48 protein-coding genes (1 of these 48 running past the window's edge) are annotated in these 57,671 nt (G+C 71.3%); 23 read left to right on the top strand and 25 right to left on the bottom strand.

What is annotated here, in order from left to right:
• Window positions 1-354 precede the first annotated feature (354 nt).
• Complete coding sequence (purU, locus tag AC0NH5_RS37875) at window positions 355-1,260, bottom strand: formyltetrahydrofolate deformylase (RefSeq protein WP_474412319.1); 906 nt, start codon at window positions 1,258-1,260, stop codon at window positions 355-357.
• A 147-nt stretch (window positions 1,261-1,407) separates the two neighbouring features.
• Window positions 1,408-1,794, bottom strand: coding sequence for an HPF/RaiA family ribosome-associated protein (locus tag AC0NH5_RS37880; RefSeq protein ID WP_474412320.1), 387 nt, complete (start codon window positions 1,792-1,794; stop codon window positions 1,408-1,410).
• Between the two features lie 150 nt (window positions 1,795-1,944).
• Between AC0NH5_RS37880 and AC0NH5_RS37885 the strand changes: the two genes are divergently transcribed.
• Entirely contained in the window at window positions 1,945-2,988 is a 1,044-nt protein-coding gene (locus AC0NH5_RS37885; RefSeq protein ID WP_474412322.1) for an AraC family transcriptional regulator, read from the top strand.
• A 78-nt stretch (window positions 2,989-3,066) separates the two neighbouring features.
• Here AC0NH5_RS37885 and AC0NH5_RS37890 read toward each other — a convergent pair whose 3' ends face one another.
• Complete coding sequence (locus AC0NH5_RS37890; RefSeq protein WP_474412323.1) at window positions 3,067-4,827, bottom strand: carbohydrate-binding module family 20 domain-containing protein; 1,761 nt, start codon at window positions 4,825-4,827, stop codon at window positions 3,067-3,069.
• 170 nt (window positions 4,828-4,997) lie between these two features.
• Here AC0NH5_RS37890 and AC0NH5_RS37895 point away from each other — a divergent pair, with 170 nt between their 5' ends.
• Window positions 4,998-5,474, top strand: a complete 477-nt coding sequence (locus tag AC0NH5_RS37895) for a flavin reductase family protein (RefSeq protein WP_474412324.1) — start codon at window positions 4,998-5,000, stop codon at window positions 5,472-5,474.
• Window positions 5,475-5,538: 64 nt separating this feature from the next.
• Window positions 5,539-7,839 carry a putative bifunctional diguanylate cyclase/phosphodiesterase gene (locus tag AC0NH5_RS37900; RefSeq protein WP_474412326.1) on the top strand — a complete coding sequence of 767 codons (2,301 nt, stop codon included), beginning with the start codon at window positions 5,539-5,541 and terminating at the stop codon, window positions 7,837-7,839.
• A gap of 174 nt (window positions 7,840-8,013) precedes the next feature.
• Here the strand turns inward: AC0NH5_RS37900 and AC0NH5_RS37905 are convergent, their stop codons facing one another.
• Entirely contained in the window at window positions 8,014-9,255 is a 1,242-nt protein-coding gene (locus AC0NH5_RS37905; protein ID WP_474412328.1) for a sensor domain-containing phosphodiesterase, read from the bottom strand.
• Window positions 9,256-9,286: 31 nt separating this feature from the next.
• Window positions 9,287-9,508, bottom strand: a complete 222-nt coding sequence (locus tag AC0NH5_RS37910; protein WP_474412330.1) for a CDGSH iron-sulfur domain-containing protein — start codon at window positions 9,506-9,508, stop codon at window positions 9,287-9,289.
• A gap of 75 nt (window positions 9,509-9,583) precedes the next feature.
• On the opposite strand from AC0NH5_RS37910, the gene AC0NH5_RS37915 reads away from it, so the two are divergent.
• The 3 genes from AC0NH5_RS37915 to AC0NH5_RS37925 are packed head-to-tail and all read left to right on the top strand — an operon-like array spanning window position 9,584 to window position 12,605.
• On the top strand, window positions 9,584-10,582 hold the full coding sequence (locus tag AC0NH5_RS37915; RefSeq protein ID WP_474412332.1) for an iron-containing redox enzyme family protein: 999 nt from the start codon (window positions 9,584-9,586) through the stop codon (window positions 10,580-10,582).
• The gene (locus AC0NH5_RS37920) at window positions 10,579-11,535 is read left to right on the top strand and encodes a class I SAM-dependent methyltransferase (protein ID WP_474412334.1); all 957 of its coding nucleotides are present in this window, start codon (window positions 10,579-10,581) and stop codon (window positions 11,533-11,535) included. The genes AC0NH5_RS37915 and AC0NH5_RS37920 overlap by 4 nt, the downstream gene beginning before the upstream one ends.
• Window positions 11,532-12,605, top strand: coding sequence for a carboxylate-amine ligase (locus AC0NH5_RS37925; RefSeq protein WP_474412336.1), 1,074 nt, complete (start codon window positions 11,532-11,534; stop codon window positions 12,603-12,605). Before AC0NH5_RS37920 ends, AC0NH5_RS37925 begins: the two co-directional genes overlap by 4 nt.
• On the opposite strand, the gene AC0NH5_RS37930 is transcribed toward AC0NH5_RS37925, so the two are convergent.
• Genes AC0NH5_RS37930 through AC0NH5_RS37940 form a run of 3 tightly spaced genes read right to left on the bottom strand, consistent with a single transcriptional unit; the run spans window position 12,592 to window position 15,298 of the window.
• Complete coding sequence (locus AC0NH5_RS37930; protein ID WP_474412338.1) at window positions 12,592-13,275, bottom strand: cupin domain-containing protein; 684 nt, start codon at window positions 13,273-13,275, stop codon at window positions 12,592-12,594. The two genes, AC0NH5_RS37925 and AC0NH5_RS37930, sit on opposite strands and share 14 nt — an antisense overlap.
• Window positions 13,272-14,189, bottom strand: a complete 918-nt coding sequence (locus AC0NH5_RS37935; RefSeq protein ID WP_474412340.1) for a DUF6807 domain-containing protein — start codon at window positions 14,187-14,189, stop codon at window positions 13,272-13,274. Before AC0NH5_RS37935 ends, AC0NH5_RS37930 begins: the two co-directional genes overlap by 4 nt.
• Entirely contained in the window at window positions 14,186-15,298 is a 1,113-nt protein-coding gene (locus AC0NH5_RS37940; protein ID WP_474412342.1) for a Gfo/Idh/MocA family protein, read from the bottom strand. The genes AC0NH5_RS37935 and AC0NH5_RS37940 overlap by 4 nt, the downstream gene beginning before the upstream one ends.
• Before the next feature lie 209 nt (window positions 15,299-15,507).
• Here AC0NH5_RS37940 and AC0NH5_RS37945 point away from each other — a divergent pair, with 209 nt between their 5' ends.
• The 3 genes from AC0NH5_RS37945 (at window position 15,508) to AC0NH5_RS37955 (ending at window position 17,743) form a co-directional block, all read left to right on the top strand.
• A complete protein-coding gene (locus AC0NH5_RS37945) occupies window positions 15,508-16,233 on the top strand; it encodes a carbonic anhydrase (RefSeq protein ID WP_474412344.1) in 726 nt (241 codons plus the stop codon).
• A 152-nt stretch (window positions 16,234-16,385) separates the two neighbouring features.
• On the top strand, window positions 16,386-17,237 hold the full coding sequence (locus AC0NH5_RS37950; protein WP_474412346.1) for a family 43 glycosylhydrolase: 852 nt from the start codon (window positions 16,386-16,388) through the stop codon (window positions 17,235-17,237).
• Window positions 17,238-17,365: 128 nt separating this feature from the next.
• A complete protein-coding gene (locus AC0NH5_RS37955; protein ID WP_474412348.1) occupies window positions 17,366-17,743 on the top strand; it encodes a YccF domain-containing protein in 378 nt (125 codons plus the stop codon).
• Window positions 17,744-17,921: 178 nt separating this feature from the next.
• Here the strand turns inward: AC0NH5_RS37955 and AC0NH5_RS37960 are convergent, their stop codons facing one another.
• On the bottom strand, window positions 17,922-18,539 hold the full coding sequence (locus tag AC0NH5_RS37960; protein WP_474412350.1) for a YdcF family protein: 618 nt from the start codon (window positions 18,537-18,539) through the stop codon (window positions 17,922-17,924).
• A gap of 64 nt (window positions 18,540-18,603) precedes the next feature.
• Here AC0NH5_RS37960 and AC0NH5_RS37965 point away from each other — a divergent pair, with 64 nt between their 5' ends.
• On the top strand, window positions 18,604-19,239 hold the full coding sequence (locus AC0NH5_RS37965; RefSeq protein ID WP_474412352.1) for a tetratricopeptide repeat protein: 636 nt from the start codon (window positions 18,604-18,606) through the stop codon (window positions 19,237-19,239).
• A gap of 241 nt (window positions 19,240-19,480) precedes the next feature.
• Here the strand turns inward: AC0NH5_RS37965 and AC0NH5_RS37970 are convergent, their stop codons facing one another.
• The 6 genes from AC0NH5_RS37970 to AC0NH5_RS37995 all read right to left on the bottom strand — a co-directional run bounded on the left by AC0NH5_RS37970 (window position 19,481) and on the right by AC0NH5_RS37995 (window position 29,558).
• Window positions 19,481-19,642 (bottom strand): hypothetical protein, encoded by a 162-nt coding sequence (locus AC0NH5_RS37970; protein WP_474412354.1) that lies wholly within the window; start codon window positions 19,640-19,642, stop codon window positions 19,481-19,483.
• A complete protein-coding gene (locus AC0NH5_RS37975) occupies window positions 19,639-21,723 on the bottom strand; it encodes a diguanylate cyclase domain-containing protein (RefSeq protein ID WP_474412355.1) in 2,085 nt (694 codons plus the stop codon). The genes AC0NH5_RS37970 and AC0NH5_RS37975 overlap by 4 nt, the downstream gene beginning before the upstream one ends.
• A 73-nt stretch (window positions 21,724-21,796) precedes the next feature.
• Window positions 21,797-23,038 carry an SGNH/GDSL hydrolase family protein gene (locus AC0NH5_RS37980; protein ID WP_474412357.1) on the bottom strand — a complete coding sequence of 414 codons (1,242 nt, stop codon included), beginning with the start codon at window positions 23,036-23,038 and terminating at the stop codon, window positions 21,797-21,799.
• 2 nt (window positions 23,039-23,040) lie between these two features.
• Window positions 23,041-26,055, bottom strand: a complete 3,015-nt coding sequence (locus AC0NH5_RS37985; RefSeq protein ID WP_474412359.1) for a glycosyl hydrolase 115 family protein — start codon at window positions 26,053-26,055, stop codon at window positions 23,041-23,043.
• A 180-nt stretch (window positions 26,056-26,235) separates the two neighbouring features.
• On the bottom strand, window positions 26,236-27,930 hold the full coding sequence (locus AC0NH5_RS37990; protein ID WP_474412444.1) for an ABC transporter ATP-binding protein: 1,695 nt from the start codon (window positions 27,928-27,930) through the stop codon (window positions 26,236-26,238).
• Between the two features lie 29 nt (window positions 27,931-27,959).
• On the bottom strand, window positions 27,960-29,558 hold the full coding sequence (locus AC0NH5_RS37995; RefSeq protein WP_474412446.1) for an ABC transporter transmembrane domain-containing protein: 1,599 nt from the start codon (window positions 29,556-29,558) through the stop codon (window positions 27,960-27,962).
• A 167-nt stretch (window positions 29,559-29,725) separates the two neighbouring features.
• Between AC0NH5_RS37995 and AC0NH5_RS38000 the strand changes: the two genes are divergently transcribed.
• Both AC0NH5_RS38000 and AC0NH5_RS38005 read left to right on the top strand, forming a co-directional pair.
• Window positions 29,726-30,445: an arsenate reductase/protein-tyrosine-phosphatase family protein gene (locus AC0NH5_RS38000; protein ID WP_474412360.1), complete on the top strand. Its 720-nt coding sequence runs from the start codon at window positions 29,726-29,728 to the stop codon at window positions 30,443-30,445.
• Window positions 30,442-30,822, top strand: a complete 381-nt coding sequence (locus AC0NH5_RS38005) for a VOC family protein (RefSeq protein ID WP_474412362.1) — start codon at window positions 30,442-30,444, stop codon at window positions 30,820-30,822. Before AC0NH5_RS38000 ends, AC0NH5_RS38005 begins: the two co-directional genes overlap by 4 nt.
• 3 nt (window positions 30,823-30,825) lie before the next feature.
• Here AC0NH5_RS38005 and AC0NH5_RS38010 read toward each other — a convergent pair whose 3' ends face one another.
• Window positions 30,826-32,028, bottom strand: a complete 1,203-nt coding sequence (locus tag AC0NH5_RS38010) for an FAD-binding oxidoreductase (RefSeq protein ID WP_474412364.1) — start codon at window positions 32,026-32,028, stop codon at window positions 30,826-30,828.
• Between the two features lie 83 nt (window positions 32,029-32,111).
• Between AC0NH5_RS38010 and AC0NH5_RS38015 the strand changes: the two genes are divergently transcribed.
• A complete protein-coding gene (locus AC0NH5_RS38015) occupies window positions 32,112-32,747 on the top strand; it encodes a DUF3159 domain-containing protein (RefSeq protein ID WP_474412366.1) in 636 nt (211 codons plus the stop codon).
• Entirely contained in the window at window positions 32,747-33,514 is a 768-nt protein-coding gene (locus AC0NH5_RS38020) for a class I SAM-dependent methyltransferase (RefSeq protein WP_474412368.1), read from the top strand. Before AC0NH5_RS38015 ends, AC0NH5_RS38020 begins: the two co-directional genes overlap by 1 nt.
• On the opposite strand, the gene AC0NH5_RS38025 is transcribed toward AC0NH5_RS38020, so the two are convergent.
• From AC0NH5_RS38025 to AC0NH5_RS38045, 5 genes are all read right to left on the bottom strand, one after another.
• Window positions 33,501-34,319 carry a slipin family protein gene (locus AC0NH5_RS38025; RefSeq protein ID WP_474412370.1) on the bottom strand — a complete coding sequence of 273 codons (819 nt, stop codon included), beginning with the start codon at window positions 34,317-34,319 and terminating at the stop codon, window positions 33,501-33,503. The two genes, AC0NH5_RS38020 and AC0NH5_RS38025, sit on opposite strands and share 14 nt — an antisense overlap.
• Before the next feature lie 185 nt (window positions 34,320-34,504).
• Complete coding sequence (locus tag AC0NH5_RS38030; protein ID WP_474412372.1) at window positions 34,505-34,972, bottom strand: bacteriocin immunity protein; 468 nt, start codon at window positions 34,970-34,972, stop codon at window positions 34,505-34,507.
• Between the two features lie 25 nt (window positions 34,973-34,997).
• Entirely contained in the window at window positions 34,998-35,300 is a 303-nt protein-coding gene (locus tag AC0NH5_RS38035) for a DUF1905 domain-containing protein (RefSeq protein ID WP_474412374.1), read from the bottom strand.
• 161 nt (window positions 35,301-35,461) lie between these two features.
• Window positions 35,462-35,788 carry a hypothetical protein gene (locus AC0NH5_RS38040; RefSeq protein ID WP_474412375.1) on the bottom strand — a complete coding sequence of 109 codons (327 nt, stop codon included), beginning with the start codon at window positions 35,786-35,788 and terminating at the stop codon, window positions 35,462-35,464.
• Complete coding sequence (locus AC0NH5_RS38045; RefSeq protein ID WP_474412377.1) at window positions 35,764-36,939, bottom strand: PucR family transcriptional regulator; 1,176 nt, start codon at window positions 36,937-36,939, stop codon at window positions 35,764-35,766. Before AC0NH5_RS38045 ends, AC0NH5_RS38040 begins: the two co-directional genes overlap by 25 nt.
• A 128-nt stretch (window positions 36,940-37,067) precedes the next feature.
• Between AC0NH5_RS38045 and AC0NH5_RS38050 the strand changes: the two genes are divergently transcribed.
• The 6 genes from AC0NH5_RS38050 (at window position 37,068) to AC0NH5_RS38075 (ending at window position 45,341) form a co-directional block, all read left to right on the top strand.
• Window positions 37,068-39,314: an aminotransferase class III-fold pyridoxal phosphate-dependent enzyme gene (locus tag AC0NH5_RS38050; RefSeq protein ID WP_474412379.1), complete on the top strand. Its 2,247-nt coding sequence runs from the start codon at window positions 37,068-37,070 to the stop codon at window positions 39,312-39,314.
• Window positions 39,315-40,907, top strand: a complete 1,593-nt coding sequence (locus AC0NH5_RS38055) for a xylulokinase (protein WP_474412380.1) — start codon at window positions 39,315-39,317, stop codon at window positions 40,905-40,907.
• Window positions 40,908-40,982: 75 nt separating this feature from the next.
• Complete coding sequence (locus AC0NH5_RS38060) at window positions 40,983-42,479, top strand: hypothetical protein (RefSeq protein WP_474412382.1); 1,497 nt, start codon at window positions 40,983-40,985, stop codon at window positions 42,477-42,479.
• A 41-nt stretch (window positions 42,480-42,520) separates the two neighbouring features.
• A complete protein-coding gene (locus tag AC0NH5_RS38065) occupies window positions 42,521-43,561 on the top strand; it encodes an LLM class flavin-dependent oxidoreductase (protein ID WP_474412384.1) in 1,041 nt (346 codons plus the stop codon).
• 279 nt (window positions 43,562-43,840) lie between these two features.
• Window positions 43,841-44,236, top strand: a complete 396-nt coding sequence (locus tag AC0NH5_RS38070) for a hypothetical protein (protein ID WP_474412448.1) — start codon at window positions 43,841-43,843, stop codon at window positions 44,234-44,236.
• Between the two features lie 196 nt (window positions 44,237-44,432).
• Complete coding sequence (locus AC0NH5_RS38075; protein ID WP_474412386.1) at window positions 44,433-45,341, top strand: alpha/beta hydrolase family protein; 909 nt, start codon at window positions 44,433-44,435, stop codon at window positions 45,339-45,341.
• Window positions 45,342-45,421: 80 nt separating this feature from the next.
• On the opposite strand, the gene AC0NH5_RS38080 is transcribed toward AC0NH5_RS38075, so the two are convergent.
• A complete protein-coding gene (locus AC0NH5_RS38080) occupies window positions 45,422-45,892 on the bottom strand; it encodes a QsdR family transcriptional regulator (RefSeq protein WP_474412388.1) in 471 nt (156 codons plus the stop codon).
• Between the two features lie 376 nt (window positions 45,893-46,268).
• Here AC0NH5_RS38080 and AC0NH5_RS38085 point away from each other — a divergent pair, with 376 nt between their 5' ends.
• From AC0NH5_RS38085 to AC0NH5_RS38095, 3 genes are all read left to right on the top strand, one after another.
• Entirely contained in the window at window positions 46,269-49,175 is a 2,907-nt protein-coding gene (locus AC0NH5_RS38085) for a glycoside hydrolase (RefSeq protein ID WP_474412390.1), read from the top strand.
• 229 nt (window positions 49,176-49,404) lie between these two features.
• Window positions 49,405-49,827 (top strand): CAP domain-containing protein, encoded by a 423-nt coding sequence (locus AC0NH5_RS38090; RefSeq protein ID WP_474412450.1) that lies wholly within the window; start codon window positions 49,405-49,407, stop codon window positions 49,825-49,827.
• Window positions 49,828-49,901: 74 nt separating this feature from the next.
• Entirely contained in the window at window positions 49,902-50,657 is a 756-nt protein-coding gene (locus tag AC0NH5_RS38095) for a sulfite exporter TauE/SafE family protein (protein WP_474412392.1), read from the top strand.
• Here AC0NH5_RS38095 and AC0NH5_RS38100 read toward each other — a convergent pair.
• From AC0NH5_RS38100 to AC0NH5_RS38110, 3 genes are all read right to left on the bottom strand, one after another.
• Window positions 50,651-52,561 (bottom strand): methyl-accepting chemotaxis protein, encoded by a 1,911-nt coding sequence (locus tag AC0NH5_RS38100; RefSeq protein ID WP_474412394.1) that lies wholly within the window; start codon window positions 52,559-52,561, stop codon window positions 50,651-50,653. The two genes, AC0NH5_RS38095 and AC0NH5_RS38100, sit on opposite strands and share 7 nt — an antisense overlap.
• Before the next feature lie 224 nt (window positions 52,562-52,785).
• On the bottom strand, window positions 52,786-53,013 hold the full coding sequence (locus AC0NH5_RS38105) for a hypothetical protein (protein ID WP_474412396.1): 228 nt from the start codon (window positions 53,011-53,013) through the stop codon (window positions 52,786-52,788).
• A gap of 111 nt (window positions 53,014-53,124) precedes the next feature.
• Window positions 53,125-57,671 carry the 3' portion of a ricin-type beta-trefoil lectin domain protein gene (locus AC0NH5_RS38110; RefSeq protein WP_474412398.1) on the bottom strand. It continues 3,226 nt past the right edge of the window, so 4,547 of the gene's 7,773 nt are visible here — the last part of the coding sequence; the start codon falls outside the window, past its right edge; it ends in the stop codon at window positions 53,125-53,127.

Here is a 57,671-nt window from a genome sequence, read left to right on the forward strand (position 1 = left end):
GCGTGACGGCGCCGCGTGGCGTGACGGCGCCGCGTGGCGTGACGGCGCCGCGTGGCGTGACGGCGCCGCGTGGCGTGGCAGCGCAACTGGTTGGACGGCGGCCGGAGCTTCGCAGTCAGCTCACTCGCTGGGCCAGCCGAGAGCGAGGCGCGCCACCCAGGGTGAGCAGGCAAGGTTTTGGGCGGGGATGGTCCACGCAGGGATCAAGCCTGACCGCCCGGAGTGGGCCATCCCCGCCCAAACCGCTCCGCTCGCGCAACCGAACGCACCGCCCGGACCCAAGCGGAAGCCAGCCGAAATGGAGAGCTCACCCCGGCGGCTGCACGGCCAGAAAGGAACTACCGGAAGACGGGCTTACTGGAAGACGATGGTGTGGTTCCCGTGCGGGATGACACGGTCCTCGGCGTGCCACAGGACGGCCCGCGACAGCACAGCACGCTCCACATCCGCCCCCCGGCGCTGGAGTTCCGCCACGGTGTGGGCGTGGTTCACGCGTACCACGTCCTGCTCGATGATCGGCCCTTCGTCCAGGTCCTCGGTGACGTAGTGCGCCGTCGCTCCGACCAGCTTCACCCCGCGCTGCTTGGCCTTGGCGTACGGGCCCGCCCCGATGAACGCCGGCAGGAAGCTGTGGTGGATGTTGATGATGGGCACGCCGACGCGTTCGATGAAGTCCCCGGACAGGATCTGCATGTAGCGGGCCAGCACGATGAAGTCGACGTTGCCGGCGAGCAGTTGCAGGTGCTGGGCCTCCGCGGCGGATTTGTCCGGGCCGGACGACGGCACGTGGAAGAACGGGATGCCGAAGGAGCGGACCTCGTCGGCGGTGTCGGCGTGGTTGGAGATCACCATCACCACTTTGATCGGCAGTTCACCGCGCCGGTGACGCCACAGCAGGTCGAGCAGGCAGTGGTCGGCCTTGGAGGCGAACAGCGCGACCCGTTTCGGGACGGAGAGGTCCCGCAGCGTGTACTCCAGGTCGAAGCCGTCGGCCAGTTTCTCCCGCAGGTCCCGCTCGATGTGCGGGAGGGCCGCCTTGAGGCCGGGCTTGCTGAGGACGGTGCGCTGGAAGAAGGCGCCGCCGTGCGGGTTGTCGGAGTGCTGGTCCAGCGACACGATGTTGGCCTCGTGCTTGCCGAGCACGGCGCTGATCGCCGCGACGATCCCGGTCCGGTCGCGTCCGTGCACGATCAGGACGGCCTGGTCGGTGGTGGGCGCGGCCGGCGCGATCGGTGCGGGGGCGTGCTGGGTCAGGGTCACGGTGTTCAGCGTCCTTTCGAAAGCTTTTACCGAGCATGGTGCGCGGCGATCGTGCAGGTTAGCGGACCGGGGCGGCCCGTTCCCACCTGGGAAGAACACGAAACCGCCCCGGCGAGCACGCCGGGGCGGGTGGTGGGCAGACGTTCGTCACGGCTCCAGTGGCACGTCGGTCTCGGGCTGCGGGACCTCACGCAGGTGCCGGTTGTGCCGCGGTTCCTGGCGCGTCTTCTGGTCGTTCAGCCGCCGCCGCAGGTCGTCGCGGCAGTCCATGATCGCCGCGTGCAGGTCTTCCTCGGTGGAGGTGGTGACGACCTTCTCCCGGCCACTGATCCAGCATTCCAGGGTTACTTTCTGACCGCGGGCGCCGCGGTCCTTCACCGAGATCTCCAGTTCGGTGCTGTCGGCGTGGAAGGCGGCGAGCCGGGCGTCCAGGGTGGCGCACTGCTCGGCGATCCAGGTCCGGTCACCCTGTGAAAATCCGGCGCCTACCCGCAGGCAGTCCTGGACGGTGGCGGGGTTCGCGACAGCGCTCATGAGACCTCCTCGATCCGGCGAACGGGACGAGACAGCTCTTACCCACCTGCCTTTTTTCGAACCCGAACCCGGCGGTGTACGACCGGACGACGCCCCGGAAGGCGGAACAGTCATCCGTTCCCGGTGCACCGGGCCGGGCGCAGGTATAGCGTGCATCCGACGCTTTTCGTGCTGCGCGTCCGTTGCGAGGCGAGCCGGCTGTGGATGGAGGCCGCCATGGAGTCGACGCCCGCCTCCGTGCCGGTGCAGCGGGGCGAGGTGGAGACCGCCGATCTCGCTGTGGCGTACGAGATCGTCTGCCAGATGTACGGCGGCCACCGCGTCCAGATGCGTGACGCGGCAGCGGACTTCCTGTTCCGGGCGGGCACCACGGCCACGCCGGATCTCTCGTTCGACGAGGTGACCTATCGCGCCGCGGTCGAGGCGACCTGTGAGCCGTTTCCGACCATGGCGGTCCTGACGTTCCGCAGCGGCCGTTATGCGGCTCGTAACGGCAGGGACCTGCATCGGGTGGGTCCGGGCGCTTCGGTGGTGTTGCCGTTCGACCGCCCGTTCGGGGCGGCCTGGGAGCGGACGGAGCTGCATCTGACGCAGATCCCGCAGGCCTCGGTGGTGCGGATGGCGGCCCGTTCCGGGGCGCAGCCGGACGGTTTCCGGTTCACCAGCATGACCGCGGTGTCGCCGGAGATGAACCGGCATTGGCTCGCCACGGCCGACTATGTGCGCAGCGCCTTCTCCGGTGAGCAGCCGGCGGCCGGGCATCCGCTGGTGAACCGCAGTCTGGTGGAGCTGGTGGCCGCGACCGCCTTGGCGGTTTTTCCGAACACGACCATGACCAGTAGTTATACCGCCGGGCCGGGCCGGGTCGACCCGAAGGCGGTGCGGCGGGCGGTGGCCTACATCGACGCGCACGCCGATCAGCCGATCACGTGTGAGGACATCGCCGCGGCGGCCGGGCTGAGCGTGCGGGGTCTGCAGGCCGCGTTCGCCCGGCACCGGGACACCACGCCGACCGGCCATCTGCGCCGGGTGCGCCTGGAGCGGGCCTATCACGACCTGCGGTCCGGTGATCGGTCGCGCGGTGACACGGTCGAGATGATCGCCCGGCGGTGGGGGTTCCCGAATGCGGGGCGCTTCGCCGCCGAGTACCGCAAGGTCTATGGCGAGTCGCCCAGCCACACCCTCCGCGCCTGACCGCCCCACCGACCCCCAGACATGTGGGTGGGGACTTGCGGTGCGATACGAACCCCAAGTCCCCACGCTGGTGGGCCGTTAGTTGCGCCAGGTGTCGCTGAGCGTCACCGATCCGCTCGCCGGCACCGTCGCCGTGCGGTTGCCGCCGGACTCCCAGGTGACCGAGCCGTCGCTGTTCTTGCGGAGGTATTTGTATTGGAAGGCGGTGCCGGCCGGCAGCGAGACCGTACCGCGCCAGATCGGGTACGCGGCCGCGGAGAGCGGGACCGCGGCCGCCGGGGCCCAGTTGCCGAGGGTGGCCTGGTTGCCGACGACGAAGATGTTCTGGCCGGGGCTGGTCGTGGCGGTGACGCCGAAGGTGGCGCCGGAGGCACCCGGTGACGAGGTGGGCGGCGTGGTCGGGTTGGTGGTCGAGCCGCCGGTGGCGCCGGCGTGCAGCGCGATCGCCTCGCCGGGCTGGACGGTGGCGGTGAATTGGCCGGACCCGTTCACCGTGTACGACGGGCAGGAGCCCGAGCCCGGGTCACCGTGCTGGACGTCGCAGTACGTCCCGGCCGGCAGCGAGGTCTGGAACGTGCGGGTGAGCGGGCTGCCCTCGTGGTTGATCGCGACGTAGCCCCGGTTGCCGCGGCCGAAGGCGATCTGGTCGTTGCCGTTGGTCCACCAGTTGGTGACGGCGGTGCCGCGGACCGTGTTGCGGAAGCCGACCATGTTGCCGATCTGCCGCCAGGCGTGCTGGCACTTCCAGCCGTCGGTGTAGCAGGCGTTGACCGTGCCGTTGTTCGGCGGGCCCTGGTCGTGGTTGCTGAACTCGTAGCCGGAGTTGATGTCGGGCGCACCGTACGGCCAGGCCAGCGTGAAGACCTGGGCGAGGGTGTACGCCGAGCCGTTCTTGTAGTTCAGGGTGTCGCCGACCCGCTCGGTGTCGTGGTTGTCGACGAACACGCCGGCCTGGCTGCTGGGCAGGTAACCCCAGGAGGCGCCGAAGTCGCTGAGGTAGGCGAGGTTCTCGTTGAGGAAGATCCGCTTGAGGTCGCGGGCGAACCGGAACTCCTGCACGTCGCCGGTGCCGGTGTACTCGGTCGGCTGGACCGCCTCACCGGCGCCGAAGATCACCTCCTGCTTCCAGAACGCGTTGCGGTTGGTCAGTTTGGCCTTGATGCCGGCCAGGTCGGCGGCGGACATGTGCTTGGCCGCGTCGATCCGGAAGCCGTCCACGCCGAGGGACGTCAGGTCGTTCAGGTAGCCGGCGATCCGGCCGCGTACGTAGTCGCTGCCGGTGTTGAGGTCGGAGAGGTTGACCAGCTCGCAGTCCTGCACGTTGGACCGGTTGGCGTAGTTGTTGATCGCCGTCCGGCAGGAGTGGAAGTCCTGGTCGGAGTAGAGCCCCGGGTAGTTGTACTTGGAGTAGCTGGTGCCGCCGGTGCCGGTGCCGGAGCCCGCGCTCATGTGGTTGATCACGGTGTCGACGACGACCTTCACGCCGGCGGCGTGGCAGGTGTTGACCATGTTGCTGAAGGCGGCCCGGTTGCCGAGGCGGCCGGCGATGGCGTAGGAGACCGGCTGGTACGACGTCCACCACTGGGCGCCCTGGATGTGTTCCTGCGGCGGGGAGACCTGGACGTATCCGTAGCCGAGCGGGCCCAGCTTCGTCGTGCACTCGCGTGCGATCGAGGCGAAGGTCCACTCGAACATCACCGCGGTGACGTCCTTCTCGCCGGGCGGGGCGGCGTGGGCGTCCGGGCTGGTGGCGAGCGAGGCGATGCCGAAGCCGCCGAGGCCGGCGGCGAGGGTGACGGCGGCCAGCACGCTGGCCAGACGGCTCCTTCTTCTTGTCATAGCTGCTCCTGTGCCGGGGGAAGGTGGGGATTCTTGCAGCAACACAGTTGAAACTTTCTGAAAACACTTGCGACTCAAGATAGGGACGCGCCGAAGGGCCGTCAAGGATCGTCTATGCGGAAGATCACGCGGGTTGACTTCAACTTACGTTGAGGTTCTATGTTTGCCGGGTGCTCAGCGACATCAGCCTCGGTGAACGGCTCAAGGCGGCGTTCCGCCGCTATCCGACCGGGGTTGCGATCATCTCCGCCACCTCGCCCGCCGGTCCGGTGGGGCTGACCGTGTCCAGCGTGGCGTCGGTCTCGGCGGAACCCGCGGCGCTGTCGTTCTCGGTGCTGTCCTCGCGCTCCGCGCTCGGCGTCCTGGCGGCGCCGAGTCTCGTGGTCAACCTGCTGGGCTCCCGGCACGCGGCCCTGGCCCACGACTTCGCGCACAGCGACCGGCCGCGGTTCACCCCCGACCAGGGGTGGGACCAGCTGCCGACCGGCGAACCGGTGCTACCGGACGCCGTGGCGTCGCTGCGCTGCACGCCGATGCACCGGATCCCGGTCGGTTCGTCGACGGTGGTCATCGCGGGCGTCTCGTCGGTGCTGCTGGGAACGGCCACCGAGCCGCTCATCCATCACGACCGGCAATATCGGGCCTGATCCGCGCAGAATCCTTGGTTTTCCCTCGGCCGGACCGATCATCCGGGGGACTCAGGGAGGACGAGTGCGGATCTCACGGCCGGCAGCCCGGCCCTCGGCACATGCCTGGGACAGCATCCGGCGGGACCCGGTGCTGCTCACCCTGGCCGGCGTCACCCTGTTCGCCTTCGCGCTCTTCTTCGCCCTGGACGGGCATCCGGTCCGCCAGATGCAGGCCTTCTGGGTGGCCCAGGTGCCGCTGGACGCGGCGCTCGCGCTAGGCGCCTGGCGCCTGCGGCGGCGCGCCCACGTCCGTTACCGCCGGTTCTGGTCGATGATCGCCTTCGCCGGTGCGGCGTTCACCGTCGGCGACTCCTGCCAGGCCCTGCAGACCCTCATCGCGCCGGGCGAGCCGTCGCTGAACGGGAACGCCGTGCAGACCGCGTTCTTCGCCGTCGGCATGTGCAGCAACGTGATCGCCTGCCTGATCTTCCCGCAGGGCCTGCGGACGGTACGCGAGAAGTTCGTCTTCTGGCTGGACGCGACAACCGTGCTGGTCGGCGGTGGGGTGGTCGCCTGGTGCTTCGCGGTCAACCCGATGAGCGGCACGGACGTCGACCGGGTGAACGCCGGCGTGACCGCCGCCCTGGTGCTGGTCGCGACGTTCTCGGCCACGAAGGTCGCGCTGATCAAGAAGCCGCCGATGGCCCGGATCGCCGCCTGGCCGATGGTCTCCGCGCCGATCGTGCAGGGCGTCAGCACGTTCCTGCCGGGCGCCTTCCAGAGCGTCGACCACGCGTACGTCTACGTGATCCGGCTGCTGCCGTCGATCCTGATCGCGGTCGGACCGTGGATCCAGGAGATCGTGCTGCGCACCCGGGACCCGCAGAGCGCGAACAAGCGGCGGCCGTACAGCCTGCTGCCGTACGGAATGGTCGCCGTCACGTTCGTGGTGTTCTTCCTGATGCTGCCGGAGAAGTCGTCCTCGCAGCTGCTGGGCGCAACCGTCGGCGTCGTGGTGATCACCTGCCTGGTCGCGGGCCGGCAGCTGGTCGCGTTCCACGACAACATGGTGCTGATCGGCCGTCTCGACGTGGCCATGGACGAGCTGCGCGTGCGCGCCTCGTTCGACAGCCTGACCGGGCTCGCCAACCGAGCGCACTTCAGCGAGGTGGTGCAGGCCAATCCGGCCGAGGCCGCCGTGCTGCTGATCGACCTGGACGACTTCAAGACCGTCAACGACACCATGGGCCACGCTGCCGGGGACACCCTGCTGCTCAGCGTGGCCCAGCGGCTGCGCGCGGCGGTCCGGGAGCGGGACGTGGTGGCGCGGCTGGGCGGTGACGAGTTCGCCGTGCTGCTGCGCGGCACCGGCCAGGAGGGCGCCGCGCTGGTGGCCCAGGGCATCCTGCGCCGGCTCGCCGAGCCGATCGAGCTGCACCAGCACACGGTCATCGCCCGGGCCAGCATCGGGATGACCGGGGCCCGGCCGGGCGACGACCCGTCCGCGCTGCTCGGCAACGCCGACATCGCGATGTACGAGGCGAAACGCCGCGGTAAGGGCACCTGGGTGGCGTACACCGACGAGATGGGCGCCCGGATCACCGCGGAGGCGGCCCTCATCCGGGAGCTGGCACAGGCCATCGAGGCGGGCGAGTTCAGCCTCGTCTACCAGCCGATCGTGCGCCTCGCCGACGACCGGCTCACCGGTGTGGAGGCGCTGATCCGCTGGCACCACCCGAGCCGCGGGCTGGTCTCGCCGGCCGAGTTCATCCCGGTCGCCGAGCGCACCGGGCAGATCGTCGCGATCGGCCGGTGGGCGCTCGCCGAGGCGTGCCGTCAGGCCACGCGGTGGCGGCGGGAGTTCCCGGACCGCGAGCCGCTGACCGTCGGCGTCAACGTGGCCGGCCGCCAGCTGCGCGAGCCCGGCCTGGTCGCCGAGGTCACCGCGGTGCTCGCGGAGACCGGGCTGCCGGCCGGCTGCCTCAGCATCGAGGTGACCGAGACCGCGGTCCTGGACGACGAGCAGTCGATCGAGACGATGCTCGCCCTGCGCGGGCTCGGCGTCCGGCTGGCGCTCGACGACTTCGGCACCGCCGCCTCGTCGCTCGGCCTGCTGCTGACCTGCCCGGTGACGACCCTGAAGCTGGACCGCTCGTTCGTGGAGTCGATCACCACGGTGGGGCGGCAGGCGGCGGTCGCGACGGCGGTCAGCCAGATGGCACGGGCGCTGGACTTCTCCTCGGTCGCCGAGGGCATCGAGACCGTGGAGCAGCAGGATCTGATCCGGGAGCTCGGGTACGAGTACGGGCAGGGATATCTGTATTCGCGGCCGGTGCCGGCGGCGCAGATCAGCGAGTTGGTCCAGGAGCGTTCACGGGTCTGAGAAAGCGGCGGGGCAACGGGCAGTGTGTGAAGTTCGGCCCCGTAGCGAACCCGAACTTCACACACTGCCCGGCCGCCACGCTTCCGCCCGGCGGCCGCGCTGCGGCCCGGAGTGGGCAGACGGTCGCGGGGTGGCCCCGGGACCTGTCTGGGCGTACCAAAAAGGGTGAAAGGCCTAGCTGAGCAGGGCCGGCACCCGGACCGGGGCCAGCCGGTGCAGCAGCGACCGCGCCGCCTCCACCACCAGTGCCCGGTCGTGGGTGATCGCGAAGTCGAACCGCCGCTCCGGGTCCGGTCCGGTGTCCGCCAGGTCCCGGGCGACCAGCGCGGCCGCCCGGTGCGGGCCGATCACCAGCACGTTCCACTCGCCGCGGAGCCGGTCGTCGCCGAGGTTGGCGCCACGCACGCCGGGCACGGGTTCGACTGCCAGGCCGGCGCCGAGCGCCGCGACCAGCGGGCTGTGCGCGGCGACGCGTTCGAAGCGGATCGCTGTGCGCGGGGTGAAGTGCCGCGCCTCCTGGAAACAGGCGAGCAGGACGGGCGGCTCCGGGCCGTCGCCGGCCAGCGCCTCGATGTGCCGGCTGAGCGGCATGAGCTGGGCTTTCGTGGCACGCGTGACCGGCCGCACCGCACTGACGATCTCGAACGGGGTCCGGTCGTCGTGGCGCGGTGGCGGCAGCAGCGGCAGGCGCACGCCGGCTGTGCTCTGCCGCGGCAACGGTCCGGGACGGCCGAAGTGCCAGCCCTGGCCGACGGTGGCGCCCATGGTGCGGGCGATGGCCAGATGCCGGGCGGTCTCGATCCCCTCGGCGAGCACCACGGCGCCACTGGCCTCGGCGTACGCGGAGACCGCCGCCACCACCCGCGCGGTGGCCGGCTCGTCCGGGGCGTGCAGCAGCCCCATGTCGAGCTTCACCACGTCCGGGTGCACGAACGGCATCAGGGCCAGCGACATCGGGTCCGCGCCGACGTCATCGAGCGCCACCCCCCAGCCCGCCTCCCGGCAGCTCTCGACGGCCGACAGCAGCGCCGCCGGGTCGTCGGCGATGGCCCGCTCGGTCATCTCGGTGACCACCCGCAGCCGGGTCCGGGCGTGCTCGACGAGCGGCGCCAGGTCGGCCGGGCAGCCGGCCCGCCACGCGGTCGGCTCCATGTTCACGAACAGCGTCAGGTCCGGCCCGAGGCCGCCGGCCAGCGCCGCCCGGTAGGCGACGGCTCGGCAGATCCAGTCGAGCTCGGCCTCCCGGCCGACGGCCCGCGCCGCACCGAACAGCGCCCCGGGCATCTCCCAAGGCGTCCCGGCGGGGCCACGGCTGAGTGCCTCGTAACCGACGGCACGCCCGGTCGCCAGGTCGATGAGCGGCTGGAACACAGGGGTGATGGCGCGCTGGTCGAGCACGTCGTGAATGTGCTGCACGAGGTGCCTCATCGGCAGCGACGAGCGCGGATTAAGGCTTTCGCGGTGCCGGGCTCTGCCGTCCGCTGCCGGCCCGGAAGCCGGCGGCCTTGTGGGTGCCGTCGCAGAACGGCTTGACGGCGGACTTCCCGCACCGGCACAGCGCGACCGTGCCGCGTCCCGGGTCGATGGCCTCGCCGTCAGGCGTGCGGATCTCGAAGTCGCCCCGCACGATCAGCGGGCCGTCCTCGTACGGAACGATGGAGGCGGTCACGGCTGGGTTTCTTCCCTGTCACGACGGGTCGAAACTGATCGTTTGCGAGCCGGTGTGCGGGGAAGCCTTGGGGCCATGAAGCTTCCTGCTGCACGGGGACCGGTGTCGGCCGTGCTGATCGATGTTCTCGGTGGGAAGGGCCGCACACTGCCGGCACGACCGGGTGCGACCTCCGAGGACGACCTGCATCTCGCTCTCTTCGTCTGCTACGAGCTGGCGTACCGCGGCTGGGACGGCGTGGACGACCGGTGGGAGTGGGACACCGGCATGCTGCGGCTGCGCACCGCACTGGAGGGACAGTTCGAGGAGCATCTGTACGACCTGGTCGGCCCCCCGTCGCCGGTCGAGCCGGAAACGGTGCCGGCCCTGCTGCGGGAGATCGCCGACGCCGATGGCGGGCCGTCGCTCTCCGGTTACCTGCGCGGCCGGGCGACGTACGAGCAGTTCCGTGAGTTCGTCATGCACCGCTCGGTCTATCACCTGCGTGAGGCCGACCCGCACACCTGGGCGATCCCCCGGCTGGGCGGCGACGCGAAGGCGGCGCTCATCGAGATCCAGATCGACGAGTACGGTGGCGGCGTCACCGGCCGCATGCATCAGGAGCTGTTCAAGCAGACGATGCGGTGGTTCGGCCTGGACCTGGCGTACGGGGCGTACGTCGACTCGGCCACCACGGCCACCCTGGCGAACAACAACCTGATGTCGTTCCTCGGGATGCACCGACGCCGTCGCGGCGGGATCATCGGGCACCTCGCCGCCTATGAGATGACCTCCACGCAGCCCAACCGGGCGTACGGCAACGGGTTGCGCCGGCTCGGCGGCGACGCCGAGGCGACCGCTTTCTACGACGAGCACGTGGAGGCGGACGCGGTGCACGAGCAGATCGCCGCGCACGACCTGGCCGGGGCGTTCGCCAAGGCGGAGCCGGAGCTGGCCGGGGATGTGATCTTCGGGGCCCGCTGCGCGCTGACCCTCGACGCGGTATGGGCGGGCGATCTGCTCGACACCTGGGCGGCCGGCCGGTCGTCGGTGTTCGATCCTGCCTCGGAACTCACGGAAAAGGCTGCCGCATGACGCTCACCGCCAAGCCGGACATCGACACCGACACCGCGCTGGCCGAACTCGGCCAGGAGCTGAAGGCCACCGGGTACATCTTCACCACGGTCACGCCGGCCACCCACGAGAAGGTCAACGCCCGGCCCGGCAACGCGCGGGCGACGAGCCTGCGCGACGTCTTCGGGTGGAGCCGGCCGTTCGAGCCGGACCTGCTGCCGGAGCGGATCGTGACGCTGATGGACGCGGCCGGCGTGCTGGACCGCTCCGGCGACCTGTGGCGCAGCCGGGTCCGGTTCTCCACCTACGACGGCGAGCTGTTCGTCCACTCGGCGTTCCCGACCACCGACGCCGACTCGGTGTTCTTCGGCCCCGACACCTACCGGATGGCGGACGCGGCCGCCGCGCACGTCGAGGCGCGGCAGCTGCCGGTGCGGCGGGCGGTGGACATCGGCTGCGGTACCGGGGCCGGGGCGATCGCCGTCGCGAAGCGGGCACCGCAGGCCGAGGTGCTGGCGGTCGACATCAACCCCGACGCGCTGCGGTACGCCCGGGTCAACACGATCCTCGCCGGGCTGTCCCGGGTGCGGCCGTGCCACAGCAACCTGCTCACCGAGGTCGACGGCACCTTCGACCTGATCATCTCCAATCCCCCGTTCATGATCGATCCGGCCGGCCGGGCGTACCGGGACGGCGGCGAGAACGGCTACGAACTGTCCCTGGCGATCATCGACGCGGCCGCCGAACGGCTCGCCCCGGGCGGATCGCTGGTGCTGTTCAGCGGCACCGGGATCATCGACGGGCAGGACCCGTTCCGCCAGGCGGCCGCCGACCGGCTCGCCGGGACGGAGCTGGAGTGGTCCTACCGCGAGGTGGACCCGGACGTCTACGACGAGGAGCTGGAGGGCGAGGCGTACGCGCACGCCGAGCGGATCGCCGTGGTGGTCCTGACCGCCACCCGCCCGGCGAGGTGAGCGCCGCCCTGACGGTCGGGGTCGAGGAGGAGTTCCTCCTGCTCGACCCGGCGACCGCGGAGAACGTACCGGCCGCCGACGCGGTGTTCGCGGCGCTCCCGGCGGAGTTGCTGGAGCACAGCCGCCGCGAGTTCCGGCACAGCATGCTGGAGATGGTCACCCCGGTCTGCACCGGCCTCGCCGAGGTGGAGCAGCACCTCACTCGGCACCGGCGGGCCGCCGCGGAAGCTGCCGCCGCCGCGGGCTGCCGGCTGGTCGCGGTGGGCGCCACGCCGGTCGGCGAGCCGCGGCTGACGGTCAGCGACAACCCGCGGTACCAGGACATCGCCCGCCATTACGGCCCGATCGTGCGGGACCCCGCGGTCTGCGGCTGCCACGTGCACGTCGGGGTGCCCGACCGGGAGACGGCGATCCGGGTCGGCAACTTCCTGCGGCCGTGGCTGCCGGTGGTGCAGGCGCTCGGCGTCAACTCGCCGTTCCACGACGGCGCCGACACCGGGCACGCCAGCTGGCGGGCCATGCAGCTGGACCGGTGGCCCAGCCTCGGGCCGGCGCCGCACTTCGCGACCGCCGCGGACTTCGACCGGACGGTGGAGCTGCTGGTGCGTTCCGGGGCGATGCTCGACGCGAGCCTGGTCCTCTGGCACGCCCGGCCGTCGGAGAAATACCCGACCGTCGAGGTCCGGGTCACCGACGTGTGCCTGAGCGCTGCCGACACGGTGCTGCTCACCGGGCTGATCCGGGGTCTGGTCGCCACCGCGCTGCCCTCGGTGGAGGAGTTCGAGATCCCGGACGGCGTGCTGCAGGCGGCGCACTGGAACGCTGCCCACCAGGGACTCGACGGCACCCTGCTGGACCTGCGGCGGATGCGGCCGCGGCCGGCCTGGGAGCTGGTCGACGATCTGCTGGCCACGGTGGCCCCGGCGCTCAAGGAGCTCGGCGACCTGGACCGGGTCGAGGCGGAGCTGAGCCGGCTGCGCATCGAGGGCACCGGCGCGCAGCGGCAGCGGGAGCTGCTGGCGCGTACCGGCTCGGTGCCCGCTGCCCTCCAGGAGCTCAGTCCGGGTTGAGGACGTCGTGGGTGCGCAGCCGGCCGCACATGCCGAGCCGGTCGGCTGCGCTCTGCGGCGCCTGGTGCAGGGCGGCCTCCCGCAGGTGGGAGCCGTCACCGGCGGCCAGCGCGTCGAGGACGGCTTCGGTGCGGCGGGTCTGCTCGGCGACCGTCGCCTGCCACAGCTCCCGCCACCCGGCGACATCCGGGCGGACCAGCGCCACCGCCGCGTCGTAGAACGCCGCCAGGGCCGACGGGTCGCGCACCAGCCGCCGGAACCCCTCGACCGCCAGCTCCCGGCGCTGTGCCACCGGCAGGCTGACAGCCTCCCGATAGCGGTCCCGGTCGGCGATCGTCGTGGGCGGGAACGTGATCACCGCGTCGCCCGCCTCGGGCAGCCCGGCGTTCGACATCACCACGACGACCCGCAGGTCACCCGAGTTGACCGCACGATGGATCACACCCGGCGCGAACCACGCCGTCGAGCCCTCCGCGAGCGGGGTCACCCGATGCCCGGAGACGTCCAGCGTGTGCAGCTCACCGCTGCCGCCGATCACCACGTACGCCTCGGTCGAGGCCAGATGCACGTGCGGGGTGCCGCCGGCCAGACCGTCCGCGGCGCATCGGTCCGGATAGACCGTCAGGCGCGTCACCGAGGTGCCGCCCGGAAACGCCTGATAGGTACTCATCCGGCCGCCGGCCCCAGCGCACTTCTGCCCAGATCAGCGAGCGTACGAGTAGACGACTCGCCGTGGTCTCCGTCGGCGACGACGACCGCGTACCGGAAGGTGAGCTCCGCCCCGTCTGCGAGGTCGAGCTCGGCGCTGAAGAACGGCGCCGGGTTGAGGCACGCGAACTGCTCGCTGCGGGTGAACCACTGCGGCGGGTGCCGCGGGTTGGCGGTGTCGTCGACCATCACGATCGTCGACGCGGCGCCCGTGCCGTCGTGCCGGCCGCGGAACGCGAACCATGCGGCCCGCCGGCCGCGCAGGTCGTCCGCCCCGGTTCCGTCCGGCGACTGGACGGTGCCGCCGGCGAACGACCGCGGCCCGCGCCAGAACAGGCCGCCGTACCCGGCGTTCTCCCGGCCCTTCGTGGTGGGCGAGCCGAAGCTCAGGACGGCGCCCGAGACGTTGGTCATCCGGGTCTCGAAGACCAGCACCCAGCTCGCCGGGCCGGCGACGCGCGCGGTGAGCGACCGCTGCTCGGCGATGACCGGCGCGCCCTGCTGCGACGTCCAGTCCAGCTCGTGCCGGATCGTCGCGCCGGCACCGGTCGCGGTCAGCTCGGTCATCTCCCGGTGGGTGGCGCTGCCGTTGTTGGCCAGCTGCACGTACGAGCGGCCGTGCACATAGGTGGGCCCGCCCCAGAAGTTGTGCTCGCCGACGTACGGCAGCGACCAGGCGATCCCCTTGTGCCAGACGTGGTCGTGCGGCCGGTACAGCGACACCAGCTCACCGGCCAGTGTGCGGACCGGATGCAGGTACGGCTTCGGCGACTCCAGCCGCGGGGTGTCCGGCCGGTACACGTACGTGAAGAGGGCGACGTCGCCGGCGGAGACGGTGACCGAGCGGCCGAGCGCGTGGTCGACGATGACGGTCATCGGGCCCGCACCGGGTTCCACGGCGCGCCGCTGCCGTCCATCCGGGCGGCGAACGGGCTGTCCGGCCCGATCTCACCGGCCCGCACCGGGGCGCCGGTGAACGCCGACGAGTAGAGCGCGGCGATGAACTCCATGGTCCGTCTCGTCTCGCCGAGGGTGACCGGTGGTGGTGTGCCGGCGTCGAGGGCGTCCAGCACCGCGGCGAGTTGCCCGGTGTGCCCGCTCTCCACGTCCGACGGGTCGGCGTTCCAGCGGGTGGCGACGTCGCCGTGCCCCGGGACCGGGGTGATCGTCCAGTCGGCGTCGCGATAACCGTAGAGGTGGTCCAGCTCGACCGTGGCGTGCTCGAAGTCGAGCCGCAGGCGGGAGGTCTGCCGTGGCGAGACCACCGAGTTGACCACCGAGGCGACGGTGCCGTCGGCGAACGTGACCAGCGCCATCGACACGTCCTCGGTGTCCACCTCCCGCCCGCGTCGCGCGGCGACCGCGGTGACCTGCTCCCACGGACCGAGCAGGGAGAGCAGCAGGTCGAACTGGTGGATGCCGTGCCCCATGGTGGGCCCGCCACCCTCGGTCTCCCACCGGCCCCGCCACGGCACCTCGAAGTACGCGTCGTCGCGGTACCACTGGGTCTCGCAGGTGGCCAGCAGCGCCCGGCCGAGCTCACCGGCCGCCGCCATCGCGCGCAACCGGATCGCCCCGGCGCCGAAGCGGTGCTGGAACACAGTCGCCACGTGCGCCCCGGTCTCCCGCGACGCCGCCGTGAGCATGTCGAGCTCTGCGAGCGAGAGCGTCGGCGGCTTCTCGACCAGCACGTTCGCCCCGGCCCGCAGGCAGGCGAGGGCGAGCGGCGCGTGCGTCGCGGGCGGCGTGCAGAGGTGCACCAGGTCCACCTCCCGGTGGCCTTCGCCGGCGGCGAGCAGCGTGGTCAGGTCCGGCAAGACGTCAGGCGCGTCCCAGGCCGCGGCGAACGTGCGGGCGCGATCGATGTCGACGTCGACGACCGCGGTGAGCCGGATCCGGTCCCGGTGGTCGCGGAGCGCACTCGCGTGTGCGGCGGCGATCGCGCCGGTGCCGACGATCGCCGCGCGGTGTCGGGTTGTGGACATGCGTCGCGCCGCCTCCTTGAAACGTCACCGATAGGACACCGTCGACGTTGGCAGCCCAAAGGCCATGAGGTCAAGCGCACGCATGGGTTTACGCTTGTAACGCTTCAAAAGTGACGCCAGTGGCGAGTGTCATGATCGCGATAATTCACTGGGCCGGGTCGCCGCGAAAGAGAAAGATCCTCACTGTCAATCGATGATGGGGGATCCCGATGTTGGAGTCCGAACTCCGCCAATCCGTGCCGAGTCAGTCCAGGGTGGGCCGGCGCGCCCTGCTCACCGCGGGCGGCGCCGTCGCCGGCTCGCTGGCCCTGGCCGGGTCGGCCGCCGCCGCGCCGCTGACCGACCAGCCGCCGGCCACCCCGCAGGCCGCGATCAAGGCCCTGCTGGCCGGCAACCGGCGCTTCGCCGCCGGCCACGCCCGCCACCCGCACCAGACCCCCGCCCGGGTCCGCGAGGTCGCGGCCGGCCAGGACCCGTTCGCCGTGGTGCTCGGCTGCGCCGACTCCCGGGTGGCGCCAGAGATCATCTTCGACCAGGGCATCGGCGACGTCTTCGACGACCGGGTGGCCGGCAACCTCGTCGACGACCTGCTGCTGGGCAGCATCGAGTACGCGCTCGAGGAGTTCGCCCCGCCGCTCGTCCTGGTCCTCGGCCACGAGCGTTGCGGTGCCGTCTCGGCGGCCCTCGACGTGGTCCGCACCGGTGGCCACGCACCCGGGCACATCGGCGCGATCGTCGAGGCGCTGCGCCCGATCGTCACCCCGTTCGTGAACGCTCCCGACGGCGTGGAACTGGCCGTCCGGGCCAACGTCCGCGCGCAGGTCGCCGCGATCGTCGAGCAGAGCGAGATCGTCCGGGAGAAGGTGCACCACGGGGAGACGGTGGTGGTCGGCGCACGGTACGACCTGGACAGCGGTCTGGTGACCCTGATCTGAGACTGCCGTAGGCCCTGGGCCGCCCTCGCACGTTCGGCGAGGGCGGCCTTCTTGACACCTCCAATGTGATCGTTAACATAGACGAAACACTTTGCTTTCGGCCCGTGCGCACCGAGCCACCCCCTCCCCCATCAGCGCTCACCGGAGGCGTCATGAAACGCATCCTCACCGCGCTGCTGGCCGTGCTGCTCGGCGCCCTCGTGGCCCCGCAGCCCGCCGGCGCCGCGACCACCCTGATCTACTCCACGTTCAAGGGCGACGGCGCCGCCGACCAGGAGTTGTGGATCTACCAGTCCACCAACGGCGGCACCAGCTACACCGTGCTCAGCGACACCAACTTCCGCGGGCCGACCGGCGTCCTGCGCGACCCGAGCATCCTGAAGTACAACAACCGCTACTACATCGCGTACACGGTGCAGTCGTGGACCACGAACGCGACGTACTTCAACATCGCCACCAGCACCAACCTGACCTCCTGGTCGAACGTGGCCAGCGTGCCGGCCGGCATCTCCGGCGCCAACTACACCTGGGCGCCGGAGTTCTACGTCGAGAACGGCGTCGTCCGCATCATCACCAGCGTCGCCTCGACCGCCTGCGCGTGGTGCTTCCGCCCGTACGTCTACACCGCCCGGAACACCTCGCTCACCTCGTGGAGCGCCCCGGCCCAGATGTGGGGCCTCGGCACCAACCACATCGACACGTTCGTGGTGAAGTCCGGCAACACCTGGCACGCCTTCACCAAGAACGAGACGACCAAGTACATCGAGCACTGGACGACCACCGCCAACCTGTACGAGGGGTGGGTCAACCGGGGCACACTCTGGTCGTCCGGTTACGAGGGACCGTCCCTGGTCCGCCTCGACGACGGCCGCTGGCGCATCTACGTCGACAAGTACACCAACGGCGGCGTGTGGACAGCCACCAGCTCCGACCTCAACACCTGGACCGGCCTCAGCGCCGTCGGCTGCTCCGGCTGCCGCCACGGCACAGCCACCGTCAGGTAAGCGCCCCACGCACCGTTGAGCGGTCCGGGCCACCGACGCGCTGCCCCGGCAACTCGCCGAGGCCGCCGTCGTGGTCCGGGCCGCGCGGCGATTCCTCGCCGGTGGCGGGCATCCGTCACTCTGAGGACGTGCGCTTGTTACTGAACGTCCTCTGGTTCATCTTCGGCAGCGGCTTCGTCCTCGCCCTCGGCTACGGCCTCGCCGCGCTCATCTGCTTCGCCCTCATCGTGACGATCCCCTTCGGCGTCGCCTCGCTCCGCCTCGCCGTCTACTCCCTGTGGCCCTTCGGCCGCACCATCGTCGACCGCCCCGGCGCCAACCTGCCCTCCGGCATCGCCAACATCCTCTGGCTCGTCCTCGCCGGCTGGTGGATCGCCCTGGCCCACGTCGTGGCGGGCGTCGCCCAGTGCGTGACCATCATCGGCATCCCCTTCGGCATCGCCAACTTCAAGCTGGTCCCCGCCGCCCTCTGGCCCCTGGGCCGCGAGATCGTCGACCTCCCCTGACCCCGCCCGTGGTTAGCCCGCCCACCCCACGCACCGAAACCCCTGCGTGGGGACTTACGGCGCGCAACGCACCCGAACTCCCCACACAACGAGCGCTGGACCGCTGCGTGGGGACTTACGGCGCGCAGCGGACCCGAACTCGCCACGCCGGGTGGGCTCGGCTCGCGTCTCCGGCTGATCACATGGTGATCTGCTGAGCCAGTTGGGCGAGGCGATGGTGGGAGCCGCCCGTCTGGAATTCGTCCTGACGATGCACGCGCGGCGGAACCGACGCGTGCATCGTCGCCAGGCCGTGAAGCTCGCGCAACAGCTCGAGTCTGGTCGCCGGATCCTCGGGATCGACTACGCCGCTCGCGTACCCGGTCACCGTCGCCGCCTCCGGCAGAGCTCTGGCCGCCTGGAAACGCAATTCCTCGTACAACCGCCGGCTCCGGACAGCGGGGGCGAGCGACGCCAGCCGTGTTCCGCGGGAGAGCAGGCCGCGTCCGGCCGCCAGCTTCAGGGCGAACGCCGCGTTCTCCGCCCCGTTGCGGGCCTGACGTTCCAACAGCACCACCTCGGGCGGAAGGCCCTCTCCGACGGCGATCGACGCCAGAAAGGCCGCCTCGGAGATCCCGAGCGCGGGGAGTGCACCGGAGTCCTTGCCGACGTTGCCGGAAAAGGCGACGTGGCGGACCAGGCCGTCGCGGTGGAGCCGTGCCGCGGTGCGCCCGACCTCGGGATCGGCGCAGCCGAACACCACCAGAAGGTCGACGGGGCTGCCGGCCGAGGGGGTGTCCCCGTGCGGCCCGGTCATGATGTCCGCAAGGAGCCGGTAGTCCCCTGCTGTCGGCGGTGGTTGGGACACGAAGGCTCCTGTGGTGTGTGCCGTCGGCGCGGACGGGTCTGCCGGCATTCTGCCTCGGTCCCGTTCAGGTGAGACCGAAGAGGACGCCCTCGGTCAGGCCTGTGTGCTCGCCGGACGGCACGACGCGGCCGAGCGTTGCTATCAGCGCAGCCTGGCCCACGCCGCCGCCAGAGATGATCGGGGTGTGTCACAGCATCCTCGCCTCAAGAGCTTCACGCTGATGCGGCTCGGGGATCTGCGACGGCTCCAGGGCCGCCACGCCGAGGCCGCCGAGTACTACCGGCAATGCGCCGCCACGTTCGGCGCCGAGGTTCACGACGCGACCAGCCAAGCACGGGCGACCGCGATCCACGCCCGATCACTTGCCGCCATGGGCAGGACCGATGCGGCCCGTAGAGCGTTTGACGAGGCTGTCGAGATTTTGGTGGAGAAGAGGTCGCTCAAACACGACGATCCCGAGGTCCGGGTCATCGTCGGCTGGCGGGCGGCGTTGCCGTCACGGCCGCGAGGTGCCGGATCCCCAGGACACCTGGAGCGGGCCGAAGTAACCGCACGTGTTATTGCCACGAAATCGGACTTCGCCCACTTGTCGTTACTTACAGCTAATTCATATTCGCGCTGGGTGACATCCCATCCAGGCGACCTTTAGGTTAATTCTCGGTGGCCGTTGCCCCTCGGGGCCAGGCGGCTACGCGATGCCACCGGCGTCGCGGTTGCGACGACCAGGAGAGGGGCGTTCGATGGCGAAGAAGTCGAAGAAGGACAAGAAAGACAAAAAGAGCAAGAAGGCCAAGAAGAAGTGAACAGCGCTGTGGCGGCCCCTGATCCAGGCCGCCACAGCGTCACTCAGGCAGCGCCATCGAGAGCAGTGCCACCAAGAGCAGCGCCGGTCAGGATGAAGCCTCGCCGGCGTTCGACTCCTCGTCGGGGACCTCTCGGTCGTCCTTGTCGGCCATCGGCAACGGCAGGTCCGGGGCCTTCAGGTCCTCCTGGCCGGGCGGCGCGGGCGGGTCGGGTGACAGCGGTGGCTCGATCCTCGTCTCGTCGGTCATCCCCGCATGACTTCCCGCTCACCGGCGGTTTCATCCCTGGAGCCGCGAGACGGCAGCCGCCGAGCCAGGAGCCGTTCATGGCGCCCGGCCTTCTGCTGATAGAGACGCGTGTCAGCCGCCGTGTACAGGCTGTCGAAGTCGTCCCCGTCGACGTCCAGCACCGCCACCCCGATGCTCACGGCCGTTCGTTCCGCCAGCGCCGCCGTCAGCTTCTCGGCCGTGGCCCGGGCCTGTTCGGCCATCCCCGCCCGCTCGCTTCGCAGCATGATCACGAACTCGTCGCCGCCGAGCCGGCCCACCAGGTCGTCCGGGTGGACGCGTTCGCGCAGGGTCGCGGCGACCCAGCGGAGCAGGTCGTCGCCGGCGGCGTGGCCGTACGCGTCGTTGAGTCGTTTGAAGCCGTCGAGGTCTGCGACGAGCAGCGCCGCGCCGAGCCGGTCCGACCGGACCCGGTCGAGTTCCGCCGTGAACCGTTCGCCGAATCCGCGCCGGTTGAAGACCTCGGTGAGGACGTCGAGGGACGACAGCCGGGTCAGCATCCGGCGCTGGACGGCGGCCGCCCGGCCCTGCAACGCGCACGCCACGGCGGTCGCGGTGGTGCTGAGCAGGTTGATCACGACGTACCAGGCGTCGGTGCCGGCGATCACGCCCACCGCGACGTACAGCGCACCGGCCGCCAACCCCACCGGGGCCGCCACCAGCGGGCGCATCCCGAGTGTCAGCAGCGGGATCGCGATCAGCATGCCGACGCCGAGCGGGCTGGTCACCCCGCCGTCGAGCAGGGCGATGCCGGCGCAGCTGACGAACGAGCTGACCGCGAACGCCAGCATGAGCGGGCGCGCCCAGCGGGCCCGGCTGAGCCAGTCCGCGCCGAGCACGACCGCCAGCCCGGAGCCGAAGCCCCAGAGGCAGATGCCCAGCATCGCCTCGTGGTGTGGATGCCCGGTGGTGAACAGCGCCAGGTAGATCATCGCGACCGACGTCTGGGCGATCGCCATCCAGCCCGGGTCGGCGATCGAGTGCCGGCGCCGCTCCCGCCGGGAGACCGAGGTCCGGGCGGCCGGGTCACCCGGCAGGGACGACGCGGCCCGGGAGGCCGCGGCGAGCTGCGCAGCGGACGGAGCACGCCGTACCCGCGCCACCTTGTCCGCGTAGAGGCGGCGATCAGCGACCCCGGAAAGTGCCTCGGCGTCTGCGGCGTCCTGCGGGTAGGAGGCCACGCCGAGGCTCAGCGGCAGCCGCTCGCGGAGCCGTGCCACGATCTGGTCCACCTCGGCGGGCTCGGTCAGCAGCAGCGCGAATTCGTCTCCGCCGAGCCGCCCGGCCGCGCCGTGCCCGCGGGCCGCCGCGCGCAGCTCGTGCCCGACCCAGGCCAGCAGGTCGTCGCCGGCCCGGTGCCCGTACGCGTCGTTGACCTGCTTGAAGTGGTCGAGGTCGAGCAGCACCAGGGTGAGCGGCCGGCCGGAGCAGGCCAGTTCGGCGGCGAGCCGCTGATCGAAGCCGCGCCGGTTGAGGCAGCCGGTGAGCGGGTCGATGCGGGAGCTGTGGGAGAGGCGGCGGCGCAGTGAGGCGAGCACCATGGAGTGCCGCAGGCAGAGCACCGCGGCGGCGCCGAAGGCCAGGGCGTGGACCTGCCAGTAACCGGGCGGGGCCGGGTCGCCGTACGCGACCAACAGGCCGTACCCGATGGTGTTGAGCGCGACCACACCGGCGAAGGCCCGCGGCAACAACACCGTGGCCAGCAGCACCGTGGAGGTCGGGATGAAGGCGCCGACCGGCCCGGCCACCCCGCCGTCGAGCAGCGCGAGGGACACATATCCGGCCAGGTTGCCGAGGGCACCGAGGTGCTGGGGCAGCATCCACCAGCGGGTGCGCACCAGCTGGGTGGCGACCAGCCCGGCCACGGCGGCGGAGAGCAGGACCGCGGCCACCACCGCGAGCATCGCCGGGCGGCCGGGCCGGTCCCAGGTGGCGACGGCGTAGGCCGCGGTGAGCACCGCCGGCAGGCAGCAGTACACGAACCCGGAGCGGATGGCCCGCCTCCGTTGCTCGTGGACCGCGTCCGGCCCGGCGCTGCTCATGCTGCGGGCACCTCCGAGGGCGGGGATTCAACCCCGCCCTCATCGGCGCGGCGTTCACCGACTTGAGAAATCCCTATCTGACGGTGAGAAGGCGGCGTGGCACGGCGGCGGCCAGCGCCGCGTATCCCGCCGGGTTGAGGTGCAGGTTGTCACCGGTGTCGAAGGTGTCCGCGATCCGCCACGGCTCGGCCGGGTCACGGACGGCGGCGTCGAAGTCCACGGACGCGTCGAAGATCCCGCTCCGGATCGCGGTGTTGACCGCCTGCCGCGACCGTTCCCGCAGTCCCCCGGCGTCGTCGTAGATGTTTCCGCCGAACGGGGTGAGCGTCGCCCCGTAAACCACGATGTCCTGGGCATGCGCGCGCAGCACGATCTGCCGGTACGCGCCGACCAGGTCCGACACCACCTGGCGCTGGGCCGCGTCGGTGGCCTCGGCGGTGCCGATGTCGTTGACGCCTTCGAAGACCAGCAGCCAGGTCGCCCCGCTGACCGCGAGCACGTCCCGGTCGAGCCGGGCCATCGCGTTGGGCCCGAGCCCGTCGCGCAGCACCCGGTTGCCGCCGGCCGCCTGGTTGAGCACCGCGACGTCGCGGCGCCGCAACCGGTCGAACAGTTGGTCCGGCCACCGGTCGTTGCCGTTGGTGGTGGAGCCCCGTCCGTCGGTCAGCGAGTCGCCGAGCAGCACGAGGCCGTTGGTCTCGGCAGCTTTCACCTCGACGCCGCTGATCAGGTACCAGTGGTCGGTCGGGGTGGCCCCGGTCAGCTGGGACGCCGCCAGCTGGTCCCCGGCGAGCAACCACGACGTGGTGCGGGAGCCGGGATGCGAGGTCAGGGCCAGCGTGGCCTGCCCGGCCGCCAGATAGGTGGTGATCGTCAGGATGGAGCCCGGTGCGAGGGACACGTCGACCGGGTCGGACACGATCTGTGCCCCGACCGGCACCACGACGTCCCGCCGCCCGCCGAAGGTCAGCGGACGCGAACTCCCGGGCCGGATGTCCGCGACCCCCGACCGGCCGTCCACCGGGAGCGCCACGGCGGCCCCGGTGATCGGCAGGTCGGCCCCGCCGAACGCGTTGGAGAACCGGACGCGCAGCTGCCGGCCTCCGATCGTCACCCGCACGGTCTGCCGCAGCGTGGTGTCCACGAGCACCGAGTCGGTGCCGGTGAACGGCGCGGGCGGCAGGTTGTGCGGCTCGGTGAGCTGCGGCATCGCGGTCCAGGTGTGCACCCAGCGCGGGTGCTTGTTGATTTCCCGGCCGAGCAGGACCGCTGAGGCGGCGGCCCCGCCCGAGGCCAGCACGGTACGTCGGCGCACGGCTAGTACCTCCGGCTCTCGGGCGGCCCCAGGTAGCTGTACTCGACGCCACCGGTGTCGATCACGAGCCGCTGCAGGATCACCGTCGGGTCGACGGCGTGGAAGGTCAGCGTGTGCGTGCCGGCCTTCTCGACGGTGTGCGTGGTCGTGGTGATGTTGATGTTGTCGGAGGTGTTGCGGGCCCACTGCCGGTTCATCGTGGTGTCGTCGGCGCCGGTCGCCGCGATCACGTCGACCGTCTGCGGCGACCGGCCGTCGAGCGAGATCGCGTACCGCAGGCCCGGCGTCGGCAGCACGTTGTTGCGCGGTGACAGGTGTGCGGAAATCTTGACCGGTCCGGTGGTGGTCAGCGTGACCTTGTACTCCAGGCGCGTGCCCTCGCGGGGCGACAGCGGCGTGATGCCGTCGGCGTCCTTGCCGATGCCGGGAAGCACCCGCCACGCGCCCACCTTGCGGTGGTGGTGCACGGCGTCGATCGCGACGTAGCCGTTCGCTTCCGCGAAACCGGCCGGCCGGAGCGCGGGGTTGCGCACCGGGGCCTGCACGACCTGGGTGCTTCCCGCGCCTTCGATCGTCAGGGGTACGACCGAAGCACCCCGTGGCGCCCGCTTCCAGTCGACCGTCACCGTGGCCCGGACCTGCTTGTCCACGCGTCCCGAAGCCGGCGTGACCTTGACCCACGGCTGTCCCGCGGTGATCCGGTAGGAGAACGGCGTGGTGCCCTTGTTGTAGACCTCGACGTACTGCCGGGGCTGCGACTGCCACGGGCTGAACTCGGGCAGCACCGAGGCGTCGCCGCCGTCCAGGGCCACGCCCATCGCGGCCGCGGCAGGCACCTCGATCCGCTTCAGGTGCGGGTAGATCTCGTCGGGCAGCGCCACGTGGTTGTCGGTCTGCGGCTGTTGCCACCCCGCGTTGTTGTAGCGCGCCGCGTTCCCGTACCCGATCTTGGGTTGGGTCTGCCAGCCCGCCCATTTCCCGCCGGCGAGCTCGGTGTTGTAGTGATCGCTCATCGCCTGGTCCTCGGCGAACCGGGCTTCCGCCTCGTCGGCCAGGTCGTTGGTGGCGGCCCGGCCCTGTTCCGCGTAGAGGATGTTGGTGAACTGGGCCCGGCGCAGCTCGTAGAGGTTCGCCGTCGCCTGCACCGCGTAGTTCACGAGCTGGTGGTAGGCGTCCTGCGCAGCGGCCGGGACACGCTGGCGGATCCGTTCGGCGCGGGCCGCGAGCCGCTGCCACTCGGCGACCACCCGGTCCATCTCGCGGTAGTCGGTCAAGGAGTACGGGTTGCCCTGGTCGTCGTAGACCACTGTGGTGGCGTCACCGGTGATCCGCCGGTTGAGCAGTTCCGGCTTGCGCCGGGACTGCAGATGGCCGTACTCCCCGAGCACCGCGGCGATCTCGGCGGACAGGGTGGGCCCGAAGTTCTCCGCGGCGTACCGCCGCTCCCAGTCGTCGATGCCGGACAGCGCGATGGCGTCCGGGTTCCACGCGTAGTCCAGGAAGAACTGGGTGGGCAGCTCCTCGTTCTTCAGGTCGCCGACGTTGACCACCCAGAGCTTGTCGACACCCTTCGAGTACGACAGGTTCAGCTGCTCCCACGTGTTGACCAGGTTGACCGTGTCGACCCACTTGTAGTTGCGGCCGTCGCCGACGTAGTCGAAGTGGTAGTACAGCCCGTACCCACCGCTGCGCGCCGGCAGGCCGGGGTGCGGCAGCTTGCGCATGTTGCCCCAGTTGTCGTCGCAGAAGACGACGGTCACGTCCTCCGGCGGCTGGTAGCCCTTGTCCCAGTAGCGCTGCACCTCTTTGTAGAGGGTCTGCACCTGGGGCGCCTCCTGGAGGCCGAACTCCCGCAGGATCTCGCGCTGGGTCTCGATGATGGTGCTCATCAGGTCGATGCCGTCGCCGTCCGGCAGGCTCACGTCGCCGTTGCCGCGCATGCCGAGCGTGATGACACCCTCGAAACCCTGTTCCTTCATCCGGCGCGCGCCGTCCCGCCAGTACGCGACGAGGGCGTCCCGGTTGCGCCGGAAGCTCCACTCGCCGGTCCCGCCGTACGGGTCGCTGCCCGGCGTGACGATGTTCCCGTTCGCGTCGCGGACCGCGGCCTTGGCGTGCCGGTTCCACTCCTCGATCCCGCGCATCATCGGCGCCTCGTGCGAGGTGCCCATGACCACGCCGTACCTGCTGGCGGTGGCGTGGTTGAGCGGGTCGTCCTCGGCGAACGCCCGGCCCCAGACCGCCGGCCACAGATAGTTGGCCTTGAGCCGGAGCATGGTCTCGAAGACCTGGGCGAAGTAGTCGGCGTTCAACCCGTTCGGGAAGCCGGGTGCCTTGCCGGGACCGAAGTAGCCGGGGGCCCAGGTGCCGGTCGCCGGGTTCTCGTCGTTGATGAAGAACCCGCGGTACTTCACCTTCGGTGTGCCCTGGGTGTGCCGGCCGGGCAGCGCGTACCACGCGGCGGCGCGCGGGACCGGCACGTCGTCCCAGAAGTGCCAGGGCGAGACGCCGATCTTGCGGGAGACGTCGTAGGCGCCGTAGATCGTGCCGCGCTGGTCGCTGCCGGCGATCACGAACGCCCGGCGCACACCGGGCAGCGGGTTCTCCACGACCTGCTGGAGCGAGGTTTCCCAGCGGCCGGCGATGCCGCGGACGTCGAGCTTGCCGCCGCGGATCAGGCGGTCGATCAGGGTGCTGCGGCCGATCGTGCCGACGATGACCGGGTTCTGCCCGGCGGGGACGTCGCCGGTGACGGCCGGGCGCACGCCGGTGGCGGCGTGCAGGTCGGACTGGAGGTCGCCGGCCACCCGCAGCACGCCGGCATGGTCGTTGGCGGAGGTCACGATCGGCGCGGCCACGCCGTTCGCGACCAGGGGGAACCGGCCGGGTCCTGGCCGGGTGCTCAGATAGCTGTCGCCGGCGTGGGACACGGCCGGGGCCGTGCGGGGAGAGGCCGGTGACGGGGTGGGGACGAGGACGAGGAGCGCGGCAACCGCGCTCGTGAGGACGCTTCGCATGGGGCACGCCTCCGGGGGCACCGAAAGTTTCGGAAACATATCGATAGCGCCTCCGTAACGTATAGCCACCCATCTATAGCGTCAAGGAGTCAACCCCCGAGCAGTGTGCGGATTTCGGGTTCACCAGAGGGCCGAGGTCAGCACCCCGCGGGGTTTCGAAAGTTTCGGAACTGGACCGGTTCAGGACCGGTGCTGGACCTCAGCGCCGTGCCAGGTGCGCCACAGCGCCGCATAGGAGCCGCCGGCAGCCACCAGTTCGTCGTGCGTGCCGAGCTCGATGATCCGCCCGCCGGCCATCACCGCCACCCGGTCGGCGTCGTGCGCGGTCTGCAGCCGGTGCGCGATCGCGATGACCGTCCGCTCGTGCAGCACCGCGGCCAGCGCCCGTTCCGCGGTCCGCGCCGCGGTCGGGTCGAGCAGCGCGGTGGCCTCGTCCAGGATCACCGTGTGCGGATCCGCGAGCAGCACCCGGGCCAGCGCCAGCTGCTGTGCCTGCGCGCCGTCGAGCGGCTCCTCGCCGAGGTCGCGGTCCAGGTCGACGGCCCAGTCCGCGCCGACCGTGGCGAGCGCCCGGCGCAGCTCACCGTCCGGTGCCGGCACCATCAGGTTGTCCCGCAGCGACTCCCGGAACACGTGGTGCTCCTGGGTGACCAGCACGACCTGGCGGCGCAACTCGTCCGGCGGCAGATCGGCGATCGGCACCCCGCCGACCGTCACCGAGCCGGCGGGGGGCCGGTCCACCCCGGCGATCAGCCGGCCCAGCGTGGACTTCCCGGCACCGGAGAGGCCGACGATCGCCAGCCGCTCCCCCGGCCGGACGGTCAGCGTCACGTCGTGCAGCACGTCGCGGCCCTGGTCGTACGCGTACCGCACGCCGGCCACCTCGATCACCTCGTCGCGTGGGGGCTCGGTGACGGCCGGCGGCGCGGGCGGGATCGCGGCGAGGCCCTCCACCCGGGCGAACGAGGCACTGCTGCTCTGCAACTGCTCGATCCAGATCAGGATGCTGTCCAGCGGGCCGACCAGCTGCCGCAGATAGAGCACGGCCGCCGCGACGGTGCCGAGGCTGAGCCGGCCGTCGATGTAGAACAGGCCGCCGAGCAGCAGGACCAGGACGGTCGGAACCGCGTACGAGCTCTCCGCCAGCGGGAAATAGACGTTGCGCAGCCGCAGTGTGGCCAGCCGGGTACGCCGGGTCTCGGCGAGCGCGGCGTGCCCGGCGGTCAGGCGGCGCTCCTGGAGGCCGAACGCGTCGACCGTGCGCGCGCCGTCGGTGGTCGCGGACAGCTCGTCGGCCAGCCGTGAGGTGGCCGCCCCCTCGGCCAGGTACGCGTCCCGGGCCCGCCGCAGGTACCAGCGCGTGACGAACCAGATGCCGGATAGGCCGATCACCCCGACCGCGCCGAGCAGCGGGTTCAGCACCAGGATCCCGGCCGCGATGATCAGTAGGTGGACCACCGCGCAGAAGAGGGTCGGCAGCACCTCGCGCAAGGCGGTGGCGACCGCGTCCACATCGGTGGTGCCGCGGGCGGTCAGATCGCCGGCGGGCACCCGCTCCACCACGGCGGCGGGCAGGCCGAGCGCCCGGCGGACGAAACCCTCCCGGATCCGGGCGGCCGTGCGTTCGCCGAACCGGAACGCGACGCGGAGCGCGTACCGCGAGAGAAGTGTCTGTGCGAGGGCGCAGCCGAGCACCGCAACCGCGAGACGGTCGACCGCCGCCGTCCCGCCGCCCGCCTCGACCGTGTCGATCACCCGGCCCAGCAGCCAGGGTCCGCCGAGGCCGGCCAGCGCGCTCAGCGAGCTCAGCAGCACCATCGCCACGACGATCCGGCGGTCGGCGGCGAGCAGGCGCCCGACGGCGCGGGCGACCATCCGCTGGTCGGCGATCGGCAGCGCCGCGGTCACAGCTGGTCTCCGAACACCCGGGTGACCAGCGCCCGATAGCCCGGCTCGGTGTCCAGCAGATCGCGATGGGTCCCGGTGGCGGCGACCCGCCCGGCCACCAGGTAGTGCACCACGTCGGCGCGATCCAGCAGCACCGGCGAGGTGGTCGCCAGCACCGTGCCGCGCCCTTGCCGGGCCGCCGCGAGACGCTCGGCCACGGCCAGCTCGGTGTGCGCGTCCACCGCCGAGGTCGGCTCGACGGCGAGCAGCATCTCCGGGTCGCCGTAGACCGCCCGGGCCAGCCGCAACCGCTGCCGCTGGCCGCCGGACAGGTTGCGCCCGCCCCACTCCACCAGCCGGTCCGCATCGGTCGCGACGTCCTGGGCGGCCGCGGTGGCGATCGCGGCGCGCACCCGTTCGCCGTCCGGCTCGTGCCGGCCGGCCACCACCTCGCGCAGCGAGCCGGCGAACAGGGCGGCGTCGTTGTCGGCGACCAGGATCCGGGCGCGGACCGCCGGCTGGGCGATCTCGTCGAGACGCCGGCCGTCCCAGGTGGCCTCGGTGCGGCCGTACCCGCCGAGGCGGTCGAGGATCTCGGCGGCGTCGGCGGGACGGGAGCCGGCCAGTGCGGTGAACCGGCCGGGCTCGGCGACCACCCCGGACACCGGGTCGTGCAGGGGCGCCGGGCCGGCGGGCGCGGGCTCCCCCGCGAGGTCGTCGGCCTCCAGCCGCAGGAAGTCGGTCACCCGCCGGGCGGCCACCAGGCCACGGGTCACGTCGAAACCGCAGAAGATGAAGACGCTCACCGGGATGACGAGCATGGCGGTGTACCCGTACACCGCGACCAGCTCGCCCACCGTGATGTCCCCGCCCACCGCGAGCCGCGCGGCCAGCCAGACCACCACCGCCAGGAAGACGACCGGCAGGCCGTCACCGAGCGCGGCGATCCAGCTCGACGGGTTACCCACCCGGTAACCCTGTTCGCGCACCGTCGCCGACTCCCGCTCGTACCGGTCGAGGTGGACGTCCTTGCCGCCCAGGCCGTTGAGCACGCGAAGCCCGCCGAGGATGTCGACCAGGCGGGCGTTCAGCCCGCCCTGGCGCTCCCGGTAGCGCGCCCCGGCGTGCTGGGTGCGGCCGAGCAGCGGGCCGACGATCAGCGCCAGCACCGGCACGCCGACCAGGACCACCACCGCCAGCGCCGGCGAGACGCGGGAGAGCAGCACCGCGATCACCCCGCAGGCGACGACCGACGCCACGCCCACCCCGCCGACGTTCATCGCCCGGCCGATCGTCCACACGTCGGCGATGCCGATCGTGACGACCTCGCCGGTGGTCACCCGGCGCGGCAGGGCCGCACCGAGCCGGGTCGCGTGCGTCATCACCAGGTCGGCGGTGAGCAGCGCGGCCTTCAGCCGCAGTTGCGTCATGTTGCGGTGCCGCAGCAGGCCCAGGCCGGCGCTCGCCAGGCCGAGCCCCAGGACGGCCGCGGACCAGGCGATCAGCGCAGGCACGGAGCGCGGGGCGAGGCCGCGGTCGATCGCCTGGGAGATGAGGTACGGGGTGAACGCCAGGCTGGTGAACCACAGCGTCCCGAACGTCGCGCCGAGCGCCACCCGGGCCTTGCACTGCCGCGCCAGCCACCACAGGTAACGTCCCGGACTCCGCACATCCACACCCGTCATGCTGCCGATCGAACCGCATGATTGTCACCCGATTTGCGAGGTGCGCTCCGTCGCAGCACAGGTCTATTCATCAAATGGATTTGATGTAATCTACGGTCGTGGCATCGCATCCACCGCCTCCGGCGTTCGTCCGCCTGGCCGCCCACCCGCTGCGGTGGCGGCTGCTGACCGCGCTGGCGGCCGGTGACCACCGGGTCCGCGACCTGGTCGCGCTCAGCGGCGAGCCGCAGAACCTGGTCTCCTACCACCTGCGGCTGCTCCGCGACGGCGGCCTGGTCAGCACGCACCGCAGCACCCACGACGGCCGGGACACCTATTACCACCTGGATCTCGACCGCTGCGCCGGCGCGCTCACCGAGTCCGGCGCGGCGCTGCACCCCGGTCTCGCCCCACAGCCCGCGGCGCCCGTCACGGCCGGCGTGCTCTTTCTCTGCACCGGCAACAGCGTCCGCTCACCCCTCGCCGAGGCGCTGCTCCGGCGCCGCGTCGGTGGCACGGTCCGGGTGGCCAGCGCCGGTAGCGACCCCCGGCCTCACCTGCAACCCGACGCCGTACGGGTGCTGGCCGAGGAGTACGGGGTGGATGTCGCCGGCCGCCGCCCCCGGCACTGGGACATGCTCTCCGGCCACCGCTTCGACTTCGTGATCACCCTCTGCGACCGGGCCCGCGAGTCGTGCCCCACTTTCCCGGGCGAGCCGCGGCGGATGCACTGGAGCCTTCCCGAGCCCTCCGGACATCCGGCCGTCGCCCGCGTCGCGGCCGAGATCGACACCCGGGTCCGGCATCTGACCCCCCTGCTGAGAGAGGTTTCGTCATGACCACAGCCAGCACCTACGCCAACGTCCGATACCTGGTCGACGACGTGCCGGCGGCCGTCGCCTTCTACACCGGCCACCTCGGTTTCGCCCCGGGCCCCAGCTCCGGCCCGGCCTTCGCCGACGTCGTCCGTGGACCGCTGCGCCTGCTGCTGTCCGGCCCGGCCAGCTCCGGCGCCCGGGCCACCCCGGACACCGCACGGACCGCCGGCGCCAACCGCATCCACCTCGAGGTGGACGACCTCGGCGCCGAGGTGGACCGCCTCCGCTCCGCCGGGCTGCTGTTCGTCAGTGACGTGGTCAGCGGCCCCGGCGGCAGCCAGATCCTGCTCGCCGACCCGGCCGGCAACCTGGTGGAGCTGTTCCAGCCGGCGGCCTGAGGCTCAGGCTGTCGCGCGCACCCCGGCCGGCGCGATCGCCATGCCCGCGCCGAAGACGTGCTCCGGGTCGTGAGCGGCCTTGATCGCGCGCAGCGCGTCCCAGTTCCGCGCGGTGAACGCGCTCGCCACCTGATCCGGATCGGCCAAAAAGTTCAGGAAGTGCCGTCCGAGCCCGTGGCCCGCCAAGGCGGACGACTCGCGGTCCAGGATCACCGAGAGCGGGGCGTCCCGGTGGGCGGCGGCGCCGTCGTCCCGGGCGATCCGCCCACCCCAGTGACGGATCTCCACGGTGCAGTCCGGCTCGGCGACCAGCGCACCGATCAGGTCGTCCTCGAGGGTACGAACCTGGTCGAAGGTGCGGGCGGACGTGCCGCCCATCGCCGCCCCGGCATAGCCGACCACCCGCATGCCGTCCTCCACCACCGGGCCGGCCACCTTCCACAGCGGCTCGAGCAGGCGCCGGCCCTCGTCCGGATCGCCGCAGTACATCGCCTTGACGATCAGCTTGCCGTCGAGGGTCAGCAGGACCGCCGTGCTCAGCTCGTCCGGGATCCGCTCGATCCACGTGCGATAGAAGGCCAGCGTCTCGGCGGCCCGCTCACGCCCGAAGGTCACCGCACCGGCATGAACGCGGCCCACCGGGTGGAGACGGAACTCCAGATCGGTGACGACACCGAACGAGCCCCCGCCGCCGCACAGCGCCCAGAACAGGTCCGGGTGGTGGTCGGCGTCCACGGTCAGCAGGCTTCCGTCGGCGGTGACCACCCGCGCGCGCAGCACGCTGTCCGCGGCGAGGCCGTGTTTGCGGGCGAGCCAGCCCAGCCCGCCGCCGAGCGTGTACCCGGTCACGCCGACGTCCGGCGACGACCCGGAGAGCGGGGCCAGCCCGAACGGCGCGGCCACGGCCAGCACGTCGCCCCAGCGGGCGCCGGGACCCACCCGGGCGGTCCGGCGGTCCGGGTCGACCACCACCGACGCCATCTCCCCGGTCCGCACCAGCAGCGCCCCGTCGTGGGCCACATGCGTGCCGTGCCCGGTGGCCTGCACCGCGAACGGCAGACCGGCACGGCGAGCGGTCAGCACCGCGGTGCGCACATCAGCCGCGCTGCGGGCGAGCATCACCGAGGCCGGGCGGGGGTCGAGGGCCGGGTTCAGCGCGCGGCGGTGCTCGTCGTAGCCGGCGGTGCCGGGAAGCAGAAGAGTCATGCCGGTACGACCACGACCGCACCGGAAACTCATCGCTCCCGAATTGAGTTAGGCTCGCCTAACCTCGACAGGACAGGGTGGAGATGGCACAGCCGGAATCGCTCTCGCAGTTGCTCAACGGGCGCCGGGCGGCGGTCGATGCCACGCTGCCCGCGGTCGGCTTCGCCGCCGGTTGGCTCCTGGCCGGCCAGTCGATCTGGGCCGGGGCGGGGGCCGCGGTGGCCTGTGCGATCGGGGTGTCGGCGTGGCGGCTGCGCACCGGCGACAAGCCGCGCGCCGTGCTGATCGGCCTGCTCGGCGTCTGCGTGGCCGCGCTGATCACGCTGCGCACCGGCCAGGCCGAGGACTTCTTCCTGCTCCAGCTGCTCAGCAACGCCGCCAGCGCGCTGGCCTGGACCGTCAGCATCGTGATCCGCTGGCCGCTGCTCGGCATCGTCGTCGGCGGCGTCCTCGGCCAGAAGACGCGCTGGCGGCGCGACCCCACACTGCTGCGGGCGTACTCCCGCGGCAGCTGGGTGTGGGTTCTGCAATACGTCATCCGGGTCGCCGTCTTCCTCCCGCTCTACGCCGCCGGCCAGGTCATCTGGCTCACCGGCGCCCGGATCGCGCTGACCTGGCCGCTGATCGCCGCCTGCATCACGGTCAGCTGGTGGGTGATCCGCCGCAACCTCCCGGACGGCCACCCCGGCCTGCGCCACCCCGTCGAGCAGCCCGCCTGATGGACTGGGTCGAAGGGTTCTACTCCCGCACCGGCACGTGGTGGGGTGACGCGGGGGCGCGCATCACCGAACGCGACCACCGCCGGGTCCGCCTCCTGCACCAGCACGCCGGCGCCGAGCCCCGGCGGGTGCTGGAGCTGGGCGCCGGTTACGGCACCACCGCCGCAGCGACCGCGGCGGCCGGTCACACGGTCACCGCGGTGGAGATCAGCGACCGGGCCCGCTTCGCGGACCGCCTGGGTGGCTCTTTCACGCTGATCAACGACGACTTCTACGAGGTACGGCTGGACGGCCATTTCGACGCCGTGACGTACTGGAACGGGTTCGGCGTCGGGTCGGACGCCGACCAGCGCCGGTTGCTGCGGCGCATCGCCACCGAATGGCTGCGCCCCGGTGGCGTGGCGCTGATCGACGTCTACAACCCGATCGTCTGGGCCCGCTGGCACGGCGACCAGTCGCACCGCACCCCGGACCCGGAGCGCGGCTACGCCTACGAGCTCTACGAACTGACCACGTACGACCCGGTCACCGCCACGGCGACCGACACGTGGTGGGAGGCCGCCGATCCGGACGAGAAGATCAGCCAGCGGCTGCGGTGTTATTCCCCGGCCGACCTGACGCTGCTGCTCGAGGGCACCGGTCTGCGGCTGGACCGCATCACCGTCGGCGAGGAGGACGGCGCCACCGCGGGCCACCGCCTCCTCACCGACGCCTACGAGTACGTCGCCGTCCTGACCCCCGTGCAGGAGTGCGTCACTCCGCGGTGAGCCGATCGCTGTGCTTGTCGAAACCGATGTAGAGCCGGGCCGCGGCGTTCTCCCCGAGAGCACCCAGCGTCTCCAGCTCACGCAGCCGCAGCAGGGCGGGGTGCTCGGTGTACGCCTGGGCGGCCTCGGCCAGCCGGCGCAGCGCGTCGACCTCGGCGTCGGCGCGGATGCGCTTGGCCTCGGCGTCCGCCTCGGCGGCCCGGCGGGTGGAGTCCGCCCGGGAGGTCACCTCCAGGGCCTCGCGGTCGGCACGTGTCCGGGCCTCGACCATCTGCGCCTCCGCCATCCGCTCGGCCGTCAGCACCCGGTTCATGACGTCCTGCAGGTTGCCCGGGAACACCAGGTCCTTCACGTCGGCCCGGATGATCTCGATGCCGTACCCCGCGGAGACTCCCTCGACGTCGCGCAGGATGTCCTCGCTGAGCTGGTTGCGGCTGGTCAGGATGCCCTCCAGGGTCATCGAGGCCAGCGACCGGCGGGCGGCCAGCTGCACGTCGCTGTAGACACGGTCCGCGTAGTCGGCGACCCGCTCCACCGCGGCCACCGGGTCGGTGACCCGGAAGTGCGTGATGATGTTGACCCGCACCGCCACCTTGTCGGCGGTCAGGATCTCCTGGCCCTTGATGTTCAGCTCCCGCTCACGCAGGTCGATCGTCACGATCTCGACGCGGGGCACACGCCGGCCCAGCGGGCGGCGCCGGGGCAGCTCGTACCGGCCGGGCTCGAGCACCTGGTCGAACCGGCCGTCGACGTAACGAAGACCGCGGAATCCGCTGCGAATGATCACCTCACCGGTGTGGGACATGGTTCACCTCTGTACGCAAGAAGTAGGGGTGGCCCCGTAGCGGTTCCGACGGGAAGGATCCGTCGCCGGGAGAGCAGCGGGCAAGCCTGGTTTGATCGCCAATGCGTCCGCTGGGAAGGCGCTTTCTTCTGGAACCGCCGGGGCCACCTAGAGGATCGCGCACCCGGCGATCTCCCTCAACGCATTTAGAGGGTGATCGGCCGGTAGCTCAGGGCCTCGTCGACGACGCCCTCCGGGGTGGGCTCCGAGCTGTCCGGCGCCGGGTGGAAGATCAGGTCGCTCACCCGGGGATGGATGACGTTGGCCTCCAGCACGCCCAGATAGAAGTCGGTGTCCGGATCGGCGTTCATGATCCGGCGGACTATCTCGATCAGCTCGGCCCGGGTGACGTCCGGAACCCGCTGTGGTGACGGGTGGGCGGCCTCGCGGGCGAACTCCTCGATCGCGTGGGACTCGTGGTAGGACCGGAAGTCGGCCACCTCGTAACGATGGCCGGTGTCGGCGTTGAACGCGGCGATCTCGGCGGCCGCCGGCTCACCCGAGTCCAGCAGGTCCTCGATGTGCTCGATGGCCGCGCGCAACGCGGCGAGCCGGCCGGGCGGGAGGGGCGCCGGGGACAGGGCGGGCCGCAGCTCGAACCGGGACGCGGTCACCGGCCGGCCGCCGGCGAGGACGCGATCACAGGTCGACCAGCTCGACGGTCACCGCGGTCAGGTCGCCGGGCGTCAGCTTCTGAGCGGTGCGGATGGCCTTCTTCACCGGCAGGACGTAGGTGCCGCGGGCGCTGTCCGGGAAGATCGACGTGGTCCACGTGCTGCTGCCGATCGAGGCACGCACCCGGACGGAGCCGAACCCCCGTGGCTGGTCGGCGGTCAGGTCACGGATCTCCGCCGCGTCCTCGGGCGGCAGGCTCACGAACGTCCAGGTCTCGTCGCGGCGGGCGTCCCACAGCCACAGCTCGGCGTCGAATTCCACGATCATCCGGGCAGCATCCCACGCGGGTACGACAAAAGCCCCCGCACCACCGACCGTGTGAACTTCGGGCTCGATACGCACCCCAACTTCACACGCAACGTCGGGACCGTTGAGCGTGTGAACTTTGGGCTCGATACGCACCCGAACTTCACACGGTGGATTTGGGGTCAGGGGCCGAAGGCGAAGCGGGCGGCGCGCTCGCGGTGCCGGGCCGCGGCCATCGCCGCCTGGCCGGGTCTCACGGCGCTGCCGGGCATCCTGGCCAGCAGCTCGACCAGCTCGGCCTGCCGCAGGTGCTCCCGGTGCGCGTAACCCCGGCACGCCGCGCAGGTCACCGCACCCGGCTCGCCGGACGTCATGGCCGGCGGCACCTGCTGTCCGCACCCCGTGGTCACCACGGCCGGCGCGTCGGCGGCCAGGCCGAAGGTGGACGCGAGGATCTCGCGGGAGGTCAGGTCGGCGCCGAGCTTCACGTCGATGTGGATGTCCGCCACGCCATCGAGCGTACGGCCAGGAGCAGTTCGAATCTCGCCTCCGCGTCGTCGAGGTCGTCGCCGAGCAGAGCACGAAGCCGGTGCAGGCGGTAGCTGACCGTCTGCGGGTGCACGAACAGCTCGGCCGCCACCGCCGTCCGCGAGCCCCAGTGCCGCAGCCAGCTCTCCAGCGTGACCAGCAGCTGCTCGCGCTGCCCGGCCCGGAGCCCGGCGAGCGGCGCCAGCCGCCGGGCGGAGAGCACCGCCAGCGCGCCGGTCTCCCCGCGCAGGGCGAGCGCCGCGAAGTGGTCGTCGGCGAACAGCGGTTCCTCCCCCGGCAGCGCGAGGAGCCCGGTCCGGGCCAGCTCGGCGGTGCGCTCGGCGAGGCGGACCGCCTCGGGCGCCTCGGCCCAGCCGAGCGCCGGCCCGACCACCGCGTCCCGGCCGCGCAGTGCCTCGGCCAGCGCGGCCCGTTCGGCGCGGGGGCCGGAGCGCAGCAGCAGCACGGCGTCCCGGCCCCGTTCGGCGACCACGCCGTCCGCCCCGAACCGGAACCGGGCGTCGCGGGCCTGGTCCGGTGGCAGCAGCACCGGCACCACGGTGTCCAGGGCCGGCCAGCCGATGTCCGCGGCTGCCTCCCGGGCCACCTCCGGTGGGGCGCCGCCGCGCAGCAGCAGGTCGGCCACCCGGCGGCGGCGCCGGTCGCCCTCGCCGGCCTGCTCGCGCAGCTGCCGGGCCAGGCCGTCGGTGCAGGCGGCGGCCAGCTCGTCGACGTACGCGCTGGTCGCGTCGGACAGGTCGATCAGGTCGTCGACGGTTACCGGCCGCACCTCGGCAAGTGACTGCGAGGCTGTCCGCAGCAGCATCCGGGAGGCGTGCCGCAGGGCGCCGAGCAGCATCTCCGGCCCCCGGTCGTCCCGGGCCTCGGCGGCGCCGAGCGCGACGAACACCTCGCGGATCGGCGGCGGCAGCGCCGGGTCGCCGGTGCCGGCCAGGTCCACGAAACGGTCGAGGGCGACGCGCACCGCGGTGCGGACGTCCCGCTCGAACTTGGCGCCGGCCGCCGGGCTCAGCTCGCCGACCGCCCCGGCGATGGCCCGGACCGCGTCCGGCAGGCGGGGGCGCATGGCGTCGGCCAGTTCGGTGGGCAGGCGCTGCCAGGGAGTCGTCACTTATCACCTCGTGATAAAGGTACGCCCGAATCTTGCTGGTTCGAAGACGGTGCTTTGTGACCCGGACAGGATGACGATGGGTCTGTCCCGCCGCTCGACCTGAACGGACCGTGCCTGTGAAACACCGGATGTCCCGTCAGCACGTCGTCGACATGTGCCGCACCATGCTGGAACGTGGCTACCTCAAGGCGACCGAGGGCAACGTCTCGGTACGCGTCCCGGGCCACCAGCTCTACGCGGTCACGCCCAGCAACTACGACTACGACCGGATGCGGGCCGAGGACGTCTGCATCGTGGACTTCGCCGGCAAGCACGTGCCTGACCCGGACGGCGCCGGTGGCCTGGTGCCGTCGATCGAGTGCGGCATGCACGCCAACATCTACCGCGAGCGGCCGGACGTCAACGCGATCGTGCACACCCACCAGCCGTACGCGTCGGCCCTCGCGTTCCTGCGCAAGCCGATCCCGGCGCTCACCGACGAGCAGGTCCGCTTCCTCGGCAAGGAGGTGGCGATCATCGATTACGCCCCGTCCGGGACGAGCTTCCTCGCGAAGAACGCGCAGAAGAAGGTGGCAAGCGGCGACAACGCGTTCATCATCGCCAATCACGGTGTGGTGGCGCTGGGCACCGGGCCGGACCGGGCGGTGTTCAACATGGCGCTGCTGGAGAAGGTGTCGATCGCCTATCTGATGGCGCTGACCAGCGAGGCGGGCAAGGTCTACACGATCCCGGCGACGATCCGGGAGATCGCGTTCGGCAAGCTGCGCAAGGACGAGAAGCGGATCGCCGCGCAGATCACCGAGGCGGTCGAGCCGATCCGGGTGCCGGACGACGAGGCGCTGCCCAGCGCGGCCGCCCCGCCCACCGAGGCGCCGGCCGAGATCCCGGAGAAGCAGGAGGTCGGTCACGGCCCGGGCAGCGCCGCCGAGCTCGGGTACTCGATCACCGAGTACCTGGACGTCGACGACACCATGCGCCGGTTGAAGGCCCTGGTCGACCAGCCGCTGCGCGGGCTCCGGCACGACGCGCTGCTGGACGTCCTCAACTACTTCGAGACCAAGTGCACCGCGTCGAAGGAGATCACCGAGCGCGCCAAGCAGCGGATCCCCGGCGGCGTCCAGCACAACCTGGCCTTCAACTACCCGTTCCCGCTCGCGATCGACCGGGCCCACGGAGCCCACCTCACCGACCGCGACGGCAACGTCTACATCGACTTCCTGCAGGCCGGCGGGCCGACGATCCTGGGCAGCAACTACGAGCCGGTCAACGAGCAGGTCGCCGCGGTGGTCCGGGAATCCGGCCCGGTCACCGGCCTGTTCCACGAGTACGAGCTGAAGCTCGCCGAGATCATCAACCAGTACATGCCGCACATCGAGATGTACCGGTCGCTCGGCTCCGGCACCGAGGCGGTGATGGCGGCGGTCCGGGCCGCCCGCGCACACACCGGCAAGAAGATGGTGATCAAGGTCGGTGGCGCCTATCACGGCTGGTCCGACACCATGGTGTACGGCCTGCGCGTGCCGGGCAGCTTCCGGATGAACGCCAAGGGCATCCCGTTCGGCGCCACCGGCCGGACGCGGGAAGCCTTCCCGCACGACCTGGGCACGCTGCGCCGCAAGTTGATCGAGAACCGGGTGCGCGGCGGGACGGCCGCTGTCGTGGTGGAGCCGCTCGGCCCGGAGTCCGGGACCCGGCCGGTCCCGCACGACTTCAACGCCGGCGTCCGCAAGCTGTGCGACGAGTTCGGCGCGCTGCTGATCTTCGACGAGGTGGTCACCGGGTTCCGCACCGGTCTGGGTGGCGCCGCCGGGTACTTCGGGGTCACCCCCGACCTCACCGTCTTCGGCAAGGCCGTCTCCGGCGGGTACCCGATGGCCGGCGGCGTCGGCGGGCGTTCCGACGTGATGAGCGTGTTCGGCTCCGGCCTGGACGGCAAGAGCGGCGCGCACATCCAGGTCGGCGGCACCCTGTCGGCGAACCCGCTGTCCTGCGCGGCCGGATACTTCGCGATCAAGGAGATGGCCCGGACCAACGCGCCGGTGATCGCCGGCCGGGCCGGTGACCGGCTCACCCGCGGCCTCCAGAAGCTGATCGACAAGTACGGGCTGCCGTACGTCGCGTACAACCAGGGCTCGATCGTGCACCTGGAGTGCAGCGGCGTGATGCTGCTCGACATGCGCAACCCGGTCAAGCTGTTCAAGGAGAACAAGGGCCGCAAGAGGCTGATGGAGCAGATGGGCGCGGCGTACGCGGCGCACGGCATCATCACGCTCGCCGGGTCCCGGATGTACACGTCGATGGCTGATACCGACGAGGTCATCGACGACGCGCTGGCCCGTTTCGACCAGGTCTTCGCGCAGGTCGAGGGGGTCTAGGTGGCGGTTGCCCCGCAGGTGCTGGCGATCGACCTGGGCACGTCCGGGATGAAGGCGGCGCTGGTCGCCGCCGACGGCACGGTCACCGGCTGGGCCGAGCGCCCGGTGGCGCTGCACGTGCTGCCCGGCGGCGGCGCGGAGCAGGACCCGGTCGCCTGGTGGGACGCGCTCGCCGAGGTGGTGGCCGAGCTGGGCCGCGCCCACCCGGAGCACCTGCGCGCGGTGACCACGATCTGCTCGTCCACGCAGGGCGAGGGGACGATCGCGGTGGACGCCGCCGGTGCGCCGCTGACCCGGTGCATCAGCTGGCTGGACATGCGCGGCGCTCCGCACCTGCGCAGGCAGTTCGGCGGCTTTCCGTCGTACGACGGCATGTCGATCGTGAAAATCGCCCGCTGGTTGCGGCTGACCGGCGGCATGCCGTCGGTGACCGGCAAGGATCCCGCCGCGCACATGTTGTGGATCAGGGACACCATGCCGGACGTGTACGCGCGGACGGCGACCTTCCTCAACGTCCTCGACTGGATCAATCTGAAGCTCACCGGCCGCACGGTGGCGACCGTCGACTCGATCCTGACCTCCTGGGTCACCGACAACCGGACGGCCTCGGCCATCCGGTACTCCCCCGGGCTGGTCGCCGCCAGCGGGATCGACGCGGAGAAGTTCCCGCCGATCGTGGCCTGCACCGAGGTGATCGGCACGCTCGCCCCCGACGCCGCCGCTCACCTGGGGCTGCCCGAGTCCGTGCGGGTGGTGGCCGGGTCTGTCGACAACACCGCGGCCGCGGTCGGCGCCGGCACCGTCCGCGACAACGAGGCGCATCTCTATCTCGGCACCTCCTCGTGGATCGCCGCGCACGTGCCGCGGAAGAAGACCGACGTGCTGACCGGCATCGCGTCGATCCCGTGCGCCGTCCCGGACCGCTACCTGATGACCGCGCTGCAGGCCACCGCCGGCGCCAATCTGACCTGGCTCCGTGACAAGATCGTCGAGTTCGACGACCCGTTGATCAGCGCCGGTCACGTGAGCCGCGACGAGGGCACCATCTTCGACGCCTTCGACAAGATCATTCCCAGCGTCCCGCCCGGGTCCGGAGGCGTGCTCTACATGCCCTGGCTCTACGGCGAGCGGGTGCCGGTCGACGATCCGAGCCTGCGGGCCGGCTTCCTCAACATCTCCCTGGACACCACCCGCTCCCACCTGCTGCGGGCGGTCTTCGAGGGTGTCGCGCTCAACACCCGGTGGATGGCGCGGGCGGCCGGCAAGTTCCTCGGCCGGCCGATGACCACGCTGGTGATCACCGGCGGCGCGGCCCGGTCCGACTCCTGGTGCCAGATCTTCGCCGACGTGCTGGGCGTGGAGATCCGCCGCGACGCCAGCCCGGTCACGGTGAACGCCCGCGGCGCCGGCTGGATCGGCGCGGTCGGCGCGGGCCTGATCTCGTTCGCCGACATCCCGGCCCTGGCCCGCAACGACCTCGCCTATCAGCCGGGGCCGGACCGGACCCGGTACGACGAGATCTACGGCGTCTATCAGGACCTGCACAAGCGACTCGCTCCCGTTTACCGGAAGTTGAACGCGCCGAAGGCGTGACACTACCGAGGGCTACCGTTCGGCCATCGGTGTCCGTTACGTTGACAGCGGCCCTCCGGCACCGGGAGGTCTCCTGTGACCACTCCCCTGCGTCCCGGATGGATGACCCTCGGGTCGCTCAACAGCGAGGATCTGCATGGCCGGCCCGGTCCGGCACGTGCCGCGGCTCTGCGCGCCGCGGCCGGGGATCCCCGCCATCGCCTGCTGCACCTGACCGACGCCTGTTACGGGGCGCTCGCCGCGGGCGAGGCCCGCCACGCCCTGCGGCTGCTCGACCAGCTGGAGCGGGAGACCGGGACACCGGACCGGCACCTGGCCGCGCTGCGCGCCTGGGCGTTGCAGCTGGACGGGAACTGGTACCCCGGCGGTGTCGGCGCGGAGACCACACTGGATCCGGCCGGATCCTTCGTCACGCCCGCGCCGGGCAGCCCGGAGACCGAGCTGATCGAGCACCTGGTGGTCGACGGGCCGCCCAGCCTGGCCACCGTCCGCGCGGTGATCGAGTCGCTGCTGCGCGCCGGCTCGCAGGTGGCCGCCGGGCAGATGGCCGCGCAGGGTGTCCGCTCGCTGGAGTCCCTCTCCGGGCTGGCGCACCGGCACGGCGCGGCGGCGCTCGGCCACTGGTGCCACATCGCCGCCGCCGACCTGATGCACCGGATCGGCCGCACCGATCCGGCCCGGCGGCTGCTGGAGCAGGCGCGGACCGCAACCACGCTGCTCAACCTGCCGGGGCTGGTGGCGGTCAGCCACCTGGTCGAGGGCGACTGGTGGGCGACGCCCGGCTCGCACCCGGAGAGCCTCGGCTTCGACCTGGCCCGGCAGCCCGCGCCCAGTCCGGCGCTGTCCCGCCGTGACCCGGCCCGGGCCGGCGCCTGTTACACCGCCGCGGCCAGCTGGGCGGCCGGTCTGCCGCTGCCCCGCCTGCACGCCGCGCTGTACCTGCGGCAGGCCACCCTCGCCTGGTTCGCCGGTGACCGGGCGACGCGCCGGCGGCACCTGCTCGCCGCGCGGAACGCCTGGACCACCGCCGGGGACTCGGCCGGGGTGCAGCTCTGCACGGCGCACCTGCTGATCGCGGACCTCGACGAGGGCGTGCCGGCGGGCAGGCAGGTCACCGCGATCCTCGACTGGGCCGCGTCGGTGGGCAGCCGCACGTGGTGTGCCGGGCTGGGCAGGCTGCTGCAGCGGGCCGCCGAGCACTGGCAGTCCCGCGGCCGGACGCCGGCCGCGCTGGCCGGTTACCGCGCCGCGCTGCCGTTGCTCGGCGGTGACCCGAACCTCGCCGTCCGGGACGTGGTGATCGATCTGGCCCGGCTGGAGTGCCGCACCGGGGCGGCCGGGCCCGGGCTCGCCCGGCTGGAGGAACTGCTCAGCATCCCTGAGCGCGGCCGGCCGGAGGATGCGCGCAGCGAGCGGCTGGCGGTCGTCACGGTGCTGACCACGGTGTGCCGGGGGCTGCTGGAGACCGATCCGGAGCAGGCCACCGAGGGGCTGCGGCGGCTTCGCGACCGGCTCCGGGAGATGCCGGAGGCCCGCGAGCAGCTGACCGTCGTGGAGGCTCTGCTCGCCTGAGGTTATTCTACTTTATCTATAGGTTATGTAGAGTGATCGGCATGCCGCCCGAACTCCTCTGGTACATCCCGAACCAGGCCGACCCCGGCCACCGGGGCGACGACCTGGTGGTGAACCACAACAGCCTGGACACGCTGACCCGCCACGCCCTCGCCCTGGAGGAGCACGGCTGGGGCGGCGCGTTGCTCGGCACCGGCTGGGGCCGGCCCGACACGTTCACCGTCGCCACTGCCCTGGCCGCCCGGACCAGCACGTTCAAACCCCTGATCGCCATCCGCCCGGGATACTGGCAACCGGCGAACTTCGCCGCCGCGGCCGCCACCCTGCAACACCTGTCCGGCGGGCGCGCGCTGGTCAACGTCGTCTCCGGCAAGGACAGCCTGGCGGCGTACGGGGACAGCGAGGGCGACCAGGCCCACCGGTACGGGCGGACCCGCGAGTTCCTCCAGCTGGTCCGCCGGCTCTGGACCGAGAAGGATGTCACCTACCACGGCGAGCACTTCCGGGTCACCGGCTCCACCGTGGCGCTGCGGCCGGCCACGCCGCCCCGGCTCTATTTCGGCGGCGCCTCCGAGGCCGCCGAGCGGGTCGCCGCCACCGAGGCCGACGTGCAGTTGTTCTGGGGCGAGACCTACGACGGCGTCCGGGAACGCATCGACCGGCTCCGGCGGCTCAGTGCCGAGCTGGGCCGGTCGCACCCGCCGCTCGAGTTCGGCCTGCGGATCACCACGCTGGTCCGGGACACCACCGGGCAGGCCTGGGCCGACGCCGAGGCCGAGGTGGCACGGATGGCCACCGAGGGCGGCCGCGACCCCAACCGGTTCGTCGCCGTCGGCCAGCGGCGCCTGCTCGACCTGGCCGCGCGGGGCGACGTCCTCGACGACAACCTCTACACCGCGCCGGGCCGCTTCGGCGGCGGCGGGGCCGGCACGACCTGGCTGGTCGGCTCGGCCGGTGACGTGGCGGCCTCGCTGCGGAAATATCAGGACCTCGGCATCACGCACTTCGTGCTCTCCGACACGCCCTACCTGCGGGAGATCGAACGCCAGGGCACCCAGTTGCTCCCTCTGCTGCGCGACTGACGCTTGCCGCCTTTGGTACGACCTGTGTCAGGTCCCGCCGGTTCGGCGCGATCAGCCTGCCCCTCCCGGCCGCGGGGCGGCCGCCGGGCTGAAGACCGGCGCCCGGGCTTTCACCCGATTACGGCCCGGCACCCCGGCCTGCCCCGCCCGGGCCATGGGCGCCCGGCCCGAGGTCGTCCCGCGCCGGGACGCCCTGAACCGGTTTAGCGAACGAGCCGCCCGGAAAGGGGTCCGCTACCCTCTCGATCGACATCCGTGGCAGGAAGGACCGGCGCCGTGATGGCACTGCTGCTCGACATCGCCAACATCCTCGGCGGCCTGTTGCTGGCGGTCCCCCTGCTGCGGGCGCTGCCCACGGTCGGGTCCGGCATCGGCCGGTTCGCCGACCGGATCGCCCGCTGGGCCTGGCTGATCGGCGTGCTGGCCCTGGTGGCGGGCGGTTACTACCTGCTCGTGCACCTGATCTCCGGCCCGCGCCTGTTCCATTTCGAGGTGGTCGGCATCGGCGTCGGTGTCGCTCTGCTCCGGGACCGCCTGACCGGCCGCAAGCCGCTGAAAAGCAATGTCCCCGACCGGGCCGGCGTGGACAACCTCTCCGGGCGCGCTCTGCTCCTCGCGATCTTCGGCGTGATCGCGATCGTGGTCGGCATTCAGGGCCTCTTCACCCCGAATTGAGCGGCATTCACTTTTACGCTCGTCAATGAGAGCGCTCCCAGATCCGCAAATCTCGGATGCGTGCTTTTCCGCTTAATGTCCGGACCCCCGTCTCACAACACTGCCGGCCTATTGAGAACCCCATTCCCGTACGCCAAAAATCCCTTGTCGAGCGGCAAACTTCCGCTCGGTCCGTCTGTTCGACAAGGGAGACGTCTTGTCCTCGACACCCGCCAAGAAGCGCCGGATCCGCCGCGGCCCGGCCGTGATCGGCGCACTTGCCGCCGTCGCCCTCACCGTCGCCGGCATCACCCTCATCCCGTCCGCCAACGCCGCGACCCAGGCCTTCCCGAAGGGTCCCGCTCCGAGCACCAGCAGCATCGAAGCGGTTCGAGGCCCGTTCGCCACCGCGCAGACCAGCGTGTCCAGCGTCTCGGTCAGCGGCTTCGGCGGTGGTGACATCTACTACCCGACCGAAACCAGCAGCGGCACCTTCGGCGCCGTGGTGATCGCGCCCGGCTTCACCGCCCGCAAGTCCAGCATGGCGTGGCTGGCCCCCCGGCTCGCCTCGCAGGGCTTCGTGGTCTTCAACATCGACACCCTGACCACCTCCGACCAGCCCGCCAGCCGTGGCCGGCAGCTGCTCGCGGCCGCCGACTACCTGACCGGCCGCAGCAGCGTCCGGACCCGCGTGGACGCCACCCGGGTCGCGGTCGTCGGCCACTCGATGGGCGGCGGCGGCACCCTGGAGGCGGCGGCGGCCCGCCCGTCGCTGCAGGCGGCGATCCCGCTGACGCCGTGGAACACCACCAAGACCTGGAGCCGCAACCAGGTCCCGACCCTGGTCGTCGGCGCGGAGAACGACTCGGTCGCCTCGGTCCGGTCGCACGCCGAGCCGTTCTACAACAGCCTGGCGGCCAGCCCGGGCAAGGCGTACCTCGAGCTCAACGGCGCCAGCCACTTCGCGCCGAACAGCTCGAACACGACGATCGCCAAGTTCAGCATCGCCTGGCTGAAGCTCTTCGTCGACAACGACACCCGCTACCAGCAGTTCGTCTGCCCCGGCCCGCGCGCGAGCACGACCGTGGAGGAGTACCGCAGCACCTGCGCGGACTTCGTGATCTGAGGCTTCGGCCAGTGAGCGGCGCCGGCGGGGAGATTCCCGCCGGCGCCGTTCGTCCTGTGCGGCCCGGCGATGCCGAACGGTCAGGCCGGAAGCAGGGCGCGCAGGGCGGGTTCGGCCAGGCCGAAGTCGATCCCCGGCATGCCGAGCAGCTCGCTGTGCACCACCGACTCGATCAGGCGGACATAGAGGTACGCCCGCCGCTGGAGATCGTCGTCGTCACCGGTCAGGCCGGACTCCCGGAAGATCGACAGCTGCGCGGCCACCGCCCGGCGCTGCACGTCGGTGGCCGGCGTCACCAGCACCCGGGCCACGGTCTGCGGCTCGGCGGCGGCGAACTCCCGCAGCTGCTGGGCGGAGGCCATCAGCTCCGCGAACTGCCGGGAGACCTCGACGACGCGGTCCGGGCCGCGGCCGGGCGCCTCGTCGCGCGCCTCCTGGAGCAGCCGTCGGCCGATCGCCCAGAACACGTCGGCGAGCAACGCGTCCCGGCTGCCGACCGCCCGATAAAGAGTGGCGCGGCTGATCGCCAATTCACTCGCCAACAGATCCATGTCGATTGTCGAGTGCTTCAGGTAATGCATTGCCGCACCGCGCAGCAACGCCTCGGGTTCGATCACACGACGGGACGCAGGCAATGTCGCTCTCCCCATCTCAGCCATCGATTGTGCGCACCGGGGAGAACGAATGCTAGCCACGAGAATGGTGATCACCAACTGGGGTCCGAGCGCCTGGATGACCGTTTCGTACCCGGCTCACCGCGCGCGTACAGAATGACCGGGGCCGTTGTCCGGACGACCCGGCGGCCGATCCGCCGCCGATCTCACCCGATCGGATGATCACCCGCCCGCCTTGACATCGACTTCCGGCTATGTCACTACTGGTCTTCGACCGTGTGATGTTTACGTAAACACCCGGAAAGGCGAGTCCATGACCGTCCGCCTCGGCATCACCGCAACTGCCGCCCTCGCGGCGACGCTCCTGACCACCCTCGCCACGCCACCGGCCGCCGCAGCCCCGCGGGCATCGGCTCCGCCGGCGGCGCCGGGTGTCACCGTGACCCTCGACCCGACCTATCAGCAGGCCGCGTTCCAGGGGTGGGGCACCAGCCTGGCCTGGATGGCCGCGGCCACCGGCGGCTATCCGGACGAGATCCGCGAGCGGCTCGCCGACCTGGTCTTCGGCGCCGACGGACTGAACCTCACCATCGCCCGCTACAACATCGGCGGCGGGAACGCGCCCGCCGTCCGGCCTTACCTGCGCCCCGGTGGCGCCGTGCCCGGGTGGTGGCGGGCGCCCGAGCAGTACGGGCCGCAGGACCTCCAGTGGTGGAACCCGGACGATCCGGCGCACTGGGACTTCGACGCCGACCCGGCACAGCGGTGGTGGGTGGACCGGGTCAAGGACAGGGTCGACCGCTGGGAGGCGTTCAGCAACTCCCCGCCGAGGTTCCAGACGGTCAGCGGGTACGTCAGCGGCGGCTTCGACCCGAACACCGACCAGATCCGGGCCGACCGGGTCGACGAGTTCGCCGAATATCTGGTGCGCGTCACCGAGCACCTGGAGGACGCGCACGGCATCACGGTCGACACCATCGACCCCCTCAACGAGCCGAACACGAACTACTGGCGTACGACGCTCGGCGCTGACGGCCGGCCGACCGGCGGCCGTCAGGAGGGCGCACACGCCGGCCCCGCGCTGCAGGCCCGGGTGGTGACCGCGCTCAAGGACCGGCTGGCCCGCTCGGAGACCGGCGCCCTCGTCTCGGCGCCGGACGAGACCAACCCCGGCACCTTCGTCACCGACTGGTACGGCTATCCGCCCGCCGCCCAGGCCGCCGTCTCGCAGTTGAACGTGCACACGTACGGCACCGGTCAGCGCACCGCCGCCCGGGACGTGGCGAAGGCCGAGCAGCGCCCGCTCTGGATGAGCGAGGTGGAGGGCAGCTGGGGCAACGACTACACCGGCATGAGCTCGGGACTCGGCATGGCGCAGCGGATCATCGACGACATCCGCGAGCTGGAGCCGTCGGCGTGGGTGCTGTGGCAGCCGATCGAGGACGCCGACAACATGGTCGCCGAGGGCAACCTGCAGTGGGGCTCGATCCACGTGCCGTTCGACTGCACCGCCACCGACACCCTGGCGACCTGCCCGATCCGGACCAACACCAAGTTCGACACGATCCGGAACTTCACCCACCACATCCGTCCGGGCGACCGGATGATCAAGGTGAGCGACACCGCCACGACGGCGGCGGTCCGGGCGGACGGGTCGGGCGCGACCGCGGTGCACGCCAACCAGACCACGGCGGCCCGCGCGGTCACGCTGGACCTGACCAGGTTCGGCCGGATCGCCCGCACCGCCACGGTCACCCCGGTGGTGACCAGCGCCGCCGGGAAACTCGTCCGGGGCAGCGCGGTGCGGGTCCGCGACGGGCGCGCCACCCTCACAGTGCCCTCGCAGTCGGTGACCACCTTCCTGATCGACGGCGTCGCCGGCGCCGGCGTGCGGCACCTGCGGGACGGGCACACCTATCGGCTGGAGGGCGTGCAGAGCGGGCGCTCCCTGGCACCGGCGGCCGGAGGAGCGGCCCTGCGCACCACCGACCCGGCGGCGGCCGACCAGCTCTGGACCTTCGACCCGATCGGGAGCGGCCTGAGCAACCGGGAGCGCTACGTGGTGGGCAACGCCGGGACCGGGCGGCGACTCGCGGTGCGGGACGGGGCCGTGGTGACCGAGGACGGCGGCGGCGCTGCCGACGAAGGCGCGCAGTGGGTGGTCTCCACGACCGGCGACGGCACGTACACGCTGATCAACGTCGCGGCGCGGCGGCTCGTGGACGTGCCCGGGCAAGCGACCGCCGACGGCACGCGGGTGGGCCTCCACCAGCCCACCTCCGGATCCAATCAGCGCTGGACGGTGCGTGACGAGACCGTGGTCCGCACCGACGTGACCGCGGCGCACACGATCCCCGGCCGCGTCCCGGACCTGCCCGGCACGGTGACCGCGGTACTGGCCGGCGGCGGGACCCGCGCGCTGCCGGTGACCTGGACGATGCCGCCGCACCGGTGGTGGAAGCGACCCGGTGTCATCACCGTGCGCGGCACCGCCACCGACGTCCTCGGCAACCGGGTCGCCGCCACCGCCCGGGTGACCGTGGACGTCTTCACCGCCACCGCGCCGGCCCGGGCCAGGACCTACGTCGGCGGCGTCCCCGATCTGCCCACCACCGTGACCGGCCTGGGGCGGTACGGCGGCCGGGCTGAACTCCCGGTCACCTGGGCCGCCCTGCCCGCCTTCCCGCGGACCGGCGTCTTCACCGTGACCGGGACCGCCACCGTCGTGCCGGGGACCACCGTTCCCGCCGTGCTCAGGGTTCGGGTCACCGAACCCGTGGAGGCGCCCGCCACCGAACCCGGGACGACGATCGCCGCCACCTTCACCGAAGCCGGGTACTCGGCGGCCGGCCTGCTCAACGGCGTCATCACGGACAAGGCCTGGTCCACCTGGAAGCCCGGCGACCGCAACGCCGCGGACACGCTCACCGTGACGCTCCCCCGGGTGCGGGACGTCACGCGCGTCGTCACCCACCTCTACGCCGACAACGCCTCCGGCGGTGGCCTGCCGCAGTCCCTGCGAGCCGGCGTCCCCGCCGCCGACGGCACCTGCACCGGCGGCGCCGAGATCCCGGTGGGCGCCGGCGGCCCGCTCACCGTCTCTGCGCCGCTGTCCGCCACCACCGACCGCGTCTGCATGGTCCTGACCGCGGTCCCGGACGGATACCTGACCGTCGCCGAGATCGAGATCTTCGCGAAGGCCCCCCACCCCGGTGTGTGAACTTCGGGTCCGTATCAGACCTCAAGTTCACACACAGCGAGACCGGCAACCGGACCGCGACCAGCACGTACCCGTTCGCTAATCCGCCGGGCCGCGGCCGGGCCGAAGAGACAGGTGTAACCGGCGAACACGCCGGGACACACCGAGGAGAGGGAACTTCTTGCGCAACGTCATTCGCCGCTTCGCCCTGGCCGTCGTCCTCGCTCCGGCCGCGCTCGGCGCCGCCACGATGATCGCGTCCCCGGCCGAGGCCGCCCCGGCGAAGGCGTCCGAGCAGGCCCTGCAGACCGAGATCAACCGCCTCGTCAACGTCCAGCGCACCAGCCGCGGCTGTGCCGCCCTGACCGTCAACGCGCAGCTGACCACGGCCGCCCGCGGGCACAGCGCGTGGATGGCGCAGACCGGCAGCTTCTCGCACGCCGGCAAGGGCGGCTCACGCTTCGTCGCCCGGGTCAAGGCGGCCGGATACAGCAAGCCCTCCGCCGAGAACATCGCCTACGGCTACCGCACCGCCGGCCAGGTCGTCGACGGCTGGATGAAGAGCCCGGGCCACCGCGCCAACATCCTGAACTGCAGGTCGAAGACCGTCGGCGTCGGCGCCGTGTACGCCACGAGCGGCACCCCGTACTACACCCAGAACTTCGGTTTCTGATCCGACGACAGCGCTGCCCCGGCCACCGAGTGGCCGGGGCAGCGTCGTTTCCGGACACCGGCGATGATCTCCTGGTGGATGTCGTCGAAGCCGCTCAGATCCTCGGCGCGGGTGTCGCGGCCGGCGCGATCAACACGCTCGTCGGCTCGGGCACGCTGATCACCTTCCCGGTGCTGCTCGCCGTCGGCTTCCCGCCGGTGGTGGCGAACGCGTCGAACACGGTCGGGCTGATCCCCGGATCACTGGCGGGCGCGTGGGCCTACCGGGCCGAGGTGGCGACCCAGCGGGCCCTGTTGCTGCGTCTCGGCATCCCGGCGCTGATCGGCGGCGTCACCGGTGCGGTGCTGCTGCTGGTGCTGCCCGCCGAGGCGTTCCGGGCGATCGTCCCGGTACTCATCGGCGTCGCCCTGATCCTGGTCGTGCTCCAGCCCTGGCTGGCGCGATCGCTGCGGGACCGCAGGCCCGCGCCGGGCGGCTCCCGCACCCTGCTGCTCGTCACCGGGGTCTTCGCCACCAGCGTCTACGGCGGCTATTTCGGCGCGGCGCAGGGCGTTCTGCTGATCGGCGTGCTCGGCCTGCTCGTCCCGGCGACGCTGCAGCAGCTCAACGGCGTGAAGAACATCTTCGTGGCGCTCGTCAACGCGGTGTCCGCGGCGATCTTCGTGGTGGCCGGGGCGGTGGCCTGGGCGCCGGCCGGGCTGATCGCGGCGGGTTCCATCGCCGGCAGCCTGGTGGCCGGGCGTTACGGCCGGCGTCTCCCGGACCCGGTCCTGCGTGCGGTCATCGTGACGGTCGGCCTGATCGCGCTCACCGTCATGATCGTTCAGTAGCGGAAACCGCCGACCAGCCCCGTCAGGTCGGCCGCCAGGCGGGACAGATTCTCCGCCGCCTGCTGCGTGGTCCGGGCCCCGTCGGCCGTCGACGCCGCCACTTCGGCAACCCCGGTGATCGTACGGGCCACGTCCCCGCTGTTGGACGCCGCGTCGGTGACCGTCCGGCTCATCTCCGCGGTGGTCGCCGTCTGCTCCTCCACCGCGGAGGCGATCGTCGTGGTGTAGTCGCCGATCTGCGTGATCACGTGGGCGATCTCCCCGATCGCGGCGGCCGCCGAGGCGCTCGACGACTGGATCGCCCCGATCCGGGCGGTGATCTGCTCGGTGGCCTGTGCGGTCTGCTGGGCCAGGTCCTTCACCTCGCCGGCCACCACCGCGAAGCCCTTGCCCATGTCCCCGGCGCGGGCCGCCTCGATGGTCGCGTTCAGCGCCAGCAGGTTGGTCTGCTCGGCGATGCTGGTGATCAGCCGGACCACCTCGCCGATCTCGTTGCTGGCCACGCCCAGCTCGGCGACCTGCCCGTTGGTGCGCTCGGCGATGCTCACCGCCTGCGCGGCGACCTGGGCCGCCTGGGTGGCGTTCGAGGAGATCTCGGCGATCGACGCGCTCATCTGCTCGGCGCCCGCCGCGAGCGCCTGAACACCGGCGTTGACCTGCTCACTCGCGGTGCTCGCCGTGCCGGCCCGGGTGGAGGCGTCGGACGCGCCACCCTCCAGCCGCCCGCTCACCTCGGACAGCTCACGGGCCGCGGCCGACAGTGTGCCGGTGGAGCCGGCGATGCCCCGGATGGTGACGGCGACCTTGTCGACGAACCGGTTGAAAGCGTCCGCCAGCTGACCTGCCTCGTCGTCGTGGGCGGACGTGACCCGCTGGGTCAGGTCGCCGTCGCCGTCCGCGATCTCGACCATCCGGTCGCGGAGCCGTTCGATCGGCCGGACCACGGTCCGGGCCAGCAGGAACGCGGCCGCCGCGGCCACCAGCACCGCCACCAGGGTCAACACGATGCTCACCCACCGGGTGTCGTTCGCGTCCGCGAGCACCGCGGCGACCGGCACCGACACCACCAGCGACCAGGTGTCCGACTCGCCGAGCGGCAGCGGTGCGGCGATCCGCAGTGTCTCCTCGTCCCCGTCGGTGACGTCGCGGTGGACGTCCCGCGTCTGGGCGGCCTTCGTGGCGAGTGCGGCGATGTCCGCCGGCGCGGCCTGCCCGGCCTTGCTCACGTCACCGCCGGCGACCAGCGAGCCGCCGCTGCTGACCAGCATCGCGGTGCCGGCGCCGAACGGCTTCACCTTCCCGACCACGTCCTGCAGCGTCTCCAGGGTCAGATCGACGCCGGCGACCCCGAGCACCTTCCCGTCCCGATCGATCGGGGCGGCGACCGAGGTGATCAGGGTGTCCGTCCCGGCGACGGCGTAGACGTACGGCTCGACCACCTTGTCCTTGCCGGTGTCCCGCGGAATCAGGTAGTAGTCTCCCGGGCCGGCCTCGGCGTAGTCCGCCAGCGGCGCGGAGTCGATCTTGTCGCCGTCCCGGAACCAGTACGGCACGAACCGCCCGGTGCCGTCGTGCCGGGCGTCCGCGTTGCGGAACCGCCGGTCCCGGCCGTCGAAGGCGTTGGGCTCCCAGCCGGACCAGACACCCAGATAGTCCGGATGCGCGTCCAGCAACGCCCGCATCTCGGCGTTGGCGCCGGCCCGGTCCACGCCACCGGCCGCTAGCACGTGGGCCAGGTCCCGCGCGGTGCCCAGCCCGTCGGCCAGCGTCTTCCGGATCTCCGCGGCGTGGTGCCGGGTCATCTCGTCGGCGTACGCGAAACCGGTCTCCCGGGCGTCGCCGGCGTTGCGGGCCGTGATGTACCCGACGACGGCCGCCATCGCGATGACCAGCATCAGCACCATGGACGCGACGACACGCGCTTTGATCGTGAACCGCACAAGGTTTTGTTCGGCAGATCACACCGATGACTGAGCGGAGCCACGCCGCCTGTCCCGCACGACCGTAAGTCGGGGCCGTGGCCGGACCGATCGCGTTTGCGGCCACGGCAACGCCCTTCCTGCCCACGAAACAGCGGCGGCCATCCCGACATCTTCGGGATGGCCGCCTCGCTCGCAGTGGCTCCGGCTCAGCCGGAACCCGGATCGTCCGCCTCAGCGGCCCGTTCACGGGCTCGCGCCACGGAGGACGGGCGCGCGGACAGCCGCAGCTCACCATCAGGCATGAAGTCGATGGTCACCGCGTCGAGCACCTCTCCGACCGACGGATAATCGGCCGGAGCAACGTGTCCGCCGTCCGACAACATCACGAAGTCGATGAAGGCGGGAAAATGTGGCACCGGGCTCTCGATGATCACCTCGACACCGAACCGACCGCGGTGCCCGGAGACCCGGCACCGCACCAACTGGAACTGGCGCAGGCCGGCCCGGGTCCACTCAGATTCTTCATGCTCCACGTTTGCTCCGCATCAGAACTGTTCTCCGTGTTTCCACGGCACCCACTCCGTCTTCGAGTGGTCGATGAACGAGTTGAACAGATCGATGTCTTCCACGTCGATGATCCACTGAAGCCCGCCATTGTCATCGTGGAACCGTCGATAGGCGCTCGGGTGGAACTCGTCCAGGAAACCGGGCTTCATCGTGAAGATATGGTATCCGTCCTCATACGGGCCTTGACCCGCGTACTGCCGTGCAACCTCTTCACTGTCGCCGAGATAAGCGAAACTTCGCCCGTTCTTGTCGATGGCCGTATGGTTCGCCGCGCTCAACCCGTTCGCTTCTGCTTCCCTATTACCTCGCTGTGGCGCGCGATAGACCTTGTATCCGCAGTTGTGCACCAGTACCGGGGTGGCGCCGACCTGCACGTAGTAGGTGTGCACGTCGCTGACGGTGAGATTGTGAACGATCGCGTCGCGAACTGTCGAGCGATCGACAGCCGTGATCTGCACGTGGACACCGGCACTCGTCCGCAGCCACTGGCCTGAGCGGAGACCGGTGGCCGGCACCCATCTACCAAGTTTGGGCACCCAGAACGGGTGACCGTCGGTCGCGGTGACCTGGGCGGTTTCGGAGCCCCGCTTCCCATCAGTGTCGACGGTGATCCGCACCAGGTGCTTGACACCCTTGCCCTTGATCGCCGCGCTGACGGTCTCCGTCCGCGTCTCACCTGTCTCCGGATCGGTGACCCTGACCTTGTCACCGGGCTTGACGTCTTCGATCGGCTTGGTGGAGCCGTCCGCCATCAGCACCCTGGTACCGGAGGTGAAGCTGTTGTCCTTGCCGGAGTCGTCACATGATCCGCCGCCGGACTTTCCGCCGTTGCCACCCCCACTCGCACCGCCGTTGCTCCGCGAGGTTCCGCCGGATTTGGACGACGACCCGCCCTTGCCGCCACCTCCACCCTTGCCGCCGTTCGATGCGGAGGAGCTCTTCGGGGCAGCCTTGGACTGAGCTTGTTTCTGCACCGGATTGCCGGTCTTCTTGGTGGCGTCGGCTGCCTTGTTGCTCGTCGTCTTGGCCGCGTCGCTGGCCTTTTTCTTAGCGGCTTGTGCCGCCTTCTTGGCCCGCTCGATCGCCAGCTTTTTGGCTTGTATCGCCGCGGCCTCGGCCGCCCGTGCGGCCGCCAGCACCGCTTCAGCCGCCTTCTTCGCCGTCCGCCAGGCCTGAATCGCGGCGATCGTCCGGTCGATGGCCCGCAACACCGTGGGAATCTTGCCGAGTTTGGCCCACGGGATTGCCCCGATGATAAGGCTGCCGCACGACCACATGTCGCCGCCGAAGCAGGCCATCGCGTCGTTGATGCCGATGAAGTCCTTCAGCAACGACCATGCGGCGGACAGGATCACGTCCGTCAGCGACCGGTTCGCGTTGACCTGCGCCTCAGCGATCTGAGCCGCGGACAGACCGGCGCCGGCCAAAGCCGCGGCCATCTCGGACGGGGTGAGGGAGACCGACAGGCCGGTCGGGTCGGAGTGCGTGACCGGGTTGTTGTGGGCGTACGCGTACCCGTTCGACTGCAGGGGGTCCGCCACGTCCAGCACCGCGTCCGCGGAGAGAAAACGTCCTACCTCCGGGTCGTACATCCGCGCGCCGAGCGGCACGAACCCGGACGGGTCGTCCCGCACCGCATTCAGGAAGCCTCGATTGGTCTGCATGTTGAGCGCGAGTGGGGCGGTGGCTCGCTCATTGCCGAATGGATCCTGCTTGCGGATCCGCACGCTCATCGCGCCGCTGAGGAGGACCTCGGCGTACGGACTGCCCTGATGATCTCCCACCACGGCAACCAGAGCAGAGACCGCGCCTCGCATCGAGTAGCGCACCACCGAGCCGCCGGGAACCGCGTAGGCGCGCTGAACGTTGATCGCAGCGCCGCCCTTGTGAACGGTGACCTGTGCCTCGCCGATGCTCAGCGTGGCCTGGCGTCCCTGGATACTGAGGAGGCGGGTACCACCGGGGCCGTAGATGTAGGTGGTCTCGTCCTGCGCGTCCCACTGCTGTCCCGCGGCGGCCGCGTTGCATGCCGACAGTGTCACCGGCGTCCCGACGGCGGTCACACTGGCGCACAGGGTCGACGCCGGATGCGTGAGCTGGCCGTTGGCGCCTCGTTTGAACTGCTGGGCGGTCGACCCGTCGCACTTCTGCAGGAGTAGGCCCGAACCCGTCGTGTTGGCTGTCGGCTGCGCACACCAAGCGCCATCATGCTGGGTCAGCGCACCCAGATTGGCGTCGGTCTGGCCCGGTGAGGGCTTGAACGACCACTCCTGCGCGAGCGAGCCGTTGCAACCCCAGATCTGAATCTTCGTGCCTGCAGCGGCCTTGCCGCTGTCGACGTCCAGGCAGTGGCTCTCCAGCCCGATGTAAGCCGTCCTGCCGTTGCTGCCCGAGCCGGAGATGCGCTCGATCTGGCCGTCATAGGTCCAGGACAGTTCTTGAGTGTCGCCGTTCTGCACCGACGTGACCGACCGTGTGTCACCGGTCACCTCGTAGAGCCGCTCAGCCTCGGCAGTGACCTGGGCACCGGCCGGAGTGGCGTACTTCTTGGTGACCTTGGTCAGCGTGCCCGGCTGGCTGCCGTCAGCCTTGCCGTAGGTGTAGGTGCTGGTGGCATCCTTGGCGGTGTTGCCGGTGATGTCCTTCTCGACAAGCTTGGTGCGGTTGCCGAGCAGGTCGTACTCATACTCCTGCCAGTAACCGGCGTTGTCCTTGCCGGCGGCGATATTGGGCGTGCCGTCCGCCGACTTCGGGCCTGCCGCACAGGACTCCTGATCCTTCGACGTCCACGCCTTGGTCAGCTGACCGACCATGTCGTAGTCGAAGCACTGCCGCTCCTCGATACCGGTCGAGCGTTCCCGGATCGAGGTGACGTTGCCCGCGCTGTCGTAGCCGTACGAGCGGTGCGACGCCAGGACTCCGCCGACCAGAGTCTTGTCACCGGTACCCTCCCGGTAGACGTGCTGGCTGGTCAGCGCGCCGTCGGCCTCGTCGTAGGTGTTCTGCGCCCACACCCGGTACGGCTGCGACCCCAGCGTGGACCGCATGAGCTGCCCGTACGGCGAGTACGCCGTCTCCGAGCCGTACCAATCCTGACCCGATACCGAGAGGGGCAGGCCGTCCTTGGTGTACCGCGCGATGACCTTCTCGCTCGGCAGATTACCGATGGCCGGGACGGTGACCGACTCTGTGAGTCCTGTGTCGGTATAGGTGAAGTTGTACGAGTACGAGGGCTGCAGACCCCACGCCGAGGCGACGTCCGGCGGCAGCGTCAGAGTCGTCCCCGTGGGCTCGTAGTCGGTCGTATATCCGGCAACGGTCTGCTTGTACGGCTTGCCGTCGGTGTACCGAGTCGCGGTGGCCGGCAGACCGACTCCACCCGGTGCCGTGTCATAGGTGAACTCGGCCCGCAGGTCGGTCAGTTCCCATCCGAGGTATTGCTTGGTCGGCCGGGACAACCCGTCGTACTGGGTGACGACAGTGGCGCCGCGGGCGTCGGTCGTCGAGATCGGACGGTCACGATGGTCGTAGACGGTGGTGGTCTTGCCGGTATTCGGGTCGTTGGCCTCGATCATGCGACCGCGCTGGTCATACTTCCACGACCAGAAGTTCGCTGGTTTCGCCTCCGAATTCGTCGCCTTGAGCATCAGACCACGCGCATCGAGCTCGTAGCGCATCGAGGTGAAGCCGCCCGGCGCCGCGTCGTTGAACGTGTCCACCCGGGAGGTCCGGCCGAGGCCGTCCGTGAAGATCCGGTACGAGGCCGCCCCCGCGGGGTTGCGCACGATCGACCAGTCCGCGCCGTACTCGTACTTCGTCGCCCGCGCCGGCGTCTCCTGCCCGCGCAGCACCGGCGTCTCCGTCAGCACGCGACCGAGCCCGTCGTACGCGTACCGGGTGGCGTTCGGCACCTGCATCTCGGAGTCCGGGGTGAACAGGCTCCCGGACGGGTTGCCGGCGGTGAAGTAGGCGTTGTTGGTCTGCCAGACCTCGCCCGAGCTGTTGTAGAGCGTGTCCGTGATCAGCCGGCCGCTGCCGGTCGCCTGCTCCTGGGTCTGCCGCTCGCGCCCGAGACCGTCGTAGATGGTCACCGACGTCTCGATACGGTTCTCGTGGCCGCGGGTCTTGGTGGTGATGAACGGCGGCTTGCGCTCGCCCTCGGCGTTGGCCTGCGGGATCGTGTAGACCGCTTCGAAGTCCGCAACCGGCGCACCGGCGCGGCCGGGCGCCCACCCCTTGACGAGCCGGCCCAGCGGGTCGTACTCGGCAGTGCTGACGTGGTTGTTCGCGTCGGTTGTCCTGAGGGTGACGGCGCGGCCCGGCTCGAGCTCACGGGTCTGCTTGTGCCCGAACCCGTTCTCTTCGGTCACCTTGAACGCCTGCCCGGTGGCCGGCTCGTAGGTGATCTTGGATTCCTTCATGTCCGGGTCGAGGAACTTGACGACCCGGCCGATCGCGTCGAACCAGTAGGCGCCGTTCCACTCGAATCCGGTGCCGTCGCCCTTCAGCGACCACGACTGACTGG

Source organism: Actinoplanes sp. 13 (assembly GCF_056134165.1).

Bases quoted from the DNA above. Each gene is read 5' to 3' on its own strand.
- AC0NH5_RS37915 (WP_474412332.1), top strand. From the start codon at position 9,584: ATGAAGCTTCCTGCTGCACGGGGACCGGTGTCGGCCGTGCTGATCGAT.
- AC0NH5_RS37985 (WP_474412359.1), bottom strand. From the start codon at position 26,055: ATGCGAAGCGTCCTCACGAGCGCGGTTGCCGCGCTCCTCGTCCTCGTC.
- AC0NH5_RS37890 (WP_474412323.1), bottom strand. From the start codon at position 4,827: ATGACAAGAAGAAGGAGCCGTCTGGCCAGCGTGCTGGCCGCCGTCACC.
- AC0NH5_RS38090 (WP_474412450.1), top strand. From the start codon at position 49,405: ATGATCGCGTCCCCGGCCGAGGCCGCCCCGGCGAAGGCGTCCGAGCAG.
- AC0NH5_RS38015 (WP_474412366.1), top strand. From the start codon at position 32,112: ATGGCACAGCCGGAATCGCTCTCGCAGTTGCTCAACGGGCGCCGGGCG.
- AC0NH5_RS38050 (WP_474412379.1), top strand. From the start codon at position 37,068: ATGTCCCGTCAGCACGTCGTCGACATGTGCCGCACCATGCTGGAACGT.
- AC0NH5_RS38080 (WP_474412388.1), bottom strand. From the start codon at position 45,892: ATGGATCTGTTGGCGAGTGAATTGGCGATCAGCCGCGCCACTCTTTAT.
- AC0NH5_RS37950 (WP_474412346.1), top strand. From the start codon at position 16,386: ATGAAACGCATCCTCACCGCGCTGCTGGCCGTGCTGCTCGGCGCCCTC.
- AC0NH5_RS37880 (WP_474412320.1), bottom strand. From the start codon at position 1,794: ATGAGCGCTGTCGCGAACCCCGCCACCGTCCAGGACTGCCTGCGGGTA.
- AC0NH5_RS38010 (WP_474412364.1), bottom strand. From the start codon at position 32,028: ATGACTCTTCTGCTTCCCGGCACCGCCGGCTACGACGAGCACCGCCGC.
- AC0NH5_RS37960 (WP_474412350.1), bottom strand. From the start codon at position 18,539: ATGACCGGGCCGCACGGGGACACCCCCTCGGCCGGCAGCCCCGTCGAC.
- AC0NH5_RS38070 (WP_474412448.1), top strand. From the start codon at position 43,841: ATGGCACTGCTGCTCGACATCGCCAACATCCTCGGCGGCCTGTTGCTG.
- AC0NH5_RS37945 (WP_474412344.1), top strand. From the start codon at position 15,508: ATGTTGGAGTCCGAACTCCGCCAATCCGTGCCGAGTCAGTCCAGGGTG.
- AC0NH5_RS38065 (WP_474412384.1), top strand. From the start codon at position 42,521: ATGCCGCCCGAACTCCTCTGGTACATCCCGAACCAGGCCGACCCCGGC.
- AC0NH5_RS37940 (WP_474412342.1), bottom strand. From the start codon at position 15,298: ATGTCCACAACCCGACACCGCGCGGCGATCGTCGGCACCGGCGCGATC.
- AC0NH5_RS37975 (WP_474412355.1), bottom strand. From the start codon at position 21,723: ATGAGCAGCGCCGGGCCGGACGCGGTCCACGAGCAACGGAGGCGGGCC.
- AC0NH5_RS38025 (WP_474412370.1), bottom strand. From the start codon at position 34,319: ATGTCCCACACCGGTGAGGTGATCATTCGCAGCGGATTCCGCGGTCTT.
- AC0NH5_RS38005 (WP_474412362.1), top strand. From the start codon at position 30,442: ATGACCACAGCCAGCACCTACGCCAACGTCCGATACCTGGTCGACGAC.
- AC0NH5_RS38020 (WP_474412368.1), top strand. From the start codon at position 32,747: ATGGACTGGGTCGAAGGGTTCTACTCCCGCACCGGCACGTGGTGGGGT.
- AC0NH5_RS37920 (WP_474412334.1), top strand. From the start codon at position 10,579: ATGACGCTCACCGCCAAGCCGGACATCGACACCGACACCGCGCTGGCC.
- AC0NH5_RS37970 (WP_474412354.1), bottom strand. From the start codon at position 19,642: ATGACCGACGAGACGAGGATCGAGCCACCGCTGTCACCCGACCCGCCC.
- AC0NH5_RS37990 (WP_474412444.1), bottom strand. From the start codon at position 27,930: ATGGTCGCCCGCGCCGTCGGGCGCCTGCTCGCCGCCGACCGCCGGATC.
- AC0NH5_RS38085 (WP_474412390.1), top strand. From the start codon at position 46,269: ATGACCGTCCGCCTCGGCATCACCGCAACTGCCGCCCTCGCGGCGACG.
- AC0NH5_RS38100 (WP_474412394.1), bottom strand. From the start codon at position 52,561: ATGGTGCTGATGCTGGTCATCGCGATGGCGGCCGTCGTCGGGTACATC.
- AC0NH5_RS38035 (WP_474412374.1), bottom strand. From the start codon at position 35,300: ATGATCGTGGAATTCGACGCCGAGCTGTGGCTGTGGGACGCCCGCCGC.
- AC0NH5_RS37935 (WP_474412340.1), bottom strand. From the start codon at position 14,189: ATGACCGTCATCGTCGACCACGCGCTCGGCCGCTCGGTCACCGTCTCC.
- AC0NH5_RS37930 (WP_474412338.1), bottom strand. From the start codon at position 13,275: ATGAGTACCTATCAGGCGTTTCCGGGCGGCACCTCGGTGACGCGCCTG.